At 67.4% G+C, this 55,103-nt stretch carries 52 protein-coding genes and 1 pseudogene (1 of these 53 running past the window's edge); 33 read left to right on the top strand and 20 right to left on the bottom strand.

Annotation, left to right across the window (positions count from 1 at the left end; translation table 11 throughout):
• The 4 genes in view from BLQ70_RS03075 to xdhA are tightly spaced (each overlapping or abutting the next) and all read right to left on the bottom strand, a layout consistent with a single transcriptional unit that may run on beyond the window.
• Nucleotides 1-1,351, bottom strand: the 5' portion of a protein-coding gene (locus BLQ70_RS03075; RefSeq protein ID WP_091855756.1) for an ABC transporter ATP-binding protein. 194 nt of this gene lie to the left of the window's left edge; 1,351 of the gene's 1,545 nt are visible here — the first part of the coding sequence; the start codon lies at nt 1,349-1,351; its stop codon lies beyond the left edge, outside the window.
• On the bottom strand, nt 1,335-2,177 hold the full coding sequence (xdhC, locus tag BLQ70_RS03070; RefSeq protein ID WP_091855755.1) for a xanthine dehydrogenase accessory protein XdhC: 843 nt from the start codon (nt 2,175-2,177) through the stop codon (nt 1,335-1,337). The genes BLQ70_RS03075 and xdhC overlap by 17 nt, the downstream gene beginning before the upstream one ends.
• A complete protein-coding gene (gene xdhB / locus BLQ70_RS03065; RefSeq protein WP_091855754.1) occupies nt 2,174-4,516 on the bottom strand; it encodes a xanthine dehydrogenase molybdopterin binding subunit in 2,343 nt (780 codons plus the stop codon). Before xdhB ends, xdhC begins: the two co-directional genes overlap by 4 nt.
• Nucleotides 4,509-5,999, bottom strand: coding sequence for a xanthine dehydrogenase small subunit (gene xdhA, locus BLQ70_RS03060; protein WP_091855753.1), 1,491 nt, complete (start codon nt 5,997-5,999; stop codon nt 4,509-4,511). Before xdhA ends, xdhB begins: the two co-directional genes overlap by 8 nt.
• Before the next feature lie 117 nt (nt 6,000-6,116).
• On the opposite strand from xdhA, the gene guaD reads away from it, so the two are divergent.
• On the top strand, nt 6,117-7,442 hold the full coding sequence (guaD, locus tag BLQ70_RS03055; RefSeq protein ID WP_244511883.1) for a guanine deaminase: 1,326 nt from the start codon (nt 6,117-6,119) through the stop codon (nt 7,440-7,442).
• A gap of 121 nt (nt 7,443-7,563) precedes the next feature.
• Here the strand turns inward: guaD and BLQ70_RS03050 are convergent, their stop codons facing one another.
• The 5 genes from BLQ70_RS03050 to BLQ70_RS03030 all read right to left on the bottom strand — a co-directional run bounded on the left by BLQ70_RS03050 (nt 7,564) and on the right by BLQ70_RS03030 (nt 13,901).
• The gene (locus BLQ70_RS03050) at nt 7,564-8,421 is read right to left on the bottom strand and encodes a D-amino-acid transaminase (RefSeq protein WP_061964502.1); all 858 of its coding nucleotides are present in this window, start codon (nt 8,419-8,421) and stop codon (nt 7,564-7,566) included.
• A 112-nt stretch (nt 8,422-8,533) separates the two neighbouring features.
• Nucleotides 8,534-10,129, bottom strand: a complete 1,596-nt coding sequence (locus tag BLQ70_RS03045; RefSeq protein WP_091855751.1) for a peptide ABC transporter substrate-binding protein — start codon at nt 10,127-10,129, stop codon at nt 8,534-8,536.
• 144 nt (nt 10,130-10,273) lie between these two features.
• Nucleotides 10,274-12,574, bottom strand: coding sequence for an NADP-dependent malic enzyme (locus tag BLQ70_RS03040; RefSeq protein WP_061964498.1), 2,301 nt, complete (start codon nt 12,572-12,574; stop codon nt 10,274-10,276).
• Between the two features lie 213 nt (nt 12,575-12,787).
• A complete protein-coding gene (locus tag BLQ70_RS03035; protein WP_061964496.1) occupies nt 12,788-13,024 on the bottom strand; it encodes an Lrp/AsnC ligand binding domain-containing protein in 237 nt (78 codons plus the stop codon).
• A 52-nt stretch (nt 13,025-13,076) separates the two neighbouring features.
• On the bottom strand, nt 13,077-13,901 hold the full coding sequence (locus tag BLQ70_RS03030) for an alpha/beta hydrolase (RefSeq protein ID WP_061964494.1): 825 nt from the start codon (nt 13,899-13,901) through the stop codon (nt 13,077-13,079).
• Between the two features lie 140 nt (nt 13,902-14,041).
• On the opposite strand from BLQ70_RS03030, the gene BLQ70_RS03025 reads away from it, so the two are divergent.
• Entirely contained in the window at nt 14,042-15,040 is a 999-nt protein-coding gene (locus BLQ70_RS03025) for an asparaginase (protein WP_091856151.1), read from the top strand.
• A gap of 4 nt (nt 15,041-15,044) precedes the next feature.
• Here the strand turns inward: BLQ70_RS03025 and BLQ70_RS03020 are convergent, their stop codons facing one another.
• A complete protein-coding gene (locus tag BLQ70_RS03020; RefSeq protein WP_091855750.1) occupies nt 15,045-16,415 on the bottom strand; it encodes a TIGR03808 family TAT-translocated repetitive protein in 1,371 nt (456 codons plus the stop codon).
• Between the two features lie 85 nt (nt 16,416-16,500).
• The gene (gene meaB, locus BLQ70_RS03015; RefSeq protein ID WP_091855749.1) at nt 16,501-17,490 is read right to left on the bottom strand and encodes a methylmalonyl Co-A mutase-associated GTPase MeaB; all 990 of its coding nucleotides are present in this window, start codon (nt 17,488-17,490) and stop codon (nt 16,501-16,503) included.
• A gap of 130 nt (nt 17,491-17,620) precedes the next feature.
• Between meaB and BLQ70_RS03010 the strand changes: the two genes are divergently transcribed.
• From BLQ70_RS03010 to BLQ70_RS03000, 3 genes are all read left to right on the top strand, one after another.
• A complete protein-coding gene (locus BLQ70_RS03010; RefSeq protein ID WP_170843291.1) occupies nt 17,621-18,772 on the top strand; it encodes an alpha/beta hydrolase in 1,152 nt (383 codons plus the stop codon).
• 134 nt (nt 18,773-18,906) lie between these two features.
• Nucleotides 18,907-19,914 (top strand): alpha/beta hydrolase, encoded by a 1,008-nt coding sequence (locus BLQ70_RS03005; RefSeq protein WP_091855747.1) that lies wholly within the window; start codon nt 18,907-18,909, stop codon nt 19,912-19,914.
• Between the two features lie 11 nt (nt 19,915-19,925).
• On the top strand, nt 19,926-20,810 hold the full coding sequence (locus BLQ70_RS03000; protein WP_091855746.1) for an alpha/beta hydrolase family protein: 885 nt from the start codon (nt 19,926-19,928) through the stop codon (nt 20,808-20,810).
• A gap of 6 nt (nt 20,811-20,816) precedes the next feature.
• Here the strand turns inward: BLQ70_RS03000 and BLQ70_RS02995 are convergent, their stop codons facing one another.
• Nucleotides 20,817-21,287: an Lrp/AsnC family transcriptional regulator gene (locus BLQ70_RS02995; RefSeq protein ID WP_091855745.1), complete on the bottom strand. Its 471-nt coding sequence runs from the start codon at nt 21,285-21,287 to the stop codon at nt 20,817-20,819.
• Between the two features lie 133 nt (nt 21,288-21,420).
• Here BLQ70_RS02995 and BLQ70_RS02990 point away from each other — a divergent pair, with 133 nt between their 5' ends.
• Complete coding sequence (locus BLQ70_RS02990; protein WP_091855744.1) at nt 21,421-22,704, top strand: cystathionine gamma-synthase family protein; 1,284 nt, start codon at nt 21,421-21,423, stop codon at nt 22,702-22,704.
• A gap of 13 nt (nt 22,705-22,717) precedes the next feature.
• Here BLQ70_RS02990 and BLQ70_RS02985 read toward each other — a convergent pair whose 3' ends face one another.
• A complete protein-coding gene (locus BLQ70_RS02985) occupies nt 22,718-23,473 on the bottom strand; it encodes a DUF3750 domain-containing protein (RefSeq protein WP_091855743.1) in 756 nt (251 codons plus the stop codon).
• A gap of 146 nt (nt 23,474-23,619) precedes the next feature.
• On the opposite strand from BLQ70_RS02985, the gene BLQ70_RS02980 reads away from it, so the two are divergent.
• From BLQ70_RS02980 to BLQ70_RS02960, 5 genes are all read left to right on the top strand, one after another.
• Nucleotides 23,620-24,732 (top strand): polyamine ABC transporter substrate-binding protein, encoded by a 1,113-nt coding sequence (locus BLQ70_RS02980; protein ID WP_280140773.1) that lies wholly within the window; start codon nt 23,620-23,622, stop codon nt 24,730-24,732.
• 26 nt (nt 24,733-24,758) lie between these two features.
• The gene (locus tag BLQ70_RS02975) at nt 24,759-25,913 is read left to right on the top strand and encodes an ABC transporter ATP-binding protein (protein ID WP_091855741.1); all 1,155 of its coding nucleotides are present in this window, start codon (nt 24,759-24,761) and stop codon (nt 25,911-25,913) included.
• Nucleotides 25,910-26,812 (top strand): ABC transporter permease subunit, encoded by a 903-nt coding sequence (locus BLQ70_RS02970; protein ID WP_091855740.1) that lies wholly within the window; start codon nt 25,910-25,912, stop codon nt 26,810-26,812. Before BLQ70_RS02975 ends, BLQ70_RS02970 begins: the two co-directional genes overlap by 4 nt.
• Nucleotides 26,809-27,597 (top strand): ABC transporter permease, encoded by a 789-nt coding sequence (locus tag BLQ70_RS02965; RefSeq protein WP_091855739.1) that lies wholly within the window; start codon nt 26,809-26,811, stop codon nt 27,595-27,597. The genes BLQ70_RS02970 and BLQ70_RS02965 overlap by 4 nt, the downstream gene beginning before the upstream one ends.
• 97 nt (nt 27,598-27,694) lie before the next feature.
• On the top strand, nt 27,695-27,967 hold the full coding sequence (locus tag BLQ70_RS02960; protein WP_061964471.1) for a hypothetical protein: 273 nt from the start codon (nt 27,695-27,697) through the stop codon (nt 27,965-27,967).
• Between the two features lie 62 nt (nt 27,968-28,029).
• Here the strand turns inward: BLQ70_RS02960 and scpA are convergent, their stop codons facing one another.
• The 4 genes from scpA to BLQ70_RS02940 all read right to left on the bottom strand — a co-directional run bounded on the left by scpA (nt 28,030) and on the right by BLQ70_RS02940 (nt 33,553).
• Nucleotides 28,030-30,192 carry a methylmalonyl-CoA mutase gene (gene scpA, locus BLQ70_RS02955; RefSeq protein WP_091855738.1) on the bottom strand — a complete coding sequence of 721 codons (2,163 nt, stop codon included), beginning with the start codon at nt 30,190-30,192 and terminating at the stop codon, nt 28,030-28,032.
• Nucleotides 30,189-31,013 (bottom strand): bifunctional hydroxymethylpyrimidine kinase/phosphomethylpyrimidine kinase, encoded by an 825-nt coding sequence (gene thiD, locus BLQ70_RS02950; RefSeq protein WP_091855737.1) that lies wholly within the window; start codon nt 31,011-31,013, stop codon nt 30,189-30,191. Before thiD ends, scpA begins: the two co-directional genes overlap by 4 nt.
• Nucleotides 31,014-31,028: 15 nt before the next feature.
• Nucleotides 31,029-33,002 carry a methylmalonyl-CoA mutase subunit beta gene (locus BLQ70_RS02945; RefSeq protein ID WP_091855736.1) on the bottom strand — a complete coding sequence of 658 codons (1,974 nt, stop codon included), beginning with the start codon at nt 33,000-33,002 and terminating at the stop codon, nt 31,029-31,031.
• Nucleotides 33,003-33,169: 167 nt separating this feature from the next.
• The gene (locus BLQ70_RS02940) at nt 33,170-33,553 is read right to left on the bottom strand and encodes a DUF2267 domain-containing protein (protein ID WP_091855735.1); all 384 of its coding nucleotides are present in this window, start codon (nt 33,551-33,553) and stop codon (nt 33,170-33,172) included.
• 154 nt (nt 33,554-33,707) lie between these two features.
• Between BLQ70_RS02940 and BLQ70_RS02935 the strand changes: the two genes are divergently transcribed.
• Nucleotides 33,708-35,252, top strand: a complete 1,545-nt coding sequence (locus BLQ70_RS02935) for a helicase HerA-like domain-containing protein (protein WP_091855734.1) — start codon at nt 33,708-33,710, stop codon at nt 35,250-35,252.
• A gap of 115 nt (nt 35,253-35,367) precedes the next feature.
• Here BLQ70_RS02935 and BLQ70_RS02930 read toward each other — a convergent pair whose 3' ends face one another.
• Nucleotides 35,368-36,711, bottom strand: coding sequence for an Nramp family divalent metal transporter (locus BLQ70_RS02930; RefSeq protein WP_091856150.1), 1,344 nt, complete (start codon nt 36,709-36,711; stop codon nt 35,368-35,370).
• A 248-nt stretch (nt 36,712-36,959) separates the two neighbouring features.
• Between BLQ70_RS02930 and BLQ70_RS02925 the strand changes: the two genes are divergently transcribed.
• From BLQ70_RS02925 to BLQ70_RS02890, 9 genes are all read left to right on the top strand, one after another.
• Nucleotides 36,960-38,342, top strand: coding sequence for a M20/M25/M40 family metallo-hydrolase (locus BLQ70_RS02925; protein WP_091856149.1), 1,383 nt, complete (start codon nt 36,960-36,962; stop codon nt 38,340-38,342).
• Complete coding sequence (locus BLQ70_RS02920) at nt 38,339-38,920, top strand: LOG family protein (RefSeq protein ID WP_091855733.1); 582 nt, start codon at nt 38,339-38,341, stop codon at nt 38,918-38,920. Before BLQ70_RS02925 ends, BLQ70_RS02920 begins: the two co-directional genes overlap by 4 nt.
• 160 nt (nt 38,921-39,080) lie before the next feature.
• A complete protein-coding gene (locus BLQ70_RS02915; RefSeq protein ID WP_139163477.1) occupies nt 39,081-39,482 on the top strand; it encodes a hypothetical protein in 402 nt (133 codons plus the stop codon).
• The gene (locus tag BLQ70_RS02910) at nt 39,460-40,722 is read left to right on the top strand and encodes a DNA-packaging protein (RefSeq protein WP_091855731.1); all 1,263 of its coding nucleotides are present in this window, start codon (nt 39,460-39,462) and stop codon (nt 40,720-40,722) included. Before BLQ70_RS02915 ends, BLQ70_RS02910 begins: the two co-directional genes overlap by 23 nt.
• Before the next feature lie 37 nt (nt 40,723-40,759).
• The gene (locus BLQ70_RS02905; protein ID WP_091855730.1) at nt 40,760-41,941 is read left to right on the top strand and encodes a phage portal protein; all 1,182 of its coding nucleotides are present in this window, start codon (nt 40,760-40,762) and stop codon (nt 41,939-41,941) included.
• On the top strand, nt 41,938-42,138 hold the full coding sequence (locus tag BLQ70_RS02900) for a hypothetical protein (protein WP_170843290.1): 201 nt from the start codon (nt 41,938-41,940) through the stop codon (nt 42,136-42,138). Before BLQ70_RS02905 ends, BLQ70_RS02900 begins: the two co-directional genes overlap by 4 nt.
• Nucleotides 42,135-42,317, top strand: coding sequence for a hypothetical protein (locus BLQ70_RS25245; protein WP_139163476.1), 183 nt, complete (start codon nt 42,135-42,137; stop codon nt 42,315-42,317). Before BLQ70_RS02900 ends, BLQ70_RS25245 begins: the two co-directional genes overlap by 4 nt.
• A complete protein-coding gene (locus BLQ70_RS02895; protein ID WP_425284558.1) occupies nt 42,317-42,814 on the top strand; it encodes an HK97 family phage prohead protease in 498 nt (165 codons plus the stop codon). The genes BLQ70_RS25245 and BLQ70_RS02895 overlap by 1 nt, the downstream gene beginning before the upstream one ends.
• 22 nt (nt 42,815-42,836) lie before the next feature.
• Nucleotides 42,837-44,081, top strand: a complete 1,245-nt coding sequence (locus tag BLQ70_RS02890; RefSeq protein ID WP_091855728.1) for a phage major capsid protein — start codon at nt 42,837-42,839, stop codon at nt 44,079-44,081.
• Between the two features lie 6 nt (nt 44,082-44,087).
• Here the strand turns inward: BLQ70_RS02890 and BLQ70_RS02885 are convergent, their stop codons facing one another.
• Both BLQ70_RS02885 and BLQ70_RS02880 read right to left on the bottom strand, forming a co-directional pair.
• On the bottom strand, nt 44,088-44,930 hold the full coding sequence (locus tag BLQ70_RS02885) for a S1 family peptidase (protein WP_091855727.1): 843 nt from the start codon (nt 44,928-44,930) through the stop codon (nt 44,088-44,090).
• A gap of 63 nt (nt 44,931-44,993) precedes the next feature.
• Nucleotides 44,994-45,773 carry a S1 family peptidase gene (locus tag BLQ70_RS02880; RefSeq protein WP_091855726.1) on the bottom strand — a complete coding sequence of 260 codons (780 nt, stop codon included), beginning with the start codon at nt 45,771-45,773 and terminating at the stop codon, nt 44,994-44,996.
• A 112-nt stretch (nt 45,774-45,885) separates the two neighbouring features.
• Here BLQ70_RS02880 and BLQ70_RS02875 point away from each other — a divergent pair, with 112 nt between their 5' ends.
• The 12 genes and pseudogenes from BLQ70_RS02875 (at nt 45,886) to BLQ70_RS02820 (ending at nt 55,079) form a co-directional block, all read left to right on the top strand.
• Nucleotides 45,886-46,455, top strand: a complete 570-nt coding sequence (locus tag BLQ70_RS02875) for a head-tail connector protein (RefSeq protein WP_170843289.1) — start codon at nt 45,886-45,888, stop codon at nt 46,453-46,455.
• A 2-nt stretch (nt 46,456-46,457) separates the two neighbouring features.
• Nucleotides 46,458-46,793: a phage head closure protein gene (locus tag BLQ70_RS02870; protein WP_139163475.1), complete on the top strand. Its 336-nt coding sequence runs from the start codon at nt 46,458-46,460 to the stop codon at nt 46,791-46,793.
• Nucleotides 46,790-47,200, top strand: a complete 411-nt coding sequence (locus BLQ70_RS02865; protein ID WP_091855723.1) for a DUF3168 domain-containing protein — start codon at nt 46,790-46,792, stop codon at nt 47,198-47,200. Before BLQ70_RS02870 ends, BLQ70_RS02865 begins: the two co-directional genes overlap by 4 nt.
• Before the next feature lie 18 nt (nt 47,201-47,218).
• Entirely contained in the window at nt 47,219-47,629 is a 411-nt protein-coding gene (locus BLQ70_RS02860) for a phage major tail protein, TP901-1 family (RefSeq protein ID WP_091855722.1), read from the top strand.
• A 10-nt stretch (nt 47,630-47,639) separates the two neighbouring features.
• Nucleotides 47,640-47,981, top strand: coding sequence for a gene transfer agent family protein (locus tag BLQ70_RS02855; RefSeq protein WP_091855721.1), 342 nt, complete (start codon nt 47,640-47,642; stop codon nt 47,979-47,981).
• A gap of 26 nt (nt 47,982-48,007) precedes the next feature.
• Nucleotides 48,008-48,178, top strand: a pseudogene (locus tag BLQ70_RS02850) (phage tail assembly chaperone); the annotation flags it as partial.
• Nucleotides 48,179-48,214: 36 nt separating this feature from the next.
• The gene (locus tag BLQ70_RS02845; RefSeq protein WP_244511882.1) at nt 48,215-48,811 is read left to right on the top strand and encodes a phage tail tape measure protein; all 597 of its coding nucleotides are present in this window, start codon (nt 48,215-48,217) and stop codon (nt 48,809-48,811) included.
• Between the two features lie 13 nt (nt 48,812-48,824).
• Nucleotides 48,825-49,463 carry a DUF2460 domain-containing protein gene (locus BLQ70_RS02840; protein ID WP_091855718.1) on the top strand — a complete coding sequence of 213 codons (639 nt, stop codon included), beginning with the start codon at nt 48,825-48,827 and terminating at the stop codon, nt 49,461-49,463.
• 9 nt (nt 49,464-49,472) lie between these two features.
• The gene (locus tag BLQ70_RS02835) at nt 49,473-50,354 is read left to right on the top strand and encodes a DUF2163 domain-containing protein (protein WP_091855717.1); all 882 of its coding nucleotides are present in this window, start codon (nt 49,473-49,475) and stop codon (nt 50,352-50,354) included.
• Entirely contained in the window at nt 50,351-50,782 is a 432-nt protein-coding gene (locus BLQ70_RS02830; protein WP_091855716.1) for an NlpC/P60 family protein, read from the top strand. Before BLQ70_RS02835 ends, BLQ70_RS02830 begins: the two co-directional genes overlap by 4 nt.
• Nucleotides 50,782-54,699: a baseplate multidomain protein megatron gene (locus tag BLQ70_RS02825; RefSeq protein WP_091855715.1), complete on the top strand. Its 3,918-nt coding sequence runs from the start codon at nt 50,782-50,784 to the stop codon at nt 54,697-54,699. Before BLQ70_RS02830 ends, BLQ70_RS02825 begins: the two co-directional genes overlap by 1 nt.
• Nucleotides 54,700-54,761: 62 nt before the next feature.
• Nucleotides 54,762-55,079 carry a PepSY domain-containing protein gene (locus tag BLQ70_RS02820; protein ID WP_061964429.1) on the top strand — a complete coding sequence of 106 codons (318 nt, stop codon included), beginning with the start codon at nt 54,762-54,764 and terminating at the stop codon, nt 55,077-55,079.
• Nucleotides 55,080-55,103: the final 24 nt, after the last annotated feature.

The raw sequence follows: 55,103 nt of genomic DNA, 5'->3' as shown, positions 1-55,103 counted from the left end.
CGAGTTCCTGTCGGATCGCGGCGGCAGCACCGGCATCGACGCCCCAGGTCGGCTGCGAGACGACAAGAACGGCCGGCTGCTGGCCGATTTCGCGACCCATGATGAATTTCTGCAAATTGCCGCCCGAGAGCGAGCGGGCGAGCGCGGCGTTGCCGGTGGTCCGGACGTCGAAGAGCTTGATGACGCCATCTGCAAAGCGTTTCACGCTGCTGCGGCTGATGAAGCCGTGCGGCGCCAGCGGGAGCCGGTGACGCGCCGTGAGGATCCCGTTATCGGCGAGCGAGAAATCCGGCACGGCAGCGTGGCCGTTGCGCTCCTCGGGCACGCAGGCGAGGCCGAGCGTCCGGCGTGTGCCGGCGCCCTCAAGACCAACGGGTTTGCCGTCGAGTTTGATTGCCTCCGAGCCGGCCGCGAGTTGCTCGCCCGAGAGGGCGGTCAGCAACTCCGCCTGTCCATTGCCGGCGACACCGGCGATCCCAAGAATCTCGCCGGCCCGGGCTTCGAAGGAAACGCTCTCCAGATCCGTGCCGAAGGGGGGCTCACCCGGCAGCGACAGTCCTTTGACCTCCAGCCGGACGGCGCCGGAGCCAGCCGCCTTGCCGTGCTCGATCTTGCGCAGTTCCGCGCCGATCATCAGCTCGGCCATGCGCTTGGTTGTCTCGACCTTGGGGTCGCAGGTCGCGACGACGCGCCCGCCGCGCAGAATGGTGGCGCTGTCGCACAGTGCTTTGATCTCGTGCAGCTTGTGCGAGATGTAGAGGATCGAGCAGCCCTCGGCCGCGATCTGCCTGAGCGTCGCGAACAGGCGCTCGACCTCCTGCGGCGTCAGGACCGAGGTCGGCTCGTCCATGATCAGGAGCTTCGGCTTCTGCAGCAGGCAGCGCACGATCTCGATGCGCTGGCGCTCGCCGACCGAGAGCGTATGAACCTCGCGCTCCGGATCGAGCGGTAGCGAATAGGATTGCAGGATCGCTGCGACGCGTTGCTTCAGCTCCTCGCGATCGACCGCCTCGTCGAGCCCGAGCGCGATATTCTCGATCACCGTCATCGCGTCGAACAGCGAGAAATGCTGGAAGACCATGCCGATGCCGAGCTTGCGCGCCGCCTTGGGCGAGGGGATCGAAACGGGCGAGCCGTTCCAGGAGATGGCGCCCTCGTCGGCCTGCTGGACGCCGTAGATGATTTTGACCAGCGTCGACTTGCCGGCGCCGTTCTCGCCAAGCAGCGCGTGGATTTCGCCCGGCTTGACGCTCAGGCTGATGTCTTCATTGGCTTTGACGCCGGGAAAGCTCTTCGAAATATGGGCGAGCGCCAGCCGCGGCGGCACCTTCTGCTCACGCGGCTGATTCATGTCGCGACCGTCTCCCTTTCGCCGGCTCCCGGCGGCCAAGCAAGCAACGCACCAGCTCGGCTGCCGTCAAGGCCGCGATCACCTCCGGGCGCTTGTCGTCCACATCGCAGCCGCCAATCGGGCAGGTCAAGCGCGCCAGAGCCTCGCGCCGACCACCAGCGCGCAGGAAGCCGGATTCGAAGCGGGCGCGCTTCGTGGCCGAGCCGATCATGCCGACATAGGCCGCATCGCCACGCGCCAGCGCCGCCTCGGCCAGCCGGTAGTCGAGCGCATGGCTGTGCGAGAGCACGACGAAGGCGGCTTTTGCCGGAGCGCTCGCGATCGCATCGACGGGATCGGCCATGCGGATGCAGGTGACGGCTGCCGGCAGCCCGCTCATGACGTCGTCACGATCGTCGAGCAGGGAGACCGAGAGGGGCAGCGGTGCCAGTGCCTTTGCCAGCGCGCGGCCGGTATGGCCGGCCCCGAAGATCAGCACCGGTGGCCGCGTCGCGGCTTCGGCCTTCTCGCGGGCGCTGAACAGGGCGATCTCGGCCGCTCCCGCATGGCGGAGCGAAACACGCACCCGCCCACCGCAGCACTGCCCCATCTGCGGCCCGAGGGGGATATCGAGTAACTGATCCTCGGCGCCTTCGCCGAGCATGTGCCGGGCGATGTCGATGCAGTGGAATTCGAGCTGCCCGCCGCCGATGGTTCCGGCGATGGCGTTCGGGCTGACCGCCATGCAAGCCCCGGCCTCGCGCGGCGTCGAGCCTTCCGCGGCCTCGACCCGGACGATGACGATGCCGTCGCGCTGATGGGTGGCGAGGAAGGCGGCGAGGGTCATGATGCTGCCTCCGCCCTGACCCGCTCGACAGCCTCCAGCACGCGCTCGGGCGTTGCCGGTGCATCGAGGCGTGGGCAGATGCGATGGTCGCCGACGCTCGCCACTGCATCCGACAGCGCATGCAGCACCGAGATCGCCAGCATCAGCGGCGGCTCGCCGACGGCCTTGGAGCGATGGATCGTCGGCTCACGGTTCGGCGCGTTGTCCAGCAGATGCACGTTGAAGACCCGCGGCCGGTCGGAGGCGACGGGAATCTTGTAGGTCGAGGGGGCATGGGTCCAGAGCCGGCCCTTCTTGTCCCAGACCAGTTCCTCGGTCGTCAGCCAGCCCATACCCTGCACGAAGCCGCCCTCGATCTGGCCCTTGTCGATCGCCGGGTTCAGCGACCGTCCGCAATCATGGAGGATATCGACCCGCTCGACCTTGTACTCCCCGGTCAGCGTGTCGATTGCGACCTCGGCCGCCGCTGCGCCATAGGCGAAATAGTAGAACGGGTGGCCGCGCCCGGCCTTGCGGTCCCAGTGGATTTTGGGCGTCGCATAGAAGCCCGTCGCCGAAAGCTGGACGCGCGCCATATAGGCGGCCGCGACCAGTTCCTTGAAGGCGATCTCGCGGGCGCCGATTTTCACGCGGCCCGGCAGGAAGGCGATGTCGTCTGCCTCGACCCGCCAGTGCCTTGCTGCGAATTCGGTCAATCGCTTCTTGATCGTCTCGCAGGCATCGAGCGCTGCCATGCCGTTGAGGTCGGAGCCGGAAGAGGCGGCGGTGGCCGAAGTGTTCGGCACCTTGCCGGTCGTCGTCGCCGTGATCTTGATCTGGTCGAGCCCGATGCCGAAGGCATGGGCCACCACTTGCGCCACCTTGATATAGAGCCCTTGCCCCATCTCGGTGCCGCCATGGTTCAGCGCGACCGTGCCGTCCGTATAGACATGCACCAGCGCACCGGCCTGGTTGAACCAGGTCGCGGTGAAGGAGATGCCGAATTTTACAGGCGTAAGCGCGATGCCGCGCTTGACGATCGGGCTCGTCCTGTTGGCCTCGCGGATCGCGGCCTTGCGGGTCTGATAGTCGCAGCGCTGCTCGAGCTCCGCGATCACATCCGCCGCGATATTGTCCTCGACCGTCTGGTGATAGGGCGTGACGTTGCGATCAGTCGCGCCATAGAGATTGCGCCGGCGCACCTCCAGCGGGTCGAGCCCGGTCGCGTAGGCGACCTCCTCGATGAGGCGCTCGGCGCCCACCATGCCTTGCGGCCCGCCGAAGCCACGGAAGGCGGTGTTCGAGCAGGTATTGGTGAAGAGCGGCTCCGAACGTGCGCGCACCGCCGGGTAGAAATAGCAATTGTCCATGTGGAACAGGGCGCGGTCGGTCACCGGCCCGGAGAGATCGGCATTCCAGCCGCAGCGCGCCGCATAGACGGCGTCGACCGCATGGATGCGGCCATCATCGTCGAAGCCGACCTCGTAATCGCAGATGAAGTCATGGCGTTTTCCCGTGATCGCCATGTCGTCGTCGCGGTCGGGACGCAGCTTCACCGGGCGCTTCAGCTTGCGGGCGCAGAGCGCGGCGATGCAGGCGAAGAGATTGGCCTGCGTCTCCTTGCCGCCGAAGCCGCCGCCCATGCGCCGCACCTCGACCGTTACCGCATGGGAGCCGACGCCGAGCACGGCCGCGACCATATGCTGAACCTCGCTCGGATGCTGGGTCGAGACCAGCACGGCCATATCCTCGTCCTCGCCGGGGATAGCGAGCGCGACCTGGCTTTCGAGGTAGAAATGCTCCTGCCCGCCGATCGCCATCGCGCCTTTCAGCCGGCGCGGGCTCGCTGCCAGCGCGGTAGTGACATCGCCCCGTTCGAGCTTGAGCGGTTCGGTGACGAGTTTCCTCCCGGCTTCGCGCGCTGCAGCGATGTCGATCAGCGGCGCTTCCTCGGCATAGTCCGCCTTGGCCAACGTCGCGGCATGGCGAGCCTGCTCGCGGGTCTCGGCGACGACGGCAAAGAGCGGCTGGCCGTGGAACAGGATGGAATCGGTCGCGAAGACCGGTTCGTCATGCAGATGCGTCGAGGAGATATCGTTGGCGCCGGGGATATCCGCCGCCGTCAGCACGGCGACGACACCCGGCGCGGCGCGGACAGCATCGAGGTCGAGCGAGAGCAGTCGGCCATGGGCGATCTTGCTGGTGCCGAGATAGGCATGCAGCAACCCTTCGGGCGCGGCGATGTCGTCGATATAAACAGCTTCGCCCGCGACATGCTTGGGCGCGGAATCATGGGTGCGGGAGCTGCCGACCGGCCCGCTCTCCAGTCCGATATCGAGCTTGCGGCGTGCGTCAGCCATGGGCGACCTCCGCCAGCAGGCCGGCGACCCGCGTTCGCGTCTCAGCTTCCGTCGTTTCGATCAGGAAGCGCAGCAGCAGGTTGCCGGCGATCTTGAGCCGATAATGCGCCGAGGCGCGCATGTCGTCGAGCGGCGTGAAATCCTGCGGGAGAGCGGCGATGGCGGCTGCGATGGCCTTGTCGTCCCAACGTTGGCCGACGAGCGCAGCTTCGGCCGCCGCCGCACGCTTTGGGATGCCGGACATGCCGCCATAGGCGAGGCGGGCTTCTATGATGCGCCCATCATTGCCGAACGCCAGTCGAAAGGCGCCGCAGACGGCGGAAATATCCTCGTCGAAGCGCTTCGAGACCTTGGAGGCATGGAACAGCATGCCGTCCGCAAGTTTCGGCACCAGCACGGCCTCGACGAATTCTCCGGGCCGCCGGTCCTGCTTGCGGTATTCGATGAAGAAGCTTTCGAGCGGGATGCTACGGCGTTCGAGGCTGGTTTCCCCGCGCCTTGCCAGGACCAGCGTGGCATCGAGCGCGATCAGGGCAGGCGGCAGGTCGCCGATCGGCGAGCCATTGGCGATGTTGCCGCCGATCGTGCCGGCATTGCGCACCTGCTCGCCGCCGAAACGGCGCATCAACTCGTCGAGCTGAGGGGAGAGGGCGGCGAGCGCCGTCCGGACATCGATATGACCAGCCATCGCACCGATGCACAGATGATCGCCTTCGTCGGTGATCGCGCGCAGTGTCTCGACCCGTCCGAGATAGATCAGCGGATCGAGGCGTTTCATCGCCTTGGTGACCCAGAGCCCGACATCGGTCGCGCCGGCGACGAGCGTCGCTTGTGGGTGGGCGGCGACGAGTTCGGCCAGCGCCTCCACCGTCGTGGGTGCATAGAAGCGTCGGCTTCCACCTTGCAGGGACAGCGTCTCGTCATCATCCAGGGCGGCAAGCCGCGCCGCAACGGCCTCCCGTTCCCGCAGGAACTGATCGGCCTCGCGCGGCGCGATCTCGTCCATGCGGCGGCCGGCGGCGATGATCGGTTCGTAGCCGGTGCAGCGACAGAGATTGCCGGCGAGCGCATCCTCTATGCGACCTGTGTCCGGCTCCGCCTCGTTGAGCCTGAGCGCCAGCAGCGACATCACGAAGCCCGGCGTGCAGAAGCCGCATTGCGAGCCATGGCACTCGACCATCGCCTGCTGGACCGGGTGCAGGCTGCCGTCGGAGCCTTTCAGATGCTCGACTGTGAGAAGCTGGCAGCCGTCCAGCGTCGGTAGGAAGCGGATGCAGGCATTGATTGCCTCGTAGCGCAGCTGCCCGCGATCTAGCCGCCCGACGACGACGGTACAGGCGCCGCAATCGCCCTCGGCACAGCCTTCCTTGGTGCCGGTCATGCGCCGGTCGAGGCGCAGCCAGTCGAGAACCGTCAAAGTGGGATCGCAGTGGTCGATCTCGACCAGTCTGTCGCCGAGCAGGAAGCGCAAGCTCTCACGCATCCCTCTCGCTCCACTCGCAAAGCCAAATCATGCCCGCAGATTAGGCATGATCCGGCCTTGGCCGGAAGCTTCGATTTGGTGCAGATGTGATGTGGAATTGTGCCGGAGCCGCCCGACGTGACCACCTCCACTCCATTGCGCGCCTTGCGCGGCCGCCTGCTCTGGTTCGTCGACGATCCGGAGACGGCGGGCGAGGCCGCGCATCGCTATGTCGAGGACGGGCTGCTTGTCATCGAGAGCGGCTTGGTCAAGGCGGCTGGCGAGGCGCGGGACCTGCTGCGGACGCTGCCGGCCGATGCTGAGATCGTCGACCACCGCCCGCATCTGATCATGCCGGGCTTCATAGACGCCCATATCCACATGCCGCAGACCCAGGTGATCGCCTCCTATGGCGCGCAATTGATGGAGTGGCTGAACAAATATACCTTCGTCGAGGAGCAGAAGCTCGCTCAGCAGGGCCATGCCGAGAAGCTCTCGCGCTTTTTTCTCGACGAATTGCTCGCCAACGGCACGACCACGGCGGCGGTCTATTGTTCGGTCCATCGGCAATCGGCGGAGGCCTTCTTCACGGAATCGGAGCGCCGCAACACGCGCATGATCGCCGGCAAGGTGATGATGGATCGCAACGCGCCGGAAGCGCTGACCGATACGGCCGAGAGCAGCTATCAAGATTCCAAGGCGCTGATCGCGCGCTGGCACGGCAAGGGCCGGCAGCTCTATGCGATCACGCCGCGCTTCGCGATTACCTCGACGCCGGAGCAACTGGCGGCGGCGGGGAGGCTGGCGGCCGAGCATCCCGACTGTCATGTCCAGACCCATATCGATGAGAACCGAGCCGAGATTGCCTTTGCCCGCGAGCTTTATCCGGAAGCTGCTGATTATGCCGATATCTACCGGCGCTACGGCCTGCTCGGCCCGAAGAGCCTGATGGGTCACTGCATCCACATGACCCACAATGAATGGCAGGCCTTTGCGGACACCGGCGCGGTCGCGGTGTTCTGCCCGACCTCGAACCTCTTCCTGGGTTCAGGCCTGTTCGACTGGGCGCATGCCCGGCAGCGCGGCGTCAAGGTCGCGGTCGCGACCGATATCGGCGGGGGCACCTCCTACTCGATGCTCAGGACCATGGCCGAGGCCTACAAGGTGCTGCAGCTTCAAGGGCAAAGCCTGTCGGCTTTGGGCGCCCTGCATGCGATCACGCGCGGCAATGCGGTGGCACTCAGCCTCGATCACCTGATCGGCAGCTTCGAGCCCGGCCGCGAGGCGGATGTGGTCGTGCTTGATACGGGCGCGACGCGAGCGATGGCGCATCGCATGGAGACGGTGCGCGATCTCGCGGAGGAACTCTTCGTGCTCGTCACACTCGGCGACGATCGGAATGTCGTCGAGACCTATGTGATGGGGGAATTGGCTGCTGGCACGTCATTCTCGGGCGGCGCTTAGCGCCATCCGTCATGGTCGGGCTTGTCCCGACCATCCATGCCTTCGCCTATCGAGGGCGCTGTCCAAGACGTAGATGCTCGCCACAAGGGCGAGCATGACGCCGTTGAACGGGCCCGATGCCTCAGCCGAGCACGCCGCCCTTGCGGGCGTAGTCGATATAGATCTCGCGCAGGCGCAGCGCCGTCGGGCCGGGCGCGCCGTTATGGATCGTGTGGCCGTCGATCGTGGTCACCGGCATGACGAGGCTGGTCGCGGAGGTGATGAAGGCCTCCTCGGCGTCGAGCGCCTCTTCCAGCGTGAACTCGCGCTCCTCGAAGGTGAAGCCGGATTCCGCGAGATAGGCCAGCACCGCCTTGCGGGTGATGCCGGGCAGCACCTTGTTGGAGAGCGGCCGCGAGATCAGTGTCTTGCCCTTGACGATCCAGGCGGTGGAAGAGGCGCCTTCGGTCACCACGCCGTCCTCGGTGAGCCAGGCTTCCTGCGCGCCGCTTTCCAGCGCGAACTGCTTGGCCAGCACCGGGGCGAGCAGATTGACGCTCTTGATGTCGCGGCGGGCCCAGCGCAGGTCCGGCGTCGAGACGACCTTGATGCCGGTCTTGGCTGTCGGCGCATTCACGAAGTTGCGGGCCTGGGTGAACATCACCAGCGTCGGCTGGACATCCTTCGGGAAGGGGAAATCGCGATCGGAAGCGCCGCGCGAGACCTGCAGGTAGATGCCGCCCTCATCGAGATTATTGCGCTTGATCAGCTCCTGATGGATCGCGACGAGCTCGGCCTTCGACCAGGGCAGGCCGAGGCGAATTTCGCCGCAGGAGCGCTCGAGGCGCGCGAGATGCGCCTCGCAATCGACGAGCTTGCCGCCGATCACGGCCGAAACCTCATAGATGCCGTCGCCGAAAATGAAGCCGCGGTCGAAAACGGAGATCTTGGCCTCTTCCTCGGGAAGATAGGCGCCATTGACGTAGACGATGCGGCTCATCGATGCGGACTCGCTGATTGGAAGGGAACGCCGGACCTTCCTAGCGAAGCTTGGCGCCGGTTGCGAGCCTCAAGGCGTGGAAACGGCCCGGCGTCTGGTGCAGGGCCGGACCTCAGGCCTTCAGGCTCAGGAACCGCGTCGGGATCGCGCCGCGCAGGTTCTGCTCGAAGCCGGTCAGCTTCAGCGAGACCAGGTTCTTGGTTGAGTAGTGCAGTACCGGAATCCACGGCTCGTCGCGGATGACGATGCTGTCGGCCTCGCGCAGGATCGCGGCGCGCCGGGCGATGTCGAGTTCCTCGGTCGCGAGCTTCATCAACGCGTCGAATTGCGGATTGCTGTACTTGCCGATGTTGAAGCCGGCATTGTCGCTCTCGAACAGGAAGAGGAAGTTCTGCGGGTCGGAATAGTCGCCGATCCAGCCATAGCGGGCGACGTCGAAATCGCCGCCATCCCGCAGATAGGCGAAATGCGTGCGGAAATCGGTCTGGACGAAACGGGTCTCGACGCCGATCGCGCGCCATTGCTCTGCGATCGCCTCGGCCGTGTGACGGTTGTTGTCGGTGGTGTTGAAGCGGAACTCGACCTGAAGCGGTATGCTGCCGAAGCCGGCCGAAGCGAGCAGGCGCTTGGCCTCGTCTTCGCGTTCGAGCACTGAAGCGTGGCGGAAATCGAGTTCGGCACGCTCGCCGTAATTGCCGATATGCGGGGGTATCACGCCATAGGCCGGCAGCATCGTGCCGCCCCAGATCCGGTCGGCGATGAATTCGCGATCGATCTGCAGCGATAGCGCCCGCCTGACGCGCTCGTCGTCGAAGGGCGGCTTGGCGCTGTTGATGATCAGGAAATAGGTCGCGAGATAGGGGCCGATCCGGACCTGGTCGCCGAGCTTTTCCTTCAGGCTCTTGAACTGGTCAGCGGGGATGTCCGTGGTGAGATGCAGTTCGCCGGCCTGGAAGCGCCGCACCGCCGCTGCGAGGTCGGACGCCGGATAGAAGATCACGGTATCGATCTTCACATCGGCGGCCGCATGGAAATGCGGGTTGCGGTCGAGCCGGATATGCGAGTTCGGCGCCAGTTCCCTGAGCATATAGGGGCCGTTGGTGATCCAGTTCTCCGGCCGCTCGGGCTCCTGCGCCGCCTTGGCCACGCTGGGTGGGTGCACGGGCAGGGCGCTCTGATGGGTCAGGAGCTCGAGCAGGTAGGGCGTCGGCTGCTCCAGTGCGATCTCCAGCGTGCTCTCGTCTGGAGCGGTGACGCCGAGCGTTTCCAGCGAGGAGCCGGCAGCGGCCTTGTGGATCGCCTGGGCATTGCGGATCGGGAAGAGCAGGTTGGCGTATTTCGCGCCGGTTTCCGGATTGACGATACGCCTGAAGGAATAGACGAAATCCGAGGCCCTGACCGGGTCACCGTTCGACCATTTCGCGTTGCCGCGCAGCTTGAAGCGCCAGCTCTTGCCGTCCGGACTCATTGTCCAGCTTTCGGCGACGCCGGGTACGACCTCGCCCATCATATTGTGGATCACGAGGCCCTCGCGCAGGTCCCGCAGCAGATGCGCTTCGGCGACGGTGGAGGTTTTGTGCGGATCGAGCGTCTCGGGATCGCCGTCATTGCCGCGGTGGAAGACAATCCGGCCCTGGGCGGCGGCGCGGGTCGCGGCCAGGATGGCAGCGAAGGCCAAAGGGGCATGGCGGCGCGTGACGTCGAGCATGGCAACCTCCCTCAAGCCGGGCGTCGTTGCGAGCGATGCCCGACTTCAGGGGGAGTAGACCCTGTCGAATTGAGTCTGCCAAGCGCGAAAACGACGGCGAGGCCGCGGTTTTCGCTCGTTGTTTGTCAGGGGGTGGCTATAGGCTCAACGGCTGGCCGCTTCCGCCGCGCTTTCCTGGGCTTCGACCACCGCGACGGCCGTCATGTTGACGACGCCGCGCGCCGTCACCGAGCCGGTGAGGATATGGGCGGGCTTGGCCGTGCCGATCAGGATCGGCCCGACCGGCAATGCGTCGGCCATCACCTTGGCGAACTGGTAGGAGATGTTGGCCGCGTCGAGATTGGGGAAGATCAGGACGTTCGCCATCTCCTTCAGCGTCGAGGAGGGCAGGACGCGCTCGCGGATCAGGGGCACGAGGGCGGTATCGGCCTCCATCTCACCGTCACATTCGAGATGCGGCGCCCGCTCGCGGATCAGCTTCAGCGCCTTGCGCATCTTCAGCGAGGAGGGTGTGTCGGCCGCGCCGAAATCGGAATGCGACAGCAGGGCGATCTTCGGGTCGATGCCGAAGCGCTGGACATGGCTCGCCGCCAGCACGGTCATGTCGGCGATCTCCTCCGCCGTCGGATCGTGCTTCACATGGGTGTCCGACATGAAGAAGGCACCCTTGTTGGTGATGATCAGGGTCATCGCCGCAAGGTCGCAGACGCCGGGCGCCATGCCGATGATGTCCTTGATATGCCGCAGGCGCGACATGAACCGGCCTTCGAGGCCCGAGATCATCGCATCGGCCTCGCCGCGGGCGACGGCGAGCGCCGCGATCACGGTGTTGTTGGTGCGCACCAGCGAGCGAGCCGCCTCGGGCGTGATGCCGCGCCGGCCGGCGATGTCGAGATAGGTCTGGACGTAGTCGCGATAGCGCGGATCGTCCTCGGGATTCACCACCTCGAAGTCGACGCCGGGCTTGAGCGACAGACCGAAGCGCTGGATGCGCGTCTCGATCACGCTCGGGCGGCCGATCAGGATCGGCACGGCGAGCCCTTCCTCCAGCGCGACCTGGGCGGCGCGCAGCACGCGCTCGTCCTCGCCCTCGGCGTAGATCACGCGCTTGGGGTCGGCCTTGGCCTTCTGGAACAGCGGCTTCATCAGGAAGCCGGAGCGGAAGACGAAGCGCGAGAGCTGCTCGCGATAGGCCTCGACATCGACCAGCGGCTTGCGGGCGACGCCGGTCACCATCGCCGCCTCGGCGACAGCGGGCGCGATGCGCATGATCAGGCGCGGATCGAACGGGTTCGGGATCAGCGAGTTCGCGCCGAAGGTCGAGGCCTCGCCACCATAGGCGCGGGCCGCGATGTCGGAGGTCGCCTCGCGGGCGAGCGAGGCGATGGCGCGCACCGCGGCGAGCTTCATCGCCTCGTTGATCGTCGTCGCCTGCACGTCGAGCGCGCCGCGGAAGATATAGGGGAAGCACAGGACGTTATTGACCTGGTTCGGATAGTCCGAGCGGCCGGTGCAGATCATCGCGTCGGGGCGCACGGCGAGCGCATCTTCCGGCGTGATCTCGGGATTTGGGTTGGCCAGCGCCAGGATCAGCGGCTTCGTCGCCATCTGCTTGGCCATCTCGGGCTTCAGCACGCCGGCTGCGGAAAGGCCGAGGAAGACGTCGGCGCCGCCGATGACGTCGCTGAGCGTCCGGGCATCGGTCTCCTGCGCGTAGACCTCCTTCCAGCGGTCCATCAGCGTGTTGCGGCCCTTGTAGACCACGCCGTCGATATCGGTGAGCCAGATGTTCTGGCGCTGCGCGCCGAGCTCGACCAGCAGGTTGGTGCAGGCGAGCGCGGCGGCGCCGGCGCCGGAGACGACGATCTTGACGTCGGCGATCTTCTTGCCCGCGAGGTCGAGCCCGTTCAGCACCGCGGCGGAGACGATGATCGCCGTGCCGTGCTGGTCGTCATGGAAGACGGGGATCTGCATCCGGGCCTTCAGCTGCTCCTCGATCTCGAAGCATTCCGGCCCCTTGATGTCCTCGAGATTGATGCCGCCGAACGTCGGTTCCAGCGCTGCGACGACCTCGACGAATTTCTCGATGTTCTTCTGCTCGACCTCGATGTCGAAGCAGTCGATGCCGGCGAATTTCTTGAAGAGGACGGCCTTGCCCTCCATCACCGGCTTGGAGGCGAGGGGACCGATATCGCCCAGCCCCAGCACGGCGGTGCCGTTGGTGATGACGGCGACGAGATTCTGGCGCGAGGTCAGCTCGGCGGCTTCCGAGGGATCGTCGACGATCGCCTCGCAGGCGGCGGCTACGCCGGGCGAATAGGCGAGCGCCAGGTCGCGCTGGTTGCCGAGCGGCTTGGTCGCCTGGATCTCGAGCTTACCCGGCCGAGGCTGGCGGTGATAGACGAGCGCGCCCGAGCGCAGATCAGTGGAGAGCGTGCTTTTCATGGCGCGAGGATCCCTGCAGTCCGAAGGATGCTGGTCGCGCGAAAGCCCCCACGCCGTCAAGCCGTCGGCGCCGCCAGCAGTTTCGCCGGGGCGGAAAGGATGAGGCGGCTGCGAACTTGAATCAATTTGGCAAGATGCTGAATCGGCATGCGAGAATCCGCACGCAAGCGCCGGAAACGATTCGATAAATCCCCAGCGCCGTCGGCGCGAAATTCAGAACGCCTTGAAGGTGATGATCGTATGGGTGTCGGCGATCTCGGGGATCGACTGCACTTTCTGCGCGACGAAATGGCCGATATCGACATCGGCCGCGACGTGGAACTTGGCCAGGATGTCGTAGTTGCCGGCGGTCGAATAGATCTCCGAGGCGATCTCGCGATCGGCCAGTTCGCTGGCGACCTCATAGGTCTTGCCGAGCCTGCATTTGATCTCGACGAAGAAGGTCTGCATCGCGCGCTCCGAAACTCTGTTGGGTCTGGATAGAATCCTCTGCGTGGTAAGATCAAGCGCCGGCGAGCGCGGCGATCCGTCGGGTCATCGCATTCTCCGGATCGGTCAGTCCGGCGATCACGGTGAAATGGTTGGCTCCGGGGATTTCCTCGTAGCGCGTCGTCACGCCTTCCAGCCCCCAGACATCGGTGAGGCGGCGGCTCTGCCGGTGGTACTCGTCGCTCTCGGCGCCGCCGACCACGGCATCCATGGTCAGCCGCGACGGCGCCGGCCAGAACAGCGGGCTTTCCAGTTCCGCGGCAGCCAGGTCAAGGTTCAGCGCCTTGTTGATGCTGGTCTCGGTCAGGGGCTTCAGGTTGTAGAGGCCGGAGATGCCATAGGCTGCCGGCACGAGCTGGTCTGGCAGATCCGGGTCGACATTCTTCCAGTCGGTGGCAAGCGTGCAGGCGCTGAGATGGCCGCCGGCGGAATGCCCGGTCGCGATCACCGGCAGGCCGAAACGCCGCCACAGCGCCGCAGCCGCCTGCTGCAATTCCCAGACGATGTGGCCGAGATGGACCTGCGGGCAGAGATCGTAACCGACGACCGCGACCGGCAGGCCGAGCCGGTTCAGCCCGCGCGCCATATGCGAGAAATAGCTGCGGTCGAGCGCCTGCCAGTAGCCGCCATGGATGAACATCACCAGCGCGTTGCCGCGGATCGTCTCGGGCTTGAACAGGTCGTAGGCCTGGCGCTCGCCCTCGCCATAGGAGACGTCCAGCTCGCGCAGGGCCTCGGCACGGTAGGCGGCGGCATCGGCCTGCCAGCCGGCGATGATTCCCGGATGTTCCGGCACGCGGGCGCGGTTGTTGTACTCGGTCTCGTAGTCCGGCGACATCGATCTTCCATCGCTGAAGGGCGTGGGTTGGCTGGGCCGCACCGTGGCAGCCCGGCGCCCTTCGCGCCAGCGCTTTTGACAGGACCCCGCGTCAGCGCCAAAAGGCGGCAAGCCCGGCGCAAAGGGCAATGGAGGTCGCCATGGAAAATCCCGTTCTCGCCGAGGTCACGCGCGGCAATGTCGTCGAATCCCGCCATCGCGGCGCGGCGATCGTCGTCGATGCCGAGGGCGGCGTGGTGTTCTCGGCGGGCGATGTCGAGCGCCCGGTGTTTCCGCGTTCGGCGGTCAAGGCGATCCAGGGCCTGCCATTGATCGAGAGCGGCGCCGCCGACCGCTACGGGCTGACGGAGGCCGAGATCGCGCTCGCCGTCTCCTCGCATTCCGGCGAGCCGCTCCATGCCGAGACCTCGCTGGCGATGCTGCGCAAGGCCGGCCGCGATGCCGGCTGCCTCGAATGCGGCGCGCATTGGCCGTCGAATGAGGTCGTCTCCCGCGCCCTGGCGAAGTCTGGCGCCGAGCCGAGCGCCCTCAACAACAATTGCTCCGGCAAGCATGCCGGCTTCGTCTGCCTGTCCTGCAACATGGACGAGGACCCTGCCGGCTATGTGAAGGCGAGCCATCCCGTGCAGCAGGCCGTGCGCGGCGCTCTGGAAGCCGTGACCGGTGCCGTCCATAGCGCCGATCGGATGGGCACCGACGGCTGCTCGATCCCGTCCTACGCCGTGCCGCTTTCGGCGCTGGCGCTGGGTTTCGCCCGGCTCGGCACCGGCCGTGGCTTCGGGCCGGAGCGGGCGAAGGCGGCGGCGCGCATCCGGGCGGCCGCTGCAGCCCATCCCTTCATGGTCGCTGGCACCGGCCGCTACGACACGCGCCTGATGGACCTGCTCGGCGCGCGCGCCTTCACCAAGACCGGGGCCGAGGGCGTCTATTGCGCCGCGCTGCCGGAACTGGGCTACGGCATCGCCCTGAAATGCGATGACGGCGCCGGCCGCGCCGCCGAGATCGCGCTTGGCGCCCTGATCGCCCGCTTCCTGCCGATGGACGATGCCACGCAGGCAGCCTTCGCGCCGCTGCGTGAGACCGTACTGAAGAACTGGAACGGCATCGAGGTCGGCCGGATTCGCGCGCCGGCGGCCTGAGGCCTCAGCGCACCGCGTTGTTCGCGACCACGATGCCGGAGGCCCTCGCGTCGGGAGCCTTCGTCAGGTCGCCGGTGACCGGTTTGCCGTATTCGGTGCCGATCACGGCGCCGTCGCGGGCCTCGGAAATGACGTTGTTGGCGATCAGCGCGTTGCGTTCCTTGGGCACCAGCGAGACCGAGATGCCGATCCCGGTCTTGCGGATGACGTTGCCGGTGGCGGCGAGATTGCGCATGCCCCATGACCAGCCGAGCGCGATGCCGATATCGCTGGCGTCCTCTATGACATTGCCGGTCACCGCCGCTTCCGCCTCGACATGGATGCCGTAGCCTCCGGTCGGCTCCTTGCTGTAGGGCACGGCCTTGCGCGTCGCCTTGCGGATGATGTTGTTGGCGCAGACCGCCATGCGCCCGCCCTGGTCGAGATTGGTCATGGAAGCGCCCGACGCGCAGTCCTCGACATGGTTGTTGGCGATGATCGCGCCTTCGAAGGCGAACTCGCTGTAGAGCGCGACCTCGCCGCAGCGCCGCCCCTGGTTGCCGAGGATCTGGACGCCGGAGCCGGAATTGTTGCGGATGAAGCTCAGCGCGCAGTCGCGCAGCTGGTTGCCCTCGATGATCACGCCCCCGGCGCGGAAGACGCTGATGCCGTTGCCGTTCTGGCCGCTGCCGCCACTATCGGTGCGGATGCGCATCACATGGTTGCCGCGGACGATCGAGCCGTCGTCGCCCGGCTGGCTGCGCCAGATCTGGATGCCGTTATTGCCGCAATCCTCGACCCGATTCTGCTCGACCGTGAGGCCCTTCGAATCGATCGCGAACAGCGCCGCGTCCCGCATGTCGCGGAACCGGCTCGCGGTGACGCGCCCGCCGCAGCGGTCAAGCGTCAGGCCGACCGAGCCGGCCTTGGCAAAGGCGCAGCCGGAAATGGCGATCTCGCCGACGTTCTCGGCCATGAGCAACCCGCTTCTCTGAGCAGCGGGGATATCGAGTCCGTCAAAGCTCAGGCCGGTGAGCGCGGCCCGCCCGATATTGCGGGCGATCAGGAGGGGCTGGCCACTGGCCGTGACGAGATGCGTCTCGCCGGGCACGCCGACGATCCGGGCGTTCTCGGGCAGGGCGACGCCGCCGATCCGGTAGCGGCCGGGCGGCAGGAGGAGCGGTGCGCCGCGCGCGGCAGCTTGTTTGAGGGCAGCTTGGAGTTGCCGCGACTGATCCTCCGCGGCACCGGGGCGCAATCCGAGTTGGCCGGCGTCTAGGCCAAGATGGCCAAGCGGGCCGGCGGCCGCGCCGCGCGATTGCGCAGCGGTGGGCAGAACGACCGAGGCCGTGCCGAAAAGGCCCATCGCCAGCACATTGCGTCGGGAAAGCGCCATGGAAGCTCCTGTTCGGCCGGCGCGAATCAAGCACTGTGCCAGCTTCACCTGTGTCGATCTGGCACCGAGGCTCGCTGCGCCGGGATCACAGCCCCAGCGCCCGCGCGATCTCGTCGGCGGCGGATGTCGGGGGGAGCTTTCCGGCGGCGACGGCCGCCTCCAGCTCCGGCGTGCGGGCTTTCAGGGCCGGGTCGTGCCGGAGCCTGGCTTGCAATCGATCCTGCACCATCGCCCACATCCATTTCACATCCTGCCGGCGGCGCTTTTCGGCGATCAGACCCTTGGCCTCGAAGCGGGTGCGGTGGTCCTCGATCCTGGCCCAGAGCTTGTCGAGCCCGAGCCCCGTCAGCCCCGAGATCGTCACGACCGGCGTGCTCCACAGGGGCGAGGCGGGGGCGAGGATATGGAGCGCGGCCTTGTATTGCGCGGCGGCTGCGCGCGCGGCCATGGCGCCGTCGCCGTCCGCCTTGTTGACCGCGATCATGTCGGCGAGCTCGATGATGCCCTTCTTGATGCCCTGCAATTCGTCGCCGGCATTGGGCAGCATCAGCACGAGGAAGAAGTCTGTGAGGTCGGCGACCGCGGTCTCCGACTGGCCGACGCCGACCGTCTCGACCAGGATCACGTCGAAGCCGGCGGCCTCGCAGAGCAGCATGGTCTCGCGCGTCTTGGCCGCGACCCCACCCAGCGTGCCCGAGGAGGGGGAGGGGCGGATATACGCATTGGGATCGACCGCGAGCCGGGCCATCCGCGTCTTGTCGCCGAGAATCGAACCGCCGGTCCGGGAAGACGAGGGGTCGACCGCGAGCACGGCAACCTTGTGTCCGGCCGCGGTCAGGTGGCTACCGAGCGCGTCGATCGTGGTCGACTTGCCGACGCCGGGCACGCCGGTGATGCCGACCCGAATCGCCCGGCCGGTGTGAGGGAGCAACTGCTGGATCAGCGCCTGTGCCTGCTCGCGATGGTCGGCGCGGCGCGATTCCGCCAGCGTGATCGCGCGGGCCAGCGCAGCGCGCTCGCCGGCGAGAATGGCATCGCGCAGGGTGTCGGATGGGGAGCTGCTGCTGTCGACCATGCCGCCAGTTAGCAAGCTGCCGGCGCGGGCGACAAGGCGTCCTTGCACCACTTGTTTCATCACTGTGTCATGTGCGCCTCTTGTGAATCCGCCGCGGCGATGAGACGACTTGGCGATGATGTGCGTGGCGATGCGGCTTCGTGTTTTCCTGTTGGCCCTGTTTCTGCCGCTGGCGCTCGTGGCCTGCGGCACGCCGCGCGTGCTTGAGCTGAGTCAGGCACCGAAGGGCGATGTCGCCGGGACCGTCCAGATCTACGTCGCGACGACGCGCGAGGCCTCGGCGCAGCCGGTCTATTTCAGCGGCGAACGCGGGCCGAAGCTCTCCTTCGCCCGGCTCGACATCACCGTGCCGCTTACCCACAAGTCCGGCAATCTGGAGCTGCCCGATTCGGGACCGGGTGACCCGGCGAAGCATTTCACCGCGACTAATCTCCAGAAGCTCGATCTCGCGCCGATCGTCTCCGACGTGCGCAAAGAGCTGGCGCGGCGGCCGGCATCCCAGCGCGACGTGCTGGTCTTCGTCCACGGCTACAATACGAACTTTGCCGACGCGGCCTATCGCTTCGCCCAGATCGTCTATGATTCCGGTTTCAAGGGCGTACCGGTGCTGTTCACCTGGCCCTCGCGCGGACAGCTCCTTGCTTATCCCTATGATCGCGAAAGCGCCTTCTACTCGCGCGATTTCCTCGAGCTGAACCTGCGGGCCATCGCCCGGGATCTCGGCCCGTCGCGCATGGACATCCTCGCCCATTCAATGGGCACATTGCTGACGCTGGAGACGCTCCGCCAGGCTGCAATCCGCGGCGACGGGACTTTCGGCGGCAAGCTGCGCGATGTCATGCTCGCAGCGCCCGACGTCGATCTTGACGTCTTCAAGACGCAAATGCGCGAAATCCGGCGGCCGGTGACGGTCTTCGTCTCGGCCGATGACCGGGCGCTCGATTTCTCCCGGCGCTTCGCCGGCGACAAGAAGCGGCTGGGCGCGGTGTCGAGCAAGGATACCGAGACGATCGCGGAGCTGGAAAAGCTTGGCGTGAGGCTGATCGACCTCTCCGAGGTCTCCTCCGGCGACAGCCTCAACCATGCGAAATTCGCATCCTCGCCGAAGGTCGTGCAGATGATCGGCCAGCGGCTGCAGCAGGACAAGGGCATTGGCTTCGCCGGGCCGCAATTCGGCGACAGGCTGGGCGACGTCGCCGGCGGCGTGATGGGCACGGTGGGATCGACCGTCGGGCTCGTCGTCACCGCACCGATCACCATCATCTCCGGCGCCACGCAGTGATGTCGCCTTGGTGCAACGCGGGTGCTGCTTCCTGCAGACGGCAGCACTCTCGCCCCATTCTGGCCGCGTTGGCCTGCCTTTAGAGGTGCGGCTGCCAGTTCGGCCCCTCAAATTCTGACCGGATGCCTCTCTCCATGCCCGTTACAAGGCGCGCCTTCTCATGCCGTTCGCTGGCGCTCGCCGCGTTCCTCCCGCTCGGGCTTGCCGCCTGCGCGCAGAGCGAGGCGAGCGTGTCGCCCTTCTCCGAGCCGGAACGCGCCGATACCTCGGCGCTCGGCAAGGACCCGCGGCTGCTCGTCATGACGACGCGCCGCTCGACCGGCAACGCGACGCCTTATTTCAATACCGATCGCGGCCCGCTGACCTTCGCCGAGGCGCAACTGTCGCCGCCCGGGCGCGGCATCGCGGGGCGTGTCTCCTCGGCGGTGAGCGGCGACTGGGCCGTGCTCGGCATTTCGCGTGAAACGACGGCGGACGCGACGCGGGCACTCTCGGACGCCGTGAACGGGCGCGATGTGCTGCTTTACATCCACGGATTCAACGAGAGCTTCGAGACGGCCGCCCGCAGCGCCGGCCAGTTGTCCCATTCGCTGGAGTTCCAGGGTCGCACGGTCCTGTTCACCTGGCCCTCCGGCGGCAAGCTCTTCGACTACGCCTACGACCGCGAGAGCGCGCTCTGGTCGCGCGACGGTTTCGTCCAGTCGCTGCAGGCGCTTGTCGCCAACCCGACCGTCGGCCGCATCCACATCGTTGCCCATTCCATGGGAACCTTCCTGACGCTGGAAGGCTTGCGCGAGCTGCGCGATTCCCGGGAAATCTACGCCCGGATCGGTTCGGTCGTGCTGGCCTCGCCCGATGTCGATATCGACGCCTTCGAGCAGACGGTGAAGAAGATCGGCCCCCTGGCCCAGCGCATGACCGTGATCATCGATCCCGGTGACCGGGCACTGGCCGTCTCCGCCCGCATCGCCGGCGGCGTCGCGCGGGCCGGCGCCGCGGATCGCTCGCGGCTGGAAGCATTGGGCGTCCGGGTCGCGGACACCTCCGGCCGGGGCTGGAGCATGCTGCGTCACGATCTCTTCCTGTCCAACAGCGAAGTCACCCAGGTCGTGCGCCGCGCCATGGACCGTGGCGGCGCCTGAAGGAGCGCAGAATGCTGCGGCTGACCGGGACATTGGCGGTCGTCGTGCTTGCGCAGGGCTTCGGCCTCTCCTCGGCCTTTGCCGAGACGCCGCCGCTCTTCGCCGGGACCGGGCCGGCCGAAAGCAGCTATGCCGATCCGCTGCCGGCCACCGTCGCGGTTTCGACCTATGCGCCGCCGGCCTGCGCGGCCAAGCCCTGCCCGCTGCTGATTGCGATCCACGGCATGGGCCGCAATGCGAGAGGCGCCCGCGACGCCTGGAAGGCCGCTGCCGACCGAGGCGGTTTCCTCGTCCTCGCCCCACGCTTCGACAAGGAGCAGTTTTCCAGCCGCCGCTTCCAGCAAGGCAATGCGCGCGGCGAGCCCGACAAGGCGAAATGGACATTCGGCCTGATCGAGAGGCTGTTCGATGTCGCCCGCGCCAGCGGCCGCGTCGCCGGAGGTAGCTACACGATCTTCGGCCACTCCGCCGGTGCCCAGTTCGTGCACCGCATGGTCATGCTGATGCCGGATGCGAGGATTGCGACGGCGGCCGTGGCGAATGCCGGCTACTACACGCTGCCGGTTCTCGCTGGCGAGCGCGCTTATCCCTATTCGCTGAAGGGCACCCCGGCTGTGGACGCCACGCTCGCAGCCGCGCTGTCCAAGCCGATGCTGGTGATGCTCGGCGACCGCGACACCGATCCCGACCATCCCCAGCTCAACAAATCCCGCGGTGCCGAGGAGCAGGGGCCGACCCGCTTCGCGCGCGGAGAGCACTTCATGGCCGCGGCCCGCGACGAAGCGCGCCGCCTCGGAGTGACGCTTCGTTGGCGCGAGGTCGTCGTGCCGGGCGTGGCGCATCAGCAGAGCGGCATGGCCGAGGCTGCTGGAGCCGAGCTGTTCGGCGTCCGTTGATAGCGTCTAGATCGGGGGCAGGCCGGAGCGCTTCTTGATCGTCGCCAGCGCGAAATTGGATTCGACCGACTGGATGCATTTCAGCCGCGTCGCCTTTTGCTTCAGGAAGCGCTCATAGCCCTCGATGCCGTCCGTGACGACGCGCAGCAGGTAATCCTGCGAGCCGGTCATCAGATAGCATTCGGCCACTTCGCTCCAGCTTTCGACGGCTTTTTCGAACTCGGATATCTGCTCCTGGTTCTGCTGGGTCAGCCGCACCGAGACGAAGACGCTGAAGGGCAGCCCATAGGCCTTCGGATCGACCACGGCCGTGTAACCCTGGATGACGCCGGTCTCCTCCAGCCGCTTCAGGCGTCTGAGGCAGGGCGTCGGCGACAGCCCGACGCGCTGTGACAGGTCCTGGTTGGTGATGCGCCCGTCCTCGCGCAGCACGGCGAGAATCCGGCGGTCGATGCTGTCGAGCACGATATGCTCCATCCCTGTCAAAATTGAGCAGAAAGCTGCTCAACGCATAGTAGGATGATGCTGATCGGCCAAGCAATGGCGCGCTGATCGGAATAATCTGGCGGCAGAAACCGGCCTGCGTTGCAGGATCTAAAGGGAGACGGCCATGAGCGCAGACAACTACCACAAGGACCGGATCGCCAACCGCAAGCTCCATCCCGAGACGCTGATGATGGGCTTCGGCTATTCGCCGGCCATGTCGGAGGGCTCGCTGAAGCCGCCGGTCTTCCTGACCTCGACCTTCGTTTTCGAGAACGCCCAGCAGGGCAAGGACTTCTTCGACTTCACCTCCGGCCGGCGCCAGCCCAAGCCCGGCGAGAAGCCCGGCCTCGTCTATTCGCGCTTCAACCACCCGAACATGGAAATCCTCGAGGATCGTCTGGCGATCTGGGACGAGGCCGAGAAATGCGCCGTTTTCGCCTCGGGCATGGCCGCGATCGCGACGACCTGCTTTGCCTTCCTGCGCCCGGGCGACACGATCCTGCATTCCCGCCCGCTCTATGGCGGCACCGAGACGCTGCTGAAGAACCAGATGGGCGCCTTCGGCGTCACGCCCTTCGGCTTCACTGATGGTCTCGACGTCGCCCAGATGCGTCAGGTCGCCAAGGAAGCGGCCGCCGAGGGCCGCGTTGCGATGATCCTGGTCGAGACCCCGGCCAACCCGACCAACGGCCTCGTCGACCTCGCCGCCTGCAAGATGATTGCGGACGAGCTGGAGAAGTCGCAGGGCCATCGCCCGCCGGTCGTCGTCGACAACACCATGCTCGGCCCGAAATACCAGAAGCCGCTGAAGCAGGGCGCTGACCTGTCGCTGCTCTCGCTGACCAAATATGTCGGCGGCCATTCCGACCTTGTCGGCGGCTCGATCAGCGGCTCGGAAGCCCTCGTGCGGCAGGTCAAGGCCTGGCGCGGCTCGCTCGGCACGCAGGCCGATCCGAATTCCTGCTGGATGCTGATGCGCTCGCTGGAGACCCTCGACATCCGTATGAGCCGGGCCAACGAGAACGCCAAGCTGGTGGCGGAATACCTGGAGAGCCATCCGAAGGTCGCCAGGGTTCATTATCTCGGCAATCTCAAGGACGGCGACCCGCGCAAGGCTGTCTTCGACCGCCAGTGCACGGCGGCGGGCTCGACCTTCGCCTTCGACGTCAAGGGCGGCGAGAAGGAGGCTTTCGCTGTGCTCGACAATCTCCAGATCATGAAGCTCGCGGTCAGCCTCGGCGGCACGGAGACGCTGGTCTCTCACCCGGCCGCGATGACCCATTCCGGCGTCGCTCGCGAACTGCGGGAGGAGATCGGCCTGACCGATGCGCTGATCCGCATTTCGGTCGGTATCGAGAATATCGAGGACCTGATCTCGGATCTGGCGCAGGCCTTCGAGGCGGTCTGACCGCTTCGAAGTCCTAGACCCCGACCCGCCCCCAGCCCGGCAGCTTCAGCGCCGGGCTGCGCAGGTCGAGCCCGGCGACGAGGCCGAGCAGGTTGATCTCGACGCCCTCGACCCAGCCCACGGTCACGCCGGCGAGGCCATAGAGCGAGGCCTGGATGCCGGTGCGGCTGGCGGTCAGCCCGGCGAAGAGGCCGTCGTCGCGCCAGTCCTTGCCGAGCGCTGTCGGCGGCAGCGCCTGATGGAGCTCGGGCACCTCGGCCAGGACATGCTGGACGAAGCTGTTCGAGTTCGGGCCCGGCCAGGCGAGATAGCTGCCGGGGCTGGAATAGGCGTAATCCGCCACGGCTGCCCTTATGCGCGGGATCAGGTGCTCCGCTGCCTCGCCCCGGATTTCGACGACGGATTCCGGCATGTTGCCGAACCAGCGACCATCGGCGTCGCGGTGATTGACCCTGAGCGGCGCGCCCCAGCCGACGACGTCGAAGCGCGTATAGGCGGAAGCTCCGCGCTCCTTCACTACGATCCAGGAATGATGGGCGAAGATGCCGCGCCAGCGACCAACGCGGGCGGCGAAGACGTGCACCGTCGCTTCGGGCTCTACGGAAGCCGCGGGCAGGAGTTTGGCACTCGTCCAATCGGCGCGTCGCCAGTCCGGCGCATGCGTCTGCCAGTACCACCAGCCCGCATGGCTCGCGAGCGGCAGCAGGAAGGCGATCGCGAAGAACAGCAGGAAGCGGCGGAACAGGCGCATGCGGTACGGTATGTGCATGGCGGCGCGAGCCGGCAAGGATGCGGTCGTTCACGCTTGCGTCAGGCGCAGCTTGCCTGTGCGCGGGCGTTCGGTCGCGCCCGCTGGCGGTTGATGCCGAGGGGAAAGCTGGTAGCGTGCGCGCGCCAACACGATGGAGGGGCGGATTGGGTAGGACGGCGAAGCGACTGACCGAGGCGATTGCGGCTTGCGCGATCGGACTGGGACTTCTGGCCACACCAGTGGCCGCGCAGGACAAGCAGCTGCGCATCTTCAACTGGTCGGACTATGTCGATCCGGAGGTGCTGGACGCCTTCAAGAAGGAAACCGGCATCACCGTCGTCTACGACACCTTCGACCAGATGGAGACGGTGGAGACCAAGCTTCTCGCCGGCAAGACCGGCTACGACCTGATCGTCGTCACCGCTTCCTTCCTGCCGCGCCATATCCCGCTGGGCCTCTACCAGCCGGTCGACAAGGACAAGGCGCCGAACCTCAGGAATATCTGGCCCGAAATCCAGACACGGCTCGGCAAGTACGATCCCGGCAACAAATACGCCGTGAACTACATGTGGGGCACCACCGGCATCGGCTACAACGTCGCGAAGGTGAAGGAGCGGCTCGGCCCCGATGCGGTGATCGATTCCTGGAAGATCGTCTTCGAGCCCGAGCAGCTCAAGAAGCTGTCGAATTGCGGTGTGCATGTGCTCGACGCGGTCGAGGAGATGTTCCCGGCGGCCCTGCGCTATCTCGGGCTCGATCCGGACTCGAAGAAGGAGGCCGATCTCAACAAGGCCGGCGAGCTCCTGCGCAAGATCCGCCCGCATATCCAGAAGTTCCACTCCTCGGAATATATCAACGCGCTGGCGAACGGCGATATCTGCCTGGCCGTCGGCTATTCCGGCGACATCCTCCAGGCCAAGAAGCGCGCCGAGGAAGCCAAGAACGGCGTCCAGATCGCCTATTCCATCCCGAAGGAAGGCGCGCTGATGTGGTTCGACTCCTTCGTGATCCCGAAGGATGCCGGCAATGTCGACGCAGCGATGAAGTTCATCGACTTCGTCAACAAGCCGGAGATGGCCGCAAAGAACTCGGACTTCATCCAGTATGCCAACGGCAACCTCGCTTCGAAGCCGTTCCTGTCGGCGGCGGTGCGCGACAATCCCGGCATCTATCCGTCGGACGAAGTGATGGGGCGGCTCTACACGATCACGCCCTATGACCAGAAGTCCCAGCGGCTGGTGAACCGGCTCTGGACCCGCGTCAAGACCGGCAAGTGACCGGCTCCCGACAGGTCTCGAGCACCATGAAGAAGACCTCGCCCGGCAGCGTGCGCCGGGCCTTCCAGCCCTGGAACGACCCGGCGGCGAAGCCGCTGGTGGAGTTCCGGGGCGTGACCAGGCGCTTCGGCGACGTCACGGCCGTGGCCGATCTCTCGCTGGCACTCTACCGCAGAGAGTTCTTCGCGCTGCTTGGGCCGTCGGGCTGCGGCAAGACCACGCTGATGCGCATGCTCGCCGGCTTCGAGACACCCGATGCCGGCACGATCCTGCTCGATGGGCAGGACATTACCGGCATCCCGCCGCATCTGCGGCCGATCAACATGATGTTCCAGTCCTATGCGCTGTTCCCCCATCTCAGCGTGGCCGGCAATATCGCCTATGGGCTGAAGCGGGAAGGGCTGCCGCGCGCCGAGATCGACCGGCGCGTCGAGGAGATGCTGGCGCTGGTCAAGCTCTCGGGCCTTGGCGGGCGCAAGCCGCATCAGCTCTCCGGCGGCCAGCGCCAGCGCGTCGCGCTGGCCCGGTCGCTGGCCAAGCGCCCGAAGCTGCTGCTGCTCGACGAGCCGATGGCGGCGCTCGACAAGAAATTGCGCGAGCAGACCCAGTTCGAACTGATGGACCTGCAGAGCGAACTCGGTCTCACCTTCATGGTCGTCACCCACGACCAGGACGAGGCCATGACCATGGCCGACCGCATGGCGGTGATGGACCATGGCAAGCTTGTCCAGATCGGTCCGCCCGACGTGATCTACGAGGCGCCGGCCAACCGCCACGTCGCGGAGTTCGTCGGCGACATCAATATCTTCGAAGGCCGGATCGCGGCCGTCGAGGGCGAGCTGGTCCGCGCTGAGGTCCCGCATGTCGGCATTGTTGAGCTCGACGAGGATGCGCCGACCCTGAAGAAGGGCGATCCGCTCGTGGTCGGCATCCGGCCCGAGAAGATCGAGATCGGCCATGACGAGCCCACTCAGGCCGTCAACAAGGTCGCCGGCGAGATCTGGGATATCGGCTATCTCGGCGACTTCACCATGATCCAGGTCATGCTCGGCGGCGAGGGTGGCCAGCTCGTCAAGGTCGCGCTCGCCAACCGCACGCGCCGGATGGCCCGCCCCTTCGCCTGGGACGACAAGGTCTGGCTCTCCTGGGATGTCGAGGCCGGCGTAGTGCTGCCGCCATGAGCGCGGTCGCTTCGCTGCAGCGGCTTCGCCGGCTCGTCGTGGCCGTGCCTTATCTCTGGCTGGCGCTGTTTTTCCTCGCGCCCTTCGCCATCGTGCTGCGCATGGCCTTCTCGCAGTCCGCGATGGCTCTGCCGCCTTATGCACCGCATTGGGAAGGCCTCGCCCGGCTCGGCGAGTTTCTCTCGCAGCTCGACCTCGCGAATTTCAGCCTGCTGGGCGACGATCCGCTCTACTGGCAGAGCTATCTCTATTCCCTCCGCATCGCGGCGTCGACGACCGTCTTCGCGCTCGCGATCGGCTATCCGCTCGCCTATGCCATGGCCGCGGCTCCCGCGCGCTGGCGCGGCATCCTGCTGGTCTTCGTGATCTTGCCGTTCTGGACCTCCTTCCTGATCCGCGTGTACGCCTGGATCGGCATCCTGAGGCCGGAGGGGTTGCTCGATGCGACGCTCGGCCTGCTCGGCTTCGAAGGCGAGCCCCTGCGTCTGCTCAATACCGAGACGGCCGTGCTGGTCGGCATGGTGTATTCCTACCTGCCCTTCATGGTGCTGCCGCTCTTCGCGACGCTGGAGAAGCTTGACCGCGGTTTGCTGGAGGCGGCTGCCGATCTCGGCGCCACGCCGGTCACGGCCTTCCTGACAGTGACGCTGCCGCTCTCGCTGCCGGGCATCCTCGCGGGTTCCGCGCTGGTCTTCATCCCGGCGGTGGGTGAATTCGTCATTCCCGACCTGCTCGGCGGCCCCGACACCGTGATGATCGGCAAGCTGCTCTGGAGCGAGTTCTTCTCGAACCGTGACTGGCCCTTGGCCTCGGCCGTGGCGGTGGTGCTGCTCGTCGTGCTCGTCCTGCCGCTCGTCCTGCTCCAGCGCGCGCGGTTGCAGCGGGAGGTGGCGGCATGAGCCGGCTCGGTCCCGGATTGATCCTGGCGCTGATCGTCGGCTTCGCCTTTCTCTACCTGCCGATCCTGACGCTCATCGCCTACTCCTTCAACGCTTCGCGGCTGGTGACGGTCTGGGGCGGCTTCTCGACCCATTGGTACGGCGCGCTGATGCAGAACCAGCCGCTGCTTGATGCCGCCTGGCTCTCGATCCGCCTCGGTTTCGTCTCGGCGACGCTAGCGACGATCCTCGGCACGCTGGCGGCACTCGCTCTGGCACGGCATGGCCGCTTCCGGGGCCGCCTGCTGTTCTCGGGCATGGTGCTGGCGCCGCTCGTCATGCCCGAGGTGGTGACGGGGCTGTCGCTGCTGCTGCTCTTCGTCGCCGTCGATGTCGAGCGCGGTTTCTGGACGGTGACGATCGCCCACGCGACCTTCAGCCTCGGCTTCGCCTGCATCGTCGTGCAGTCGCGGCTCGCTGGTTTCGACCGCTCGCTGGAAGAGGCGGCGCAGGATTTGGGAGCCACGCCCTTCGTCACCTTCTGGACCGTGACCCTGCCCTTGATCTGGCCGGCGGTCGCGGCAGCCTGGATGCTGGCCTTCACGCTCTCGCTCGACGACCTCGTCATCGCGAGCTTCACCACCGGGCCGGGCGCGACGACGCTGCCGATGCGGCTCTATTCGGCGGTGAAGCTCGGCGTCTCGCCTGAGATCAACGCCGCCTGCACGATCATGATCGGGGCCGTGGCCGTTGTCGTGATCGCGGCTTCGCTGCTTTTGAAGCGCGAGCAAGCGTCGGGCAGATAAACGACGGCTGAACGGCGCCCTCAAAGCCCGTTCAGCCACGACCTGCGAATGTCCGATCCGTGGCAGGGCGATCCCTGCCGGAACAGGACATGAGACCATGTTTGGCAATCGCGCCCGGATCGGTTTGGCTGCCCTTGCGCTTAGCGGCGCGGTGCTCGCAGTTTCGGCATTCGCCGGGGTGGGCGAGGCGCAGGCCTTCGGTGGCCGTTATGAGCGCTCCTACGAGCGCCCGGCCTACGGCTATGGCTGGCGCCCGGCGCCGCCCGCCGTCCACGGCTTCTGGGGTCAGCGCCGCTGGCATCGCTATTCCGACAGTTACGGCATGCGGCAGCCTGCGCCGCGCTACGGCTATGGTTACGGCTGGCGGTAAGTGTCGCCACGTCGGTCGTAATCATGGGGCGGGCGCTGCCGGCTGGCAGCGCCCGCCTTCTTTTATTCAGCCGCCGTCCGCTGGGCGTAGCCGAGGCGCTCATTCAGCTCCTGCAGCAGCTTCTCGGCGGCGTCGGCGATGACGGTGCCCGGTGGAAAGATCGCCGAGGCGCCCGCCTCGATCAGCGTATCGAAATCCTGGGGCGGGATGACGCCGCCGACCACGATCATGATGTCCGGTCGGCCGGCTTTGGCCAGCGCCGCCTTCAGCTCCGGCACCAGCGTGAGATGTCCTGCCGCGAGCGACGAGACGCCGACGATATGGACGTCGTTTTCGACAGCCTGCCGTGCCGCCTCGTCGGGAGTCGCGAAGAGCGGGCCGATATCGACGTCGAAGCCGAGATCGGCGAAGGCCGAGGCGATGACCTTCTGGCCGCGATCGTGCCCGTCCTGGCCCATCTTGGCGACGAGGATGCGCGGGCGGCGCCCATCCGATTCCTCGAAATCCTGGCAGAGCAACTGGACGCGCGTGACGGCTGGGTTCATGTCGCCGACCTCCCGCTTGTAGACCCCCGAGATCGCCTTGATCTCGGCCCTGTGGCGCCCGAAGACCTTCTCCATCGCGAGCGATATCTCGCCGACCGTCGCCTTGGCGCGGGCGGCCTTCACCGCGAGGTCGAGCAGGTTTCCGTTGCCGGACGCGCCATTGGTCAGCGCGGTGAGGGCAGCTTCGACCTCGGTCTCGTTGCGCTCGGCCTTGAGGCGCCTGAGCTTGTCGAGCTGCTGGGCACGGACCGCGGCATTGTCGACCTTGAGCACATCGATCGCCGCTTCGCTTTCCGGCTTGTAGCAGTTGACGCCGATGATCGCCTGCTGGCCGCCATCGATGCGCGCCTGCGTCTTGGCGGCGGCCTCCTCGATGCGCAGCTTCGGGATGCCGGCTTCGATCGCTTTGGCCATGCCGCCGAGCTTCTCGACCTCCTGGATATGGCCCCAGGCCTTCTCGGCGAGCTCGGCGGTCAGACGCTCGACGTAATAGGAGCCGCCCCACGGGTCGATGATCCGGGTCGTGCCGCTCTCCTGCTGGAGCAGGATCTGGGTGTTGCGGGCGATGCGGGCCGAGAAGTCGGTCGGCAGCGCCAGCGCCTCGTCGAGCGCGTTGGTGTGCAGCGACTGGGTATGCCCCTGGGTCGCCGCCATCGCCTCGATCATCGTGCGCGGCACATTGTTGAACACGTCCTGCGCCGTCAGCGACCAGCCCGAGGTCTGGCAGTGGGTGCGCAGGGGGAGGGACTTCTCGTTCTCGGCGCCGAAATCCTTGACGAGCTTCGCCCAGATCAGCCGGGCGGCCCGCATCTTGGCGACTTCCATGAAGAAGTTCATGCCGACCGCCCAGAAGAAGGACAGGCGCGGCGCGAAGACGTCGACGGAGAGGCCAGCGCGCTGGCCGGCGCGGATATACTCGACGCCGTCGGCGAGCGTGTAGCCGAGCTCAAGGTCCTGCGTCGCTCCGGCTTCCTGCATGTGATAGCCGGAGATCGAGATCGAGTTGAATTTCGGCATGTTCGCCGAGGTGAAGGCGAAGATGTCGCCGATGATCCGCATCGAGGGCGAGGGCGGGTAGATATAGGTGTTCCGGACCATGAACTCCTTGAGGATGTCGTTCTGGATGGTCCCCGAGAGCTTCGCCTGCGGCACGCCCTGTTCTTCCGCCGCGACGATATAGAGCGCCAGCACCGGCAGCACGGCGCCGTTCATCGTCATCGACACGCTCATCTGGTCGAGCGGGATGCCGGAAAACAGCGTCCTCATGTCGTAGATCGAGTCGATCGCGACGCCAGCCATGCCGACATCGCCGGCGACGCGCGGATGGTCACTGTCGTAGCCGCGATGGGTCGCGAGATCGAAGGCGACGGAGAGGCCCTTCTGCCCGGCGGCGAGGTTGCGCCGGTAGAAGGCGTTGGAATCCTCGGCCGTGGAGAAGCCGGCATATTGCCGGATCGTCCAGGGCTGGTTGACATACATGGTCGGGTAGGGGCCGCGCAGATAGGGCGCGATGCCCGGCAGGCTGTCGACGAAGGGCAGGCCGTCGCGGTCGGCCGCCGTATAGACCGGCTTGACCGGGATATCCTCGGGCGTCTGCCAGGCTTCGCCCGTGGGCAAGGCACTGGCGGCGGGGCGAGCCCCTGCGAAGGCGAGCTTCGTGAAATCCGGGATCGCGGTCATGACTGGCTCCCCTCGGTCCTGTCCCACCAATGGTGGAAATGATGCACCGGTCCGTGGCCGTGGCCAACCGCAACCTGATCGGCGGCAGCGATGGCGGCCGAGATATAGGTCTTGGCGTGGCCGACGGCCTCCGGCAGCTCCAGTCCTTTGGCCAGATTGGCGGCAATGGCGGATGACAGCGTGCAGCCGGTGCCATGGGTGTTGCGCGTTTCGAGCCGTGGCGCGTTGAAGCGCTGGCGCGCGCCGCCTGCGAGCAACAGAAGGTCGCTGCTGATCTCGCCGGTGCCGTGCCCGCCCTTGACCAGAACATTCGCTGCGCCGAGCGCCGCGAGCTTCTCGGCCTGCTCGTCCATCGCTTCGTCGGTTTCGGCCGGGCTGGTGCCGAGCAGGGCGGCGGCCTCCGGCAGGTTCGGGGTGATCAAGGTCGCAAGCGGGAAGAGATGCGTGCGGATCGCCTCGACGGCCGCGCTTTCCAGCAGCCGTGCCCCGGAAGCGGCGATCATCACTGGATCGAGAACGATGTTCTTCGCGCCGTGGCGCTTCAGCCCGGCCGCGACGGTCTCGATCAGTTCGGCCGTCGCCAGCATGCCGATCTTGACCGCCCCGACGTCGAGATCCTCGAACACCGCATCCATCTGCTGGGCGACGAAGTCGCGCGGCACGGCATGGATGGCGCTGACGCCCCTGGTGTTCTGCGCGGTCAGCGCGACGATAACGCTGGCGCCATAGACCTGATGCGCCGCGAAGGTCTTGAGATCGGCCTGGATGCCGGCGCCGCCGCTCGAATCCGAACCGGCGATGGTGAGGGCGATGGCAGTCAAACTCTTAGTCTCCGGTCAGGCGCCTGCTATGGCCTGCGCTTGCGTGAGCGTCTCGACCACGTCGCAACCCATATAGATGAACGTGGCGACGCCGGCCTTGTTCAAGGCCTCGGGCTCGGTCGGGCGCCCGGCGAGCCACACCGTTGCGCCGGCCTTGGCGAGCGCCTCGGCCGCCGCGGCGCCTTCGGCGGCATAGGCCGCATCCGAGCCGCATAGGCAGGCGAGCTTCGCACCCGAAGCGCGGAAGGCGCCGGTGAGGGCGTCGAGATCGGTTGCTCCGTCCTTGGCGAAGCCGTCGCCGCTTGGCGCGGCGAGCCCGCCTGCCTCGAACAGGTTGCGGGCGAAGCCGGTCCGTGCGGTGAAATCGGCGATCGGGCCGAGCGTCGCCAGGAACACGATCGGGCGCTTCGATTGGGCGTCGGCCTTGTCGCGCAGCGCCTCGAACGGCTCCGACAGCCTGAGCGAAGGCAAAGGCTCCGCTTGCAGGGCCGTGCCGGGCGCGGCCAACGCATCGGCCCGGCCGGCTCCGCCGGCGAAGGAGCGAATAATCTCGCTCTGGTTCCGCTCGGCGAGACTGCCCTGCGTGCGCTGCCTGTCCAACCTGATTGGCGTGACGGCGAGTACCGCAGCGACGTTTTCGTGGATATTCGGGAATTCGCTGGTGCCGGTGATCGGCTCGCGCCGCGTCGCCACGGCCTTGGCGCGGGCCGCGCGCTGCTCCGCCAGCATCTTCTGGAGATGACCGTCGACCAGGGCTGCGACGATGCCGGCGAGATCGCCGCTGCGCTGCTGCTCGATCTCCTGGAAGATCTGCCAGGCCTGCTCGCAGAGCGCCTGCGTCAGCGTCTCAAAACCGCCGGCGCCGGCGGCGGGATCGGCGACGCGCCAGAGATTGCTCTCTTCGAGCAGGATGAGCTGGGTGTTGCGGGCGACGCGGCGCGCGAAGGCATCGGGCAGGCCGAGCGCGGCGGTGAAGGGCTGGACGGCGACCGAATCCGCGCCGCCGATTCCAGCCGAGAAGGTGGCGACGGTGCCGCGCAGCAGGTTGACGTTGGGATCGCGCTTCGTCAGCGAACGCCAGGCGGTCTCGGCATGGATGCGCGCCGGCTTCGGCGTCAGGCCGCAGGCCTGCTGGACGCGGTTCCAGAGCAGTCGCGCGGCGCGGAATTTCGCCACCGTCAGGAATTCGTCGGTATCGGCGACCAGCGTGAAGGCCAGCGCATCGCGCGCCTCGGACAGCGTCATGCCCTGCGCTTCGAGCGTGCGCAGATAGGCGACGGCGGTCGCAAGCACCGCGCCGAGTTCCTGCGCCTCGCTGGCGCCGGCCTCGTGATAGGGCCGGCTGTCGATCTCGATAAACGGTCCGGCGAAGCCGCGCTCCTTCAGCGTGCGGATCGTCGCGGCGAGCCTGCGGCCGAGTTCGGGCCAGGGCGCTGCGAGCGAGCCGCGGCTAGCGAAGACGCCGATCGGATCGAGGCCGAAGGAGACGGAGAGCTCACTCGGCGCATGCCCGCGCTTCTGGATCAGGGCCGCCAGCAGCAGCGCATTGATGCGGCCCTGCGGGGCCGGATCGAGCCGCAAATGGATGAGATCCAGCATCACGCCGTGGAGCGCGGTATCGAGCGTCGACACGTCGTCGGCGACGAGGCCGTATCCTCGCGCACCCAATGCTCCGGCGAAGCTGATGGTCAGGGTGTCGGCGCCGCCTTCGAGATCGGTGAGAGCCAGTGTCCGCGCCTCGTGCGGATGCGGATGGTCGAGACGGGCAGCGACATGCCAGCGTCCGGCCTCGGCACGCAGCGCCCGTGCAGGCGCGGAGGCAGCGGGATAGAGCGGCTCGATGCGGATGCCGTCGGCCGTCCGGCCGACAAGCTTCTTCTCGAAATCGGCACCCTTCAGGACCTTGTCGACCGCCGCTCGCCAGGCGTCATGTGACGGCGCCGCGAAAGCGTCGAGATAGGGAAGGTCGGATGGGGCAGCCGAGTTCATGCGCGCCGATGCTCCTCTTCCGCATAATGTGCAGTCGTGGAACGCTGATTGCCATGGGGGCGCGCGCACCGCCACCCCTACTTCGTCGCAAGGCAGGTGCGAGAATGCAAAAACGCCGCGGCGCTATCCTGAGACAGCGCCGCGGCGTTCTGGGAATTCCAAGGGGATCAGACGAACTGGCCGAGGCCCGGAATCGCGCCGACGATGGCGCCCATCGCATCCTCGCCGGCCTTCTCGCGACCGACCGTGAACATTTCCTTCGAGACGCTCTGGATCTGGCCCATCGACAGGCCAGCGCCCATCAGCTGGCCGCCGAGCGCCATGACGCCGCCGCCGCCCATCAATCCGCCGATCGCACCGAGCATGCCGCCCTTGGCGCCGCCTTCGGCATCGGCCAGCGCCTGTGCGCCCGGCAACGCCGCCATCAACTGGCCGATCTCGGCGGCCGGGCCTTCCTTCTGCAGGAAGGCGAGGATGATGCCGACCGCCTTGCGGGCGAGTTCCTCATTGATGCCGGCGGCCCCAGCCACGCGCGTCAGCAATTCTTCCATGGATCCAAAACCCCTCGTCAAATGGCTTCGCCACGAAGCCTCCAAAATAGTTTATATGTTTACGATCTGATTTCCAACGGCCCCGGGCTTCCGCCTTCTGCGTCGTTTGGTTACACCCTTGCCGGACCGATTTGAAACCTGATGGGCGAATTCAATGGCGAATGACGGCGCGATTCTGATCGGCAAGAGCGGCAAGCCCGAAAACCTCCTGCTCAAGCTCGCCAATCGCCATGGACTGGTGACGGGCGCCACCGGCACCGGCAAGACGGTGACGCTGCAGGTCATGGCCGAGGGTTTTGCCCGCAACGGTGTCCCGGTCTTCGCAGCCGACATCAAGGGCGACTTGTCCGGCATCGCGGCGCCCGGCGATTCCAAGCCGCCCTTCGTCAACCGGGCCAAGGAGCTCGGCCTGAAATACGAGCCTGACCAGTTCTCGACCGTGTTCTGGGACGTGTTCGGCGAGCAGGGCCATCCGGTCCGCGCGACGATTTCCGAGATGGGGCCGCTGCTACTGGCGCGCCTGCTCGACCTCAACGACACGCAGGAAGGGGTGCTCAACATCGCCTTTCGCATCGCCGACGAGCAGAAGCTGCTGCTGCTGGACCTCAAGGACCTGCGCGCGATCCTGAGCTTCATCGCCGAGAATGCGCAGGAGCTGACGACCAAATACGGCAACGTCACCTCGGCGACGGTCGGCACGATCCAGCGCGCCTTGCTCGTTCTGGAGAACCAGAAGGGCGATCTCTTCTTCGGCGAGCCGGCGCTCGACATCAACGACCTGATGAAGACGGATCGCGACGGACGCGGCATCGTCAACATCCTCGCCGCCGACAAGCTGATGAACAATCCGCGGCTTTACGCGACCTTCCTGCTCTGGCTGCTTTCCGAGCTGTTCGAGCAGCTTCCGGAGGTTGGCGATCTCGACAAGCCGAAGCTCGTCTTCTTTTTCGACGAGGCGCATCTGCTCTTCAACGGCGCGCCCAAAGCGCTGCTGACGGCGGTCGAGCAGGTCGTGCGCCTGATCCGCTCGAAGGGTGTCGGCGTTTATTTCGTCACGCAGAACCCGCTCGATATCCCCGATACGGTCCTCGCCCAGCTCGGCAACCGCGTCCAGCACGCGCTGCGTGCCTTCACCCCGCGCGACCAGAAGGCGGTGCGTGCCGCCGCCGAGACCTTCCGCCAGAACCCGAAGATCAACACCGAGGAGGCGATCAGCCAGCTCGCCGTCGGCGAGGCCCTGATCTCGATGCTCGAAGGCAAGGGCTCGCCCGAGATGGTCGAGCGCGCCCTGATCGCGCCGCCGATGGCGCAGGTCGGCCCCTGCACCCCGCAGCAGCGCCAGCAGGCGATCAACGCTTCGCCCGAAAAGGGCAAATACGACACCATGGTCGACCGGGAGTCGGCCTATGAAGTGCTGATGAAGCGCAAGAACCTCAACCCGGACGGCTCGCCGGTCGAGGCGTCGACGGATGGCGGCGGGGGCGGTGGCATCCTCGACACGATCGGCGGCTGGCTCGGTGGCGGGGCGCCGCAGCAGCGCCCGAAGACGGGGCCGGGCTCGCGTGGCGGCCCGCTGCCGCAGAGCATGGCCGAGAAGGTCATCACCTCGGCCGCCCGCTCGGCCGCGACCTCGATCGGCCGGCAGGTCGGCACCGCGATCCTGCGGGGTATTCTGGGCTCGATGTCGGGGAAGCGCTGAGGGCTGCCTCACAGCGTCATTCTCGGGCGAAGCGACACTTCGACCCGAGAATCTCAAGACGAGAGGACGCCGGTCCTGAGATGCTCGGGTCAGGCCCGAGCATGACGGCGGTGCGTCACGCCCCCGTGGCGAAATCGTAGATCAGCTTGAGGTTCAGCACGATGATGATCGCGGCGATGATGCCTGCGGTCAGGCTGAGCCAGCGCGGCGCGACGAGCGCACCCATCTTCTGCTTCGAGGCCGTGAACATCACCAGCGGCACCACCGCGAAGGGCAGTTGCAGGCTGAGCACGACCTGACTCAGGATCAGCAGCTTCGCCGTTTGGCTTTCGCCATAGATCAGCGTGACCGCGATCGCCGGTACGATCGCGACCAGGCGCGTCACCAGCCGACGCATCCAGGCGGGCAGGCGGATGCGGAGGAAGCCCTCCATCACGATCTGGCCGGCCATGGTCGCGGTCACCGTCGAGTTCAGGCCGCAGCAGAGCAGGGCGATCGCGAAGAGCGAGGGCGCGATCGAGGCGCCCAGCAGCGGCTGCAGGAGCTCCTGCGCCTTGCCGAGTTCGGCGACGTCATGGTGGCCGGCCTTGTGGAAGGTCGCGGCGGCGAGGATCAGGATCGAGGCGTTGATCAGCAGCGCGAAGCAGAGCGCGACGGTGGAGTCGATCGTCGCGAATTTCAGCGCCTCGCGCTTCTCCGGCAGCGTCTCGCCATAGGCGCGGGTCTGCACGATGCCGGAATGCAGGTAGAGGTTATGCGGCATCACGGTCGCGCCGATGATGCCGAGCGCGATGTAGAGCATGTTCGGATTGGTCACGATCTCGGTCGTCGGCGCGAAGCCGCGGATGACCTCGCCCCAGTTCGGATCGGCGAGCGCGATCTGGATGCCGAAGCACAGTGCGATGACGCCCAGCAGCGTGATGATGAAGGCCTCGATCCAGCGGAAGCCGCGCGTCTGCAGCCAGAGGATGATGAAGACGTCGAAGGCGGTGATCAGCACGCCGATCTCGAGCGGGATGCCGAAGAGCAGGTTGAGGCCGATCGCGGTGCCGATCACTTCGGCGAGGTCGGTCGCGCAGATCGCAAGCTCGGCCAAGAGCCAGAGCGGCCAGGCCATATAGGGCGGATAGGCATCGCGGCAGGCCTGGGCGAGATCGCGGCCGGAGGCGATGGCGAGCCGCGCGCAGAGCGATTGCAGGATGATCGCCATCAGGTTCGAAACCAGAGCGACGACGAGCAGCGTGTAGCCATACTGGGCGCCGCCGGCGAGCGAGGTCGCCCAGTTGCCGGGGTCCATATAGCCGACGGCGACGAGATAGCCCGGCCCGAAGAAGGCGAGGAACTTGCGCCAGGTCGACGAGGTCGGCGTGACCTTGATGGTGCGGAAGACATCCGTCAGGGACGGCTCGCCCCGCGATCGAAGCCAGATCGACGAGGATTCGGGGCCGCTTTGCGTCATCACGATGCCTTGCTGCAACTTGGTTGCAATAAGGGGTATCGGCTTCCCGCCGCTGTGTCAACGCAATTGCGAATGATTGGCAATTAGCGATCTGGACGCCTCACCTTGTCTTTCCGGATTGCTTCGTCGGCTTCGCCTTCTCGCCATGAGGGCAGGGAGGGCGCCGGGCGGCAATGCGCGAATAGAGGCTGACGCCCGCAGCGGGGCTTGCCATGATGGCGTCATCTGAATCGCATCCGATGGCTGTCATGACCAAGCTTCCCGCTATTCTCGCCCGCCTCGACGACGGGCTCGATGCCTCGCTCGACCGTCTCTCCGCCTGGCTCGAAATCCCCTCGATCGGCACCGATCCGGCCTACAACGCGCAGACGCGTGCCGCGGCCGAATGGCTGCGGGCCGACCTGGAAGGCCTCGGCTTCAAGGCGGAGCTACGCGAGACCGGCGGGCATCCCGTTGTCCTCGCCCATCGCCCCAAGCCCGGCGCGCCGCATGCACTGTTCTACGGCCATTACGACGTGCAGCCGGTCGATCCCGTCAGCCTCTGGGACACCGATCCGTTCAAGCCGGTGGTGCGCGAGCTCGAGCCCGGCCGCAAGATCATCTCGGCGCGCGGCGCCTGCGACGACAAGGGCCAGGTGATGACCTTCATCGAGGCCGTGCGCGCGACGCTTGCCGAGACCGGCGACCTGCCGATCGGCCTGACCATTCTGGTCGAGGGCGAGGAAGAATCCGGTTCGGTCAACCTGCCCGGCTATATCAAGGCCAATGCGGCCGAGCTGAAGGCCGACTATGCGCTGGTCTGCGACACCGGCATGTGGGACCGCGAGACCCCTCTGATCACGTCGACGCTGCGCGGCATGGTCTATCAGGAGGTCACGCTGACGGCCGCTGATCGCGATCTGCATTCCGGCCTGTTCGGCGGCGCGGCCGCCAACCCGATCCATCTTCTCGCCCGCATCCTCGGCGAGATCCATGACGAGACCGGCCGCATCACCATCCCCGGCTTCTACGAAGGCGTGCACGAGCCGACCAATGCCCAGAAGGCGGAATGGGCCGACCTCAACCTGACGGAGAAGGAATTCCTCGGCCAGGTCGGGCTGAAGCATTCCATCGGCGAGAGGGGCCGGATGCTCATCGAGCAAATCCAGTCGCGCCCGACCTGCGACGTCAACGGCATCTGGGGCGGCTATACGGGCGAAGGCAGCAAGACCGTCATTCCGGGCCAGGCCTCGGCCAAGGTCTCGTTCCGGCTCGTCGGCGATCAGGACCCCGCGAAGATTGCGGCCGCCTTCCACCAGTTCGTCCGCGAGCGCCTGCCCGAGGACGTGACCGCCGAATTCATCAGCCATTCCGGCTCACCGGCGCTGGCGGTGCCGGTGGATTCGCCGGTGCTCCAGAAGGCGCGCGTCGCGCTCGCCGAGGAATGGGGCGGGCGCGTCGTCTCGATCGGCAGCGGCGGCTCGATCCCCGTCGGCGGCGATTTCAAGCGGACGCTCGGCATCGACACGCTCTTCGTTGGCTTCGGCCTCGACGACGACCGGGTCCATTCGCCGAACGAGAAATACGACCTGTCCTCCTTCCACAAGGGCCAGCGCTCCTGGGCCCGCATCCTGCAGGCTCTCGGTTCATGAGATCGGTTTGCGTCTTCTGCGGCTCCAACCCCGGCAATGACCCCGTCTACGCGGCGGGCGCCCGCGCCATGGGCGCCGAGATCGCCCGGCGCGGCCTGACGCTGGTCTACGGCGGCGGCGCGGTCGGCCTGATGGGCATCGTCGCCAATGCCGCGATGGAGGCCGGCGGCCAGGTCCATGGTGTCATTCCGCAGGCGCTGAAGGACAAGGAGGTCGGCCATGTCGGGCTGACCCGGCTCGAGGTCGTCGACACCATGCATACCCGCAAGGCGCGCATGGCCGAACTCTCGGACGGGTTCATCGCCATGCCCGGCGGCATCGGCACCTTCGAGGAATTGTTCGAGATCTGGACCTGGGGCCAGCTCGGCATCCACGCCAAGCCGCTCGGCCTGCTCAACGTCGCCGGCTTCTACGATCCGCTCGCGACCTTCCTCGATCGCACCGTCGAGGCCGGTTTCCTGAAGCAGAACCACCGGGCGATGGCGATGACCGATACCGAGCCGGCGACGCTGCTCGACCGGATGCAGAACTATGTCCCGGCCGCGACCTATAAATGGATCGAGAAGGAACAGGCCTGACAGCTCTGGGGCGATGCATCTCAGGATTGTAGGAATTTTATCCTTGACATCGCGACGCTGATCCGGTAGACATCAGGAACGCTCACGAAATCTGCCCGAACGAAGCCGCCGCGCTCTGCAGCCGGCGGCTTTTTCGTGCCTGTCATCCGAGAGGGACGTCATGGCCGAACAGGATAGCGCGACGCCGCAACCGCCCTCCGAGCCGAAGCCAAAACGTATGGCGGTATCCCGCAAAGCGGTGGTGGGCCAGCTCTGGCGCGCCGCCAAGCGCCAGATCGATACGCATGAGGAGCATCTCGCCGACCTGCCGAAGGGGACGACGGCGAGCGAGGCCGACGCCAAGGCGCTCGCCGTGCTCGCCCGCACCATCCGGGAGCTGGTCGCGATCGAGGAGCCCCCGGGCACGAGGAAGGACAAGCGTTCGGATGACCCTTCCGCTGCCGACGATCTGCGACATGTCGCACAGCTCCGTCAGGATCTTGCTCGACGTCTTGAAGCGCTGGCCGCTCAAGACGCGCGTGAGAATCCTCAGGAAGCTGATGCCGACGGCGACGGCGGATGACCTCGAGCTCATTCGCAGTACCTGGAAGATCTGGGCTCGCCCCGATCAATTGCCGCCCGAACCGCTGAAGCCGATCTGGCTGGTGCTGGGCGGGCGTGGCGCGGGCAAGACCCGCACCGGCGCCGAGTGGGTCAGGGGCATGGCATTGGGCCATCCGCCCTTCGCGGATGCGCCGACGGAGCGGATCGCCCTCGTCGGCGAGACGCAGGCGCAGGTCCGTGACGTCATGATCGAGGGCGTTTCGGGATTGCTCTCGATCCATACCCGCTGGGAGCGGCCGGTCTGGCAGCCCTCACTGCGCCGCCTGCAATGGACGAACGGCGCGATCGCGCAGGTCTTCACGGCCGAGGACCCGGAAGGGCTCCGCGGCCCGCAATTCGGCGCGGCCTGGTCCGACGAACTGGCGAAATGGCCGAACCTCGGGGAGTGCTGGGATATGCTGCAATTCGGCCTGCGCCTTGGCGATCATCCCCGCCAGGTGGTGACGACGACGCCGCGTCCGCTGCCCTTGGTGAAGCGCCTGCTGGTCGAGCCGCATGTCGCGGTGAGCCGGGCACGGACGCAGGACAACCGCTACAATCTCGCCGCCGAATTCGTCCGCACGGTCACGCAAACCTATGGCGGAACGCGGCTCGGCCGGCAGGAGCTCGATGGCGAGATCGTCGAGGAGAGCCCGGATGCGCTCTGGACGCGCGCCATGATCGAGGCCGCCGGCGAGCGCGAGAGCCCGGCGCTCGCCCGGATCGCGGTGGCAGTCGATCCGCCGGCGACCTCCTCGCAGCGGGCCGACCGCTGCGGGCTCGTCGTGGCCGGTGTCGACCATGACGGCCTCGGCCATGTGCTGGAGGACGCGACGCTTGCCGGCGCGCGGCCGCAGGAATGGGCGGAGAGGGCGGTCGCGCTCTATCGCCGCCATGAGGCGGATGCGCTGGTCGTCGAGGTCAACCAGGGCGGCGAGATGGTCGAAAGCATCATCCGGGAGGTCGATGCCGGCGTTCCCGTCGTTTCGGTGAGGGCGACGCGTGGCAAGTATCTCCGGGCCGAGCCGGTGGCGGCGCTTTATGCGCAGGGCCGGGTACGCCATGCCGGGGCCTTTCCCGCGCTCGAAGACGAGATGTGCGCCTTCGGTCCGCGCGGCCTCGAAACCGGCCGCTCGCCGGACCGGCTTGATGCGCTCGTCTGGGCGCTCACGCATTTGATGCTCGCGCCAAAGGCCCGGCCGCGGGTGAGGGGCATCTAGCCCTTCGCTTCCTTCACGCTCCAACAGCGAGACATCCATGTTCGATTTTCTTCGCAGCCTGCGCGGCCGAGCCGCGCCGGGCCAGAAGCGCTCGCGCGTCGGGCCGCTGATCGCGCTGCATGAGACGGGGCGCGCCGTCTGGACGCCGCGCGACTACGTTGCTCTCTCGCGGGAGGGCTATGAGCGAAACCCGGTCGTACATCGCTGCATCCGCCTGATCGCGGAAGCGGCGGCGCAGACGCCGCTCGTCGCCAAGGTCGACTCGCGCGAGGTGCCGGAACATCCGGCGCTCGCGCTGATCGAGCGGCCCAATCCGCGCCAGGGCGGCATTGCCTTCCGCGAGATGCTGGTCGGCCACCTGATGGTCGCCGGCAATGCCTATGTCGAGGCGGTGAGCACCGGTCGCGAACCGCGCGAGCTCTATGCGCTGCGGCCCGACCGGATGCGTGTGGTGCCCGGCCGCGACGGCTGGCCCGAGGCCTATGACTATACGGTCGGCGGCGACACCGTGCGCTTCCGGCAGGATGAGGGCGGCTTGCCGCCGATCCTGCACCTGACGCTGTTCCATCCCGTCGACGACCACTACGGCCTGTCTCCGATCGAGGCGGCGGCGGTCTCGCTCGACATCCACAATGCAGCCGGCAGCTGGCACAAGGCCCTGCTCGACAACGCCGCGCGGCCGTCCGGCGCCCTCGTCTATGACGGGCCGGAAGGCGCGACGCTGACCGAGGCGCAGTTCGAGCGGCTGAAGCAGGAGCTGGAGGACTCGTTCCAGGGCGCTCGCAATGCCGGCCGCCCCTTGCTGCTCGAAGGCGGGTTGGACTGGAAGCCGCTCTCGCTGACGCCGGCGGAACTCGATTTCGTCGCCGCCAAGGGCGTCGCCGCCCGCGAGATCGCGCTCGCCTTCGGTGTGCCCCCGCTGCTGCTCGGCCTGCCCGGCGACAACACCCACGCCAATTTCGCCGAGGCCAATCGGGCGCTCTGGCGCCAGACCGTCATTCCGCTGGTGCGTCGGACGGCGCAGTCGCTGGCGCAATGGCTCGGCCCGGCTTTCGGCGACGAATTGCTGCTGGAGCCCGATCTCGACGCCATCGAGGCGCTTGCCGAGGAGCGGGAATCGCTCTGGCGCCGGCTCGGTGCTGCGAGCTTCCTCGACGAGGACGAGAAGCGGGAGGCCGTCGGCTATGGCCGGCGCGCCTCCGGGAAGGAGGTCTCATGAACATGCTCGAACAGGTCGTCGCGGCCTTCGTCGGCCGTGCCGATGTCGGCCATCTCGGCCTGCTGCTCTGGGCGGCGAGCGCCTCCGGGCTGGCCTGGCTCGTCTTGCGCGAGCTGACGGCTGCCAACCGTCGCTTCGACGATTTCGTCCGCGAACTCAACCGCTTCAACGCACGCCACGAAGGGGACCCGTCATGAAAGGCAGAAACGGTGTGGCCAAGCCTCCGCCCAAGGCTCCCGCGGCGGCCGGTCGCGCGGGGAGGGCGCCGCGCAACGGCGCGCCGGTCGAGACCTTCAGCCGCTTCGTCAGCCAGCTCGCCAAGCTCGAGGCTGGGCGGACGAAGGGCGGCCGTGATGGTGCGGAGGGGGAGCGATGATGCCAGCCCGCGCTTCGTTCGAATCCAAGCTGCTGCCGGTCCAGCCGGCCCGGGTCGGATTGGACGGCCTGTTCGAAGGCTATGCCAGCCTCTTTCGTATTCCCGACCTCGGCAAGGACATCGTCGAACCCGGCGCCTTCCGCGAGAGCCTGCAGCGGCGCGGACCGGGCGGCGTCAAGATGCTCTGGCAGCATGATCCGGCCGAGCCGATCGGGCGCTGGTCGAGCCTCGTCGAGGATGGCCGCGGCCTGTTCGTGCGCGGCCGGCTCTCGCTCGCCGTCGCCCGCGCCCGCGAAATCCACGCGCTCATGCTCGACGGCGCGATCGACGGGCTGTCGATCGGCTTTCGCCACGAGAAGGCCCGTTCCGAACCCCGCACCGGCCTGCGCCGGCTCGAACGCATCGATCTCTGGGAAGTGTCGGTCGTGACCTTCCCCATGCTGCCCCAGGCCCGGATCGCCGCCGTCAAGGCGACGCGCCCCTCCGCCTTTATTTGACTATCACCCCCGAGGAGAGACCATGAGCCATCTCAACACCGCGCCCGAGACCAAGGCTGCCGGCGCCGATCTCGCACTGGCTTTCGAGGATCTGCGCTACACGCTCGAGAACTACCGCAGCACCAACGAAGAGCGTCTCGCCGGGCTTGAGGCGCGCCAGGGCGTCGACCCCCTGACCGAGGAGAAGCTGGTCCGCATGGACGCGGCGCTCGACGACACCATGCGTCGCATCGACCGGCTGACGCTGGAGCGCGCCCGTCCGGCGCTGGGCCAGGACGGCCCGCGCGATCCGCTGACGGCGGAGCACAAGGCAGCCTTCGTCTCCTATGTCCGTACCGGCGAGGCCGGCGGGCTGAAGCGGCTTGAGGCCAAGGCGCTCTCGGCCGGTTCCGGTCCGGATGGCGGCTACCTCGCGCCGGCGACCGTCGAGGGCGAGATCCTGCGCCGCCTGGCGAATGTCTCGCCGATCCGCTCGCTTGCCACGGTCCGCACGATCTCGTCGGGCACCTACAAGAAGGCGTTCTCGACCACGGGTCCGGCCTCCGGCTGGGTGGCCGAGACGGCGGCGCGGCCGCAAGGGTCTTCGCCGACCCTGGCCGAGCTTTCCTTCCCGGCCATGGAGCTCTACGCCATGCCGGCGGCGACGCAGACCCTGCTCGACGATGCCATCGTCGATATCGACCAGTGGATCGCCGAGGAGGTCGAGAGTGCCTTCGCCGAGCAGGAAGGCGCTGCCTTCGTCGCCGGCGACGGCGTCGACAAGCCCAAGGGCTTCCTGGCCTATCCGACGATCGCCGATGCGAGCTGGAGCTGGGGCAATATCGGCGTGCTCAACACCGGCGTCGCAGGGGCCTTTCCGGCCTCCAACCCCGCCGACGTGCTCATTGATCTCGTCTATGCGCTGAAGGCCGGCTATCGCCAGAACGCTTCCTTCGTGATGAACCGCAAGGTTCAGGCGACGGTCCGCAAGTTCAAGGACGCCAACGGCCATTACCTCTGGCAGCCTCCGGCCTCGGCCGGCGCGCCGGCGACGCTGCTCGGTTTCCCGCTGGTCGAGGCGGAGGACATGCCGAATATCGCGACCAGCGCGGTCTCGATTGCTTTCGGCGATTTTCGGCGCGGCTATCTCGTCGTCGACCGGGCGGGGGTGCGCATCCTGCGCGATCCCTATTCGTCCAAGCCCTATGTTCTGTTCTACACGACCAAGCGCGTCGGCGGCGGCATCCAGGATTTCGCCGCGATCAAGGGCCTGAAGTTCGCGGTCTGAGTTATTTCAGCGCGAAAACCACCAGCTGAAGGCGGCGCGCGGCTCGGCCACCTGCTCCGGCGGCGGCTCGCGGCCGAGCGAGCGCAGCCGTGCGCTGCCCTCAGCGATCCAGCCGCGGTAGTCGCTGACTGGCGTGATCGCGGTGAAGCCGCCGCAGATCCGCTTCGCCCGTGTCTTCAGCGGGCCGCTCGACCAGCTGACGATGCCGACGAGTTCGCGTGAGCGGGCTCCGCCCCGCAGCACCGGTCCGCCGGAATCGCCACGGCAGGCGCCGGCCCCCTCCGTCTCGCCGCGGGCTTCGGCGTCGACCGCGACCTTGACCGTGTTCTGAGTGGTGTAGTTGCCGGCGTTGACGAGCTGCGTCTCCCGCAGGCGACGGGCCGTGCGCTTGTTGTTCTCCGCCGACAGCCCGTAGCCGGCCATGGTGATGGTCTCGCCCTGCCAGAGGCCGCTGCCGAGCGTCAAAGGCTCGATATCCCCGGGCAGCGGTTGCGCCAGGCGCAGCAGCGCGAGGTCCGTGCCGGGCTGGGTGCGTGGCGTCGTTCCGGGCACGAAGCTCGGATGCGGCAGCACTGCGACGACCAGCTGTCGCCGCGCCCGGAAGCGGGCGTCGAGGCTGACGACGCTGATCGAGCCGCCGCCCATCAGGCAATGCGCCGCGGTGAGGACGATCTCGGGCGCGATCACCGCGCCCGAGCAGAGTTCGCCCCGGCTCGTCTCGATTCTGACGGTCGAGGCACGGGCGCCGAGCGCATCGCGCGAAACGACGCCGCCGACCACGGCGAGTGCCGGATGAGCGGCGCCGACGACAAGGAAACAGGCAAGGGCGAGCAGTGAGCGAGGGATCATGAAGCAAACCAATGGACCGGCCGATCAATCTAGGGAGTGGCGCGCCACAGTCCAGCCTTTCCGTCAGCGGTCACGAGTCCAGCGGGCCGTTTCGCCCCATTTCGACAGGGTCTTGTCGATCCAGCCGCGCTGCGGCGCGACCAGGACGCCCTGGCTGAGCAGGCCGCATTGGCGCCCGGCCGGCCCGGTCGACCAGCTCGTGACCGCGACGATTCCGCCTTCGTTGAAGATCGGCCCGCCCGAATCGCCCTGGCAGGCGCCGGCGCCCGGCCGCTTGCCACCGCCGGCATTGTCTGCCGCCCAGAGCAGGATGCGGCCGGCTCCATAGGGCTCGACGGCGGTCAGCGCCGCCGAGCGATAGGTGCCGGTGCTGCGGGCCTCGCCCTCGCGGGAGACGCCGTAGCCGGCCAGCGTGATGCTGCTGCCGGCGCGTGGCAGCGAGCCGTCGACGAGGCTAGCCGCGCTGAAGCGGCCGGGCAGCGGATCGGCCAGGCGGATCAGCGCAAGGTCGATCGTGCGACGGCGGCTGCGGATCGCGCCCGCGTCGAATTCCGGATGCAGTGCGACCGAGGCCGGCACGATCAGCACCGGTTCGCCGGCGTCACGCCAATGGACGCGCAGTTCCGCGCCGCCGGCCGCGCAATGGGCGGCGGTCAGGATGGCGCGCGCCGACAGGACGATGCCGGTGCAGACTCCTCCGCGCGCGTTGAGCACCATCAGGGTCGAGCCGGCTGCCGGTCCGCCTTCCTGCCCGGCCACCACGGCCTGCGCGGGGTTGGGACCGAGGCTGCTGGCCACGACACAGGCGAAGCCGATGGCGGCGATCCGGTTGGCGATGTGCATCGGGGGCTCCTCTCCGAGAGAGCGCTGATAGCGCGCCCGGCGCCCCAGATGAACCCTCTCGGCTGCTTCTTTGCAGTCGTTCCATGAAATCGAACCGATGAAGGGAGCGCTCATGACGCCGCTTGCCCTGGGCCCGCCGGCGATGGAGCCGGTGACGCTGACTGAAATCCGCCAGTTCCTGCGCCTCGATCAGACCGATGAGGACGCCCTGGTCGCCACCCTGATCACGGCCGCCCGGCTGATGATCGAGGCAGCGTCGGGCCGCTGCCTGGTCGAGCAGCCCTGGCGCATCGTGCTCGACCGCTGGCCGGCCGGCGGCGAGATCCGCATGCCGCTCTCGCCACTGCTGCGGATCGAGGCCGCGCGCGTCTACGACGTGCTGGGTGCGGCGCAGGAGGTGGCGGCCGCGTCCCTGACCTTGGACGAGGCCGCCGACCCGCCGGTCATTCGCTTGAGCGGAGAGGTGCCCGAGATCGGCCGTGCGCATGGTGCGATCGAGATCGACGTCGCTGCCGGCTACGGGGCGACCGCCGTCGCCGTTCCCGCGCCGTTACGGCAGGCGGTCCTGCGCCTCGCCGCCCGCTGGTTCGAGCAGCGCGGTGACGTTGCCGGGCGCGACGCGCAGGCGCTGCCGGCTGCCATTGCCGCGCTGGTCGCGCCGTTCCGCCGTGGGCGGCTGTGATCATGGCGGAGCAATCTGTCGTCATCGGCCGCCTGCGGCGCCGGCTCGTGCTGGAGGCGCCGGTGGTCTCGCCTGATGGCCTTGGTGGCGCGACGCAGAGCTTCGAGACTGTTGGGGCGCTGTGGGCGCAGGTCGAGTGGATTTCCGGCACCGAGGCCTGGCGTCAGGGGCGGCCGGAGCAGTCCCGCAACTACCGCATCACCATGCGCTGGCGCAGTGATGTCGATGCCGGCCGGCGCCTGCGCGATGGCGATCGCCTGCTCGATATCCGCTCCGCCGCCGATCCCGATGGCGCGCGCCGGCGGCTGGTCTGCCTGGTCGAGGAGGTGACGCCATGAGTGACGCCATCCTTGCGCTGCGTGCCGCCGTTCAGGGGCGCCTCGTCGCGGATTCAGGCCTGACCACGCTGATCGGCTCCGATCGCATCTTCGACGAAGCCCCGCGTGCAGCGCGCGGGCTCTACGTCGTCCATGGCGAGGTCGAGGCGCGCGACTGGTCGACTGGCAGCGATCGCGGCTGCGAGCAGGAATTCGCGCTCGTCGTCTGGGCCGCACAGAGCGGCTCGTCGCGCCAGGCGCTCGAGGCGGCCGGCCTGATCGTCGCGGTGCTCGATCAGGTCGACCTCGCCCTGGACGGGCATGCGCTGGTCAATCTGCGCTGGCTGTCGAGCCGGCTCGCTCGCGAGACGCGCAACGGCCTCCCCCATGTGACGATCCGCTTCCGCGCCGTCACCGAAACGCTTTAGCAGACAAAGGAGAGCCGCATGACGGCACAGAAGGGCAAGGATCTGCTGCTCAAGGCGGCGGATGGCGCCGGCGGCTTCGTTACGGTCGCCGGCCTGAGGGCGCGACAGATCGCCTTCAACGCCGAGACCGTCGACGTGACGCATTCGGAATCGGCCGGGCGCTGGCGCGAATTGCTGGCGGGTGCCGGGGTGCGCCGTGCCAGCATCAGCGGCGCCGGCATCTTCAAGGACGAGGCCTCCGACGCGCTCGTCCGCCAGACCTTCTTCGACGGGGCGATCCGGGATTGGCAGATCGTCGTGCCGGATTTCGGCACGATCGCGGGTCCGTTCCAGCTCACGGGCCTCGAATATCGCGGCGACCATGCCGGCGAGGTCACCTTCGACCTGTCGCTGGAATCGGCCGGGCTCCTGGCCTTCGCGGCGCTTTGAGGAGGCGGACATGGTCAATCGTCATCGCGGCGAAACCGCGCTCATGGTTTCCGGCGAAACCCTGCCGATGCGGCTCACGCTCGGCGCTCTCGCCGAGCTCGAACATGCTTTCGCCGTCGACAGCCTGCCGGCTTTGGGCGAGCGCTTCGTCGAGGGCAGGCTCTCCGCCCGCGACATCATCCGCATCATCGCCGCCGGCCTGCGTGGAGCGGGCAGGGCGATCCGTGACGAGGATGTCGCGGAACTCTCCTTCGACGGCGGCCTGAACGGCGTGATCAAGGCGGCGATCGCCTTGCTCGAAGCCACTTTCGGCGAGGACGATGCGTCCCGCCCTCCGCAGCCGCCGGCGTAGGTGCGCCGGCGGGTTTTCCCTGGGATGAGGTGATGGCCTTCGGCCTTGGCCGGCTGGCCTGGCCGCCTAAGTTTTTCTGGGCGGCAACGCCGCGCGAGATCGCAGCAGCGCTGCGGGCCCATCAGGACCGGTCCCGAGGCTCCCCTCCGGAGCGCCCGGCACTCGCGGCGCTGATGGATGCCTTTCCCGACGCCTGAGGCGGCAATTCCAACCAACCTATCGAGGTGATGGTCATGACGGATGATGACGGCATCGATGCGGGACACCTTTCCGATCTCAGGACGATGGACCGGCTGACCCAGTCATTGAGCCGATCCTCGGAGAGTTTCGGGAAGTCGATTGTCAGCGCCTTCTCGCGCGGCGCCGTCGAGGGCAAGCGCTTCGAGGACGTGCTGCGCAGCGTCGGCCGCTCGATGACCGACAGCCTGCTCAAGACGGCGCTGAAACCGCTGCAGACCGGGCTGTCGAGCCTGCTCGGGAGCAGCATCAAGGGCTTGAGCGGCCTGTTCGGCGGCATCGGCCTGGGCGGGGCCGGTGGCAGCGTTCCGGTCGCTCCTTTCGCCGAGGGCGGCATCGTCGCATCGCCCTCCTATTTCCCGACCGGGCGCGGCCTCGGCCTGATGGGCGAGCGCGGTGCCGAGGCGATCATGCCGCTCGCTCGCGGCCCGGACGGGCGGCTCGGCGTGCGTGCCGGCGGCGGCGGGCAGGCCCGGCCGCTCAACGTCGTCGTGCAGGTCTCGACTCCCGATGCCGACAGTTTCCGCCGCTCGGAGGCGCAGGTCTCGGCCGCCATCGCCCGCGCGGTAGCGCGTGGCCGGCGGGCTCTTTGAAGGGAGGGGAGGCATGCCGGATTTCCATGAGGCTCGCTTCCCGCTCGATGTCGCACGCGGCGCGCGCGGCGGGCCGGAGCGCCAGACCCAGATCGTGACGCTCGCCTCCGGCCGGGAGGTACGCAACAGCCGCTGGGCGCATTCGCGCCGCCGCTACGATGCCGGGCTCGGCATCCGCAATCTCGATGCCCTGGCGGCGGTGGTGAGCTTCTTCGAGGAGCGCCGCGGCCGCCTCCATGGGTTTCGCTGGCGTGACCAGCTCGACTGGAAGAGCTGTCCACCCTCGCAGGAGCCGACGGCGATCGATCAGATCATCGGGATCGGCGATGGCGTCACCGCCGTCTTCCAGCTTTCCAAGGCCTATGGGAGCGGCGCGTCGGCCTATAGCCGCGAGATCACCAAGCCCTGCGAGGGCACGATCCGGGTCGCCGTGGATGCTGTCGAGCTGGCGGGCAGCGCCTTCTCCTGCGACCTCTCGACCGGGCAGGTCACCATCGCCGCGGGCTCAATTCCGCCATCGGCGGCCGTCCTGACCGCCGGCTTCGCCTTCGACGTGCCTGTTCGTTTCGACACCGATGCGATCGAGGTCGATCTCTCCGCCTTCGCGGCCGGCGAGATCCCACGCGTTCCCGTGGTCGAGATCATCCCCTGAGGCTGCCCCATGCGTGACATTCCATCCGGCCTCGCTGCCCATATCGAGACGGCTGCGACGACGCTCTGCCATTGCTGGAGCCTGACGCGCCGCGACGGCCTTGTGCTCGGCTTCACCGATCACGATCGCAGGCTGTCCTTCGACGGTATCGATTTCGCAGCCACGACGGGCCTGGAAGCGGCGGAAAGCGCGGCGGAGCTCGGCTTCGCGATCGGCGGCGGCGAGGTCGCCGGCGCCTTCGCCGCCTTCGGGCTGAATGAATCCGATCTGGCGCACGGGCTCTATGACGATGCGCGGGTGCGCATCTGGCTGGTCAACTGGGCCGTTTCCGACCAGCGGGTGCTGCTGGAAGAGGGGTTCGTCGGCGAGATCAAGCGGGGTGAGGCGAGCTTCACCGCCGAGATCCGTAGCTTTGCCAAGGCGTTCGACGAGGAGCGGGGCCGGCTCTACCTGCGCTCTTGTTCCGCGGACCTTGGCGACGCGCGTTGCGGTGTCGCGCTCGCCGCGACGGAAGGCCATGTTGTCGAAAGTGACGGCCGCCTCTCGCTTTCGGCCGGGGGGATGGCCTCCTATGCCGATGGCCATTTCACCGGTGGCCGGCTGATCTTTACCAGCAGCGCGAATGCCGGCTTCGCCGCCGAGGTGAAGCGTCACGGTCGCGAGGGTTCGCGGGCGCTGTTCCAGCTCTGGGAGGCGCCGGCGGCGGAGGTTCTCCCCGGCGACGGCTTCAGGGTGACGCCGGGCTGCGACAAGAGCTTCGCCACCTGCCGCGCCAAATTCGCCAACGGCGTCAATTTCCGCGGCTTCCCGCATATGCCGACGAACGATTTCATCATCGGCGGCGTACGGCCGGGCGACGGAGCGCTCGATGGCGGGAGCCTGTTCCGATGACGCGCGACGAGATCGTCGATGCCGCGCGGCTCTGGCTGGGCACGCCCTATCATCACCAGGCCTCGCTGCGCGGCGGCGGCTGCGATTGCCTGGGGCTGGTGCGCGGCGTCTGGCGCGATCTCTGCGGGGCCGAGCCGGAAACGCCGCCGCCCTATTCGCCGAGCTGGGCGGAAAGCCTGCGGCAGGAGACGCTGGCCTTGGCGGCTGCGCGGCATCTGCGATCGCTCGCGGCGACCGAAGCGCGGCCGGGCGACGTCCTGCTTTTCCGCTGGCGCGAGCATCTGCCGGCGAAGCACTGCGCGATCCTCGCGGGGCCGGACCGCATCATCCATGCCCATGACGGCGCGGCCGTGGCCGAGGTCGCCTTCACCTCCTGGTGGCGGCGCCATCTCAGCCATGCCTTTTCCTTTCCGGGAGTGACGGACTGATGGCGACGCTTCTTCTCCAGGTTGCCGGCGCTGCTCTCGGAACGGCTTTGGGCGGGCCGGTAGGCGGCGTCATCGGCCAGGCTTTGGGCGGGATCGCCGGCGCCGGTATCGATCAGGCCTGGCTCGGCAGCGCCGGTGGCAACAAGGTCGTCGACGGCCCGCGTCTCAAGGAGGTGAATGGCCTCGCGGCGACCGAGGGCGCCGCGATCCCGCGCCTCTACGGCCGCGCGCGGCTCGGCGGGCAACTGATCTGGGCGACGCGCTTCGAGGAGGAGGTCGCCGTCTCGGTCACGCGCTCGAAGAGCGGCGGCAAGGGCGGGCGCTCGAAGAAGACCTACGAGACGATCTATAGCTACCACGCCAATCTCGCGATCGGCCTCTGCGAAGGCCCGATCGCCTTCATCCGGCGCATCTGGGTCGATGGGCGCGAACTCGACGTCCAGACTGTCCAGATGCGCGTCCACCGTGGCTACGAGACGCAGGAGCCTGATCCGCTAATCGTGGCGAAGGAGGCGGGCGAGGCGCCGGCCTATCGCGGGCTCGCCTATGTCGTGTTCGAGCGCTTTCCGTTGGCCGATTACGGCAATCGCGTACCGCAATTCGATTTCGAGGTCGTGCGCGCCGTCGACGGGCTCGGCGGCATGATCCGGGCAGTGGCGCTGACGCCCGGTGCCGGGGAGTTCGTCTATGATATCCGCCCGGTCAGCCATGAGCCGGAGGCCGGCGTCACCGAAAGCCTGACGCGCCACCAGCTCTATGGCGGCAGCGACGTCGATACCGCGCTCGGCCATCTCGTGGCGCTTTGCCCCAATCTGCGCCGCGTGTCGCTTGTCGTATCCTGGTTCGGCGACGATCTGCGCGCCGGGACGTGCCGTGTGGCTCCGCGGGCCGAGATCGCACACAAGCCGACGGTCGGGGCGGAGTGGTCGGTCGCCGGGTTGACGCGGTCGTCGGCTCGCATCGTCAGCGCGGTTGACGGCCGGCCTGCTTTCGGCGGGACGCCTTCGGACGAGAGCATCGTCGCGCTGATCAGGCGCCTACGCTTCGATTACGGGCTCGAGGTCGTACTCTACCCCTTCCTGATGATGGATATCCCGGCCGGAAACGCGCTGCCGGACCCCTATTCGGTCGCGGCGAGCCAGCCGCGCTATCCCTGGCGCGGCCGCATCACCTGCGATCCGGCGCCTGGCCGCCCGGGAAGTCCGGAAGGCAGTGCGGCCGTTACCGCACAGATCGAAGCCTTCGTGGGGACGGTCGTTCCGGCCGACATCTCCGTCGTGGGGGAGGCCGTTGTTTGCGCCAAGCCGGATGAATGGTCCTATCGCCGGCTCGTGATGCATTGCGCCGCTCTGGCAAAGGCCGCCGGCGGCGTGGAGGGCTTCGTCATCGGCTCCGAGATGGTCGGGCTGACGCATCTGCGCGGCGCATCCGGCTATCCGATGGTCGACCAACTCGTAGCCATCGCGCAGGACGTCAAGGTGATGCTGCCGGGCACGGTGGCGACCTATGCCGCCGACTGGACGGAGTATGGCGCGGCTGTCCGCGAAGGCGGAGATAGCGTCGATTTTCCGCTCGACCCGCTTTGGGCCTCTCCTGCGATCGGCGCGATCGGCATCGATTTCTATCCGCCGCTCTCGGACTGGCGTGATTCCGCGGGCCATGCCGACGCGGCAACAGCACGCGGCCCGGCCGATCTCGCCTATCTGCGCCAGCGCCTGACCGCCGGTGAAGCCCATGACTGGTACTATGCCGATGAGGCCGGCCGGGACGCCCAAGTACGCCTGCCGATCACCGACGGCGTCCATGGCAAGCCGTGGGTCTTCCGGCCGAAGGACCTCTGGGGCTGGTGGAGCCAGGCTCATATCCGCCGCGCGGGCGGCGTCGAGACGAGCGCGACCTCGTTCGTACCAGGTGCGAAGCCGATCTGGCTGACCGAGATCGGCGTGCCGGCCGTCGACAAGGGTGCCAATGCGCCCAACATGTTTCCCGATCCCAAATCGGACGAGGGCGGCTACCCGCCGTTTTCGAGCGGTGCGCGCGACGATCTCGTGCAGGCGCGGGCGCTGGAGGCGATCATCTCCGGCTTCGACCCGGCGCGGGTGGGGTTCGATGCCACGCGTAACCCGGTCCACCCGGTCAGCGGCATCCGCATGGTCGATCCCAACAGGATCTTCGTGTGGAACTGGGATACGCGGCCTTTCCCCGCCTTTCCCGATCTCTCCGGCATCTGGGCCGACGGGGCGAATTTCGAAACCGGTCACTGGTTGAACGGGCGCCTCGAAGGCACGCCGGTCGATCGGCTCGTCGCGAAACTGCTGGCTGATTTCGGCTTGCCTGCGGCCGACGCGATTACTGTCGACGGATTCGCCGATGGCTATGTGCTGGATCGCCCGCTATCGGCCCGGCAGGCGTTGGAACCGCTGGCCCAGAGCTTCGGTTTCGACGCGATCATGAGCGCGGGCATGCTGCGTTTCGAGGGCAGGGGCGGCAAGGTCTCGCGCCTGCTCGGCCCCGACGATCTCGTTCCCGATCGCGATGGCGAGCCGTTTGCGCTGCGGCGCAGCCAGGAGACGGAGCTGCCGCTCGAACTGCGCCTTGGCTTCAGCGACAGCGAGGCCGATTATCGCAACGCTGCCGCGCGCTCGCGCCGGCTGGCCGGGGCGGCCCGGCGCGAGGTCGCTGTCGAAACCGCGATCGTGACCCGCTCCACTGAGGGGCGGCGCCTGGCCGACCAGCGCCTGCAGGAGGCCTGGGCGGCTCGCGAGAGCCTCGAATGCGAACTCTCGCCACGTTGTATCGCGATCGAGCCGGGCGATGTTGTGTCGGTTTCGACCGAGGCCGGCAATCGCCTGTTTCGCGTCACCCGTATCGCCGACGGCCCGACGCGGCGGGTCAGTGCCCGGGCTGTCGAGCCGGCGATCTATGTTTCGACCGGAGCGACTGGCGGTACGCGTCCGCCGCGAACGCCGCCCGCATTGCCCGGGCGTCCGCTCGCGGTGCCCCTGGCCCTGCCGATCGTCACCGTTGAGCCGCCGCCCTTGCTGTCGCTCGCCGCCTTTGCCGCACCATGGCCCGGTGCGCTGGCGATCTGGCGTGCCGACGAGGCAGGGCTGTTCGCGCTGGACGGCTTCGTCGAGGCGCCCTCGATCGTCGGCGAGACCTTGACCGAGCTGCCGCCGGGGCCGCTCTGGCGGACGGATCGCCGCGCCGTGCTGGAGGTCCGACTGCGTGGCGGTGTGTTGTCTTCCGTCCCGCCGGAAGCCGCTCTGGCCGGTGCGAACGCGCTCGCCTTGATTGGAGCGGACGGCGCGGTCGAGATCATCACGGTCTCGCAGGTCGAGCTGATTGGGCCACAGCAGTTCCGGCTGTCCGGCCTGATTCGCGGCATCGGCGGCAGCGAGCCCGCGGCAGGCCGCCTTCTGCCGGCCGGCGCGCGGATCGTGGTGCTGGACGGAGCAGCCGTCTCGCTGACGAGCGATCTGGCCGATCTTGGCCGGGCGCAGCTTTATCGCGTCGGGCCGGCTCGCGACGATGTCGGTGATGCGACGATGGTCGAGTTCGAAACCTCGGTCGCCGGGGAAGCGCTTGTTCCGCGGTCCCCGGTTCGGCCGACGGCGGTCCGCACCGCGGGCGGCATTGCGCTGGCCTGGCTCAGGCGGACGCGAATCGACGGCGATTCCTGGGAGTTGGCGGAGGTACCTCTGGGCGAGGAGAACGAACGCTATGAAATCGGCATCCTCGATGGCGAAGATCTACTCCATGCCGAAATCGTGAATACGCCCGCCTGGTCCTATCCGGCCGGGCAGGAACTCGCCGATTTCGGCGCGCAGCAGCAGGAAATCGGGCTCTCGCTTCGCCAGCTCAGCACCACGGTCGGGCGTGGTCGCGAATGGCGTGGACGGATTCCCGTGCGCTGATCTACTGTAGCTTGTGAACGAGGCGATGCATTCATGGCGCATTCACGCGGACAGGCTTAGCCATGTCGACGATGCTGGTCGAACCGATCCTTGCTTTTGCGCTCATCGCCTCTTCGCCGATCGTTCGGGTCGACGATGCGACGCCGATCTCCTGCCTGTCCTCCGAAGAGACGCGCGATGCCGTGGCCGACGGTCGCGTCATGCAACCGGCGGAAGCCTCGCGCCACGCCCGCCATGCCGCTCCCGGCGAGGTCGTCCGCATCAGGCTCTGTCGCCAGGGCGAGGATTTCGTCTATGTGGTGACGACGCTGAAACGTGATGGCCGCGTCGCAAGGGTGACGCTGGAAGGACAATCCGGCAAGATCGCCACCATCCGCTGACAGCCGTCGCGGCCATCCGACAAC

The sequence above is a fragment of the Allobosea robiniae genome (assembly GCF_900102525.1).
In the GTDB taxonomy this organism is placed as follows: domain Bacteria; phylum Pseudomonadota; class Alphaproteobacteria; order Rhizobiales; family Beijerinckiaceae; genus Allobosea; species Allobosea robiniae.
The sequence above is the reverse complement of the archived record's forward strand: the minus strand, read 5'-3'. Positions and strand labels throughout refer to the sequence as shown.

Excerpts from the sequence above, each read along its gene's own strand:
- xdhC (WP_091855755.1), bottom strand. The coding sequence starts at position 2,177 with ATGACCCTCGCCGCCTTCCTCGCCACCCATCAGCGCGACGGCATCGTC.
- xdhB (WP_091855754.1), bottom strand. The coding sequence starts at position 4,516 with ATGGCTGACGCACGCCGCAAGCTCGATATCGGACTGGAGAGCGGGCCG.
- xdhA (WP_091855753.1), bottom strand. The coding sequence starts at position 5,999 with ATGCGTGAGAGCTTGCGCTTCCTGCTCGGCGACAGACTGGTCGAGATC.
- BLQ70_RS03050 (WP_061964502.1), bottom strand. The coding sequence starts at position 8,421 with ATGAGCCGCATCGTCTACGTCAATGGCGCCTATCTTCCCGAGGAAGAG.
- BLQ70_RS03045 (WP_091855751.1), bottom strand. The coding sequence starts at position 10,129 with ATGCTCGACGTCACGCGCCGCCATGCCCCTTTGGCCTTCGCTGCCATC.
- BLQ70_RS03040 (WP_061964498.1), bottom strand. The coding sequence starts at position 12,574 with ATGAAAAGCACGCTCTCCACTGATCTGCGCTCGGGCGCGCTCGTCTAT.
- BLQ70_RS03035 (WP_061964496.1), bottom strand. The coding sequence starts at position 13,024 with ATGCAGACCTTCTTCGTCGAGATCAAATGCAGGCTCGGCAAGACCTAT.
- BLQ70_RS03030 (WP_061964494.1), bottom strand. The coding sequence starts at position 13,901 with ATGTCGCCGGACTACGAGACCGAGTACAACAACCGCGCCCGCGTGCCG.
- BLQ70_RS03025 (WP_091856151.1), top strand. The coding sequence starts at position 14,042 with ATGGAAAATCCCGTTCTCGCCGAGGTCACGCGCGGCAATGTCGTCGAA.
- BLQ70_RS03020 (WP_091855750.1), bottom strand. The coding sequence starts at position 16,415 with ATGGCGCTTTCCCGACGCAATGTGCTGGCGATGGGCCTTTTCGGCACG.
- meaB (WP_091855749.1), bottom strand. The coding sequence starts at position 17,490 with ATGGTCGACAGCAGCAGCTCCCCATCCGACACCCTGCGCGATGCCATT.
- BLQ70_RS03010 (WP_170843291.1), top strand. The coding sequence starts at position 17,621 with ATGCGGCTTCGTGTTTTCCTGTTGGCCCTGTTTCTGCCGCTGGCGCTC.
- BLQ70_RS03005 (WP_091855747.1), top strand. The coding sequence starts at position 18,907 with ATGCCCGTTACAAGGCGCGCCTTCTCATGCCGTTCGCTGGCGCTCGCC.
- BLQ70_RS03000 (WP_091855746.1), top strand. The coding sequence starts at position 19,926 with ATGCTGCGGCTGACCGGGACATTGGCGGTCGTCGTGCTTGCGCAGGGC.
- BLQ70_RS02995 (WP_091855745.1), bottom strand. The coding sequence starts at position 21,287 with ATGGAGCATATCGTGCTCGACAGCATCGACCGCCGGATTCTCGCCGTG.
- BLQ70_RS02990 (WP_091855744.1), top strand. The coding sequence starts at position 21,421 with ATGAGCGCAGACAACTACCACAAGGACCGGATCGCCAACCGCAAGCTC.
- BLQ70_RS02985 (WP_091855743.1), bottom strand. The coding sequence starts at position 23,473 with ATGCACATACCGTACCGCATGCGCCTGTTCCGCCGCTTCCTGCTGTTC.
- BLQ70_RS02975 (WP_091855741.1), top strand. The coding sequence starts at position 24,759 with ATGAAGAAGACCTCGCCCGGCAGCGTGCGCCGGGCCTTCCAGCCCTGG.
- BLQ70_RS02970 (WP_091855740.1), top strand. The coding sequence starts at position 25,910 with ATGAGCGCGGTCGCTTCGCTGCAGCGGCTTCGCCGGCTCGTCGTGGCC.
- BLQ70_RS02965 (WP_091855739.1), top strand. The coding sequence starts at position 26,809 with ATGAGCCGGCTCGGTCCCGGATTGATCCTGGCGCTGATCGTCGGCTTC.
- BLQ70_RS02960 (WP_061964471.1), top strand. The coding sequence starts at position 27,695 with ATGTTTGGCAATCGCGCCCGGATCGGTTTGGCTGCCCTTGCGCTTAGC.
- scpA (WP_091855738.1), bottom strand. The coding sequence starts at position 30,192 with ATGACCGCGATCCCGGATTTCACGAAGCTCGCCTTCGCAGGGGCTCGC.
- BLQ70_RS02945 (WP_091855736.1), bottom strand. The coding sequence starts at position 33,002 with ATGAACTCGGCTGCCCCATCCGACCTTCCCTATCTCGACGCTTTCGCG.
- BLQ70_RS02940 (WP_091855735.1), bottom strand. The coding sequence starts at position 33,553 with ATGGAAGAATTGCTGACGCGCGTGGCTGGGGCCGCCGGCATCAATGAG.
- BLQ70_RS02935 (WP_091855734.1), top strand. The coding sequence starts at position 33,708 with ATGGCGAATGACGGCGCGATTCTGATCGGCAAGAGCGGCAAGCCCGAA.
- BLQ70_RS02930 (WP_091856150.1), bottom strand. The coding sequence starts at position 36,711 with ATGACGCAAAGCGGCCCCGAATCCTCGTCGATCTGGCTTCGATCGCGG.
- BLQ70_RS02925 (WP_091856149.1), top strand. The coding sequence starts at position 36,960 with ATGACCAAGCTTCCCGCTATTCTCGCCCGCCTCGACGACGGGCTCGAT.
- BLQ70_RS02920 (WP_091855733.1), top strand. The coding sequence starts at position 38,339 with ATGAGATCGGTTTGCGTCTTCTGCGGCTCCAACCCCGGCAATGACCCC.
- BLQ70_RS02915 (WP_139163477.1), top strand. The coding sequence starts at position 39,081 with ATGGCCGAACAGGATAGCGCGACGCCGCAACCGCCCTCCGAGCCGAAG.
- BLQ70_RS02910 (WP_091855731.1), top strand. The coding sequence starts at position 39,460 with ATGCCGACGGCGACGGCGGATGACCTCGAGCTCATTCGCAGTACCTGG.
- BLQ70_RS02905 (WP_091855730.1), top strand. The coding sequence starts at position 40,760 with ATGTTCGATTTTCTTCGCAGCCTGCGCGGCCGAGCCGCGCCGGGCCAG.
- BLQ70_RS02900 (WP_170843290.1), top strand. The coding sequence starts at position 41,938 with ATGAACATGCTCGAACAGGTCGTCGCGGCCTTCGTCGGCCGTGCCGAT.
- BLQ70_RS25245 (WP_139163476.1), top strand. The coding sequence starts at position 42,135 with ATGAAAGGCAGAAACGGTGTGGCCAAGCCTCCGCCCAAGGCTCCCGCG.
- BLQ70_RS02895 (WP_425284558.1), top strand. The coding sequence starts at position 42,317 with ATGCCAGCCCGCGCTTCGTTCGAATCCAAGCTGCTGCCGGTCCAGCCG.
- BLQ70_RS02890 (WP_091855728.1), top strand. The coding sequence starts at position 42,837 with ATGAGCCATCTCAACACCGCGCCCGAGACCAAGGCTGCCGGCGCCGAT.
- BLQ70_RS02885 (WP_091855727.1), bottom strand. The coding sequence starts at position 44,930 with ATGATCCCTCGCTCACTGCTCGCCCTTGCCTGTTTCCTTGTCGTCGGC.
- BLQ70_RS02880 (WP_091855726.1), bottom strand. The coding sequence starts at position 45,773 with ATGCACATCGCCAACCGGATCGCCGCCATCGGCTTCGCCTGTGTCGTG.
- BLQ70_RS02875 (WP_170843289.1), top strand. The coding sequence starts at position 45,886 with ATGACGCCGCTTGCCCTGGGCCCGCCGGCGATGGAGCCGGTGACGCTG.
- BLQ70_RS02870 (WP_139163475.1), top strand. The coding sequence starts at position 46,458 with ATGGCGGAGCAATCTGTCGTCATCGGCCGCCTGCGGCGCCGGCTCGTG.
- BLQ70_RS02865 (WP_091855723.1), top strand. The coding sequence starts at position 46,790 with ATGAGTGACGCCATCCTTGCGCTGCGTGCCGCCGTTCAGGGGCGCCTC.
- BLQ70_RS02860 (WP_091855722.1), top strand. The coding sequence starts at position 47,219 with ATGACGGCACAGAAGGGCAAGGATCTGCTGCTCAAGGCGGCGGATGGC.
- BLQ70_RS02855 (WP_091855721.1), top strand. The coding sequence starts at position 47,640 with ATGGTCAATCGTCATCGCGGCGAAACCGCGCTCATGGTTTCCGGCGAA.
- BLQ70_RS02845 (WP_244511882.1), top strand. The coding sequence starts at position 48,215 with ATGACGGATGATGACGGCATCGATGCGGGACACCTTTCCGATCTCAGG.
- BLQ70_RS02840 (WP_091855718.1), top strand. The coding sequence starts at position 48,825 with ATGCCGGATTTCCATGAGGCTCGCTTCCCGCTCGATGTCGCACGCGGC.
- BLQ70_RS02835 (WP_091855717.1), top strand. The coding sequence starts at position 49,473 with ATGCGTGACATTCCATCCGGCCTCGCTGCCCATATCGAGACGGCTGCG.
- BLQ70_RS02830 (WP_091855716.1), top strand. The coding sequence starts at position 50,351 with ATGACGCGCGACGAGATCGTCGATGCCGCGCGGCTCTGGCTGGGCACG.
- BLQ70_RS02825 (WP_091855715.1), top strand. The coding sequence starts at position 50,782 with ATGGCGACGCTTCTTCTCCAGGTTGCCGGCGCTGCTCTCGGAACGGCT.
- BLQ70_RS02820 (WP_061964429.1), top strand. The coding sequence starts at position 54,762 with ATGTCGACGATGCTGGTCGAACCGATCCTTGCTTTTGCGCTCATCGCC.